Here is a 55,015-nt window from a genome sequence, read left to right on the forward strand (position 1 = left end):
CTGTCGCTGACCAGCGGGGGACCCGGCCCGTACCGGTACCGCGCGGAGGTGAGCTACGCGCTGACTGGACAGGCGCTCGAACTGCTGCTTCAAATCGTCAACCGCGCGACGGTCAGGCTTCCGTTCGGGCTTGGCGTTCATCCATGGTTGCCCAGAACCTCACGGACAACGCTTCACGCCCCGGCGTCACAGGTCTGCCTCGAACGGCCCGACCATCTTCCCGACGGGTTCGTGGATGTCAAAACCCGTCCCGATTGGGATTTCGGCACGCCGACTGCCTTGCCGGTCGGATGGATAAACAATGCCTTCGCCGGCTGGGACGGCGTCGCTTCCATATGTTGGCCGGAGCAAAATTGCGGCCTCAGGATCGAAGCGTCGCCGCCTTTGAACTTCTACCAGGTCTATTCGCCATCGCAGGCGAGCGACTTCTTCTGTTTCGAGCCGATAAGTCATGTCGTCGATGCTCACAACCGCGGCTCGATCGACAAATGGAATGGATTGACGGTGCTTGGCCCTGGCGAGAGCCTGGTGGCAGGTTGCAGCTTCCGTGTCTCATCTTTGCCTATACCGAAGTAAAGGCAACAGCGGCCGCCCGGCTGGCCGTGGCGGCGCGCTGCTTCTGGCGCTGTTGCGGCGGGATCGCCTGGCGCCGCCGCTGGTGTTCGGACATTGATATGGGACGGCCGCCCGTTGCTCGGCGACCGTCATATTCTTCGCGCTGCGGGTTGAGTCGAACCGGTGACTCAAACTTTCAGCCATGATTCATCCCGTTGACGCCGAAACTACGCCGCCTGAACGATCTCGACCAGTTCAACATCGAACACCAGGTCCTTACCGGCCAACGGATGATTGCCGTCGAGCTTGACGCTGGAGTCGTCCGCGCCGACGACCGTTACAGGCATGGGGCGCCCGTCGCCGGTTCTAACCTGCAATCGAGTGCCGACATCGACGTTGATGTTGTCTGGCACCTTGGCGCGATCGATGGTCATGACCGCTTCAGGGCGGTGTGGCCCATAGCCGGCCTCGGCGGGAACTTTGACGGTGCTTTTCGCACCCACCTCCATGCCCTCGACCTGGGTTTCAAGGCCAGGGATCAGTTGCCCTTCACCCAGCGTGAATTGCAGCGGTTCGCTGCCGGAAGCATCGAATTGAGTGCCGTCGGCCAGACGTCCAGTATAGTTGATGCGCACGGTGTCGCCATTCTTGGCCTGTGTCATAGCAGTCATCCTTTCGGAAGTTTTTGATGGGGCCGGCCAGAGCTCACGGTCCCGTTCTCGATCATCCACGCACGAAGGTGCACGGTGCGAAGCTTTAAAACTAGGTACTCGGCTGCAGATGTAAAGCGCTAGAGCTGCCGACTGGCTTCCCCATGCGTCGCCTTCATTCGCGTGCTGCCTGTGCGATGATACTGCCGGCGATCTTCAGCCCGTCAACGTCAACGTGTATTCGGCCTCAATGCGCCATCGCCCGCTTTTCGAGCTTCCGCGCGTACTGCGTCAGCGGAAAGCACATGACGAAGAAGATCAGCGCCACCAGCCCGTAGACCTTGAACGGTTCGAAGGTGGCGTTGTTGATGGTGTTGGAAGTGCGCACCAGTTCCTCGAAGCCGATGATCGAGGTCAGCGCCGTCGATTTGATGAGCTGCACCAGGAAGCCGACGGTGGGCGCGCGGGTGATCGAAAAGGCTTGCGGCAGGATGACCAGCCTGAGCTCCTGCAGGTAATGCAAGCCGAGGCTGGCGCCGGCGTCCCATTGGCCTAGCGGCAGCGCGGCGACGCCGGAGCGCCAGATTTCGGCGAGATAGGCGCTGGCGAAGAAGGTCAGGCCGAGCACCGCCGCCGTCCATGGCTCGATGCGCAGGCCCAGCATCGGCAGACCGAAGAACATCAGGAACAGCTGCATCAAAAGCGGCGTCCCCTGGAACAGGGCGATGTAGCCGGAGGCGACGCGCCGGCTCCACTTATTCTTGGCGATCCTGAAGAACAGCACGACCAGGCCGACAATGCCGCCGCCGATGAAGGCCGCCAGCGATAGCAGCACTGTCCAGCGGGCGGCGAGCAGCAGGTTGCGCACGATGTCCCAGAAGGTGAATTCGATCATGACACGCCAGCCCCCAGGACGCGGCGTCCGCCGGTGACCAGCAGCCGGCGCAGTGCCATCGACATCAAGAGATAGACCATCGTCACGACAAGATAGGTCTCGAAGGAGCGGAAGGTGCGCGCCTGCAGCATGTCGGCCTCGTAGGTCAGCTCACGCACCGCGATCTGCGACACCACGGCGGACTCCAGCATCATGATGACGATCTGGCTGGTCAGCGCCGGAAAGATCACCTTGAGCGCCTGCGGCAGCACGATCTTGATGAACACCTGGCGTGGTCTCAAGCCCAGCGCGAGCGCTGCTTCCGTCTGTCCGCCGGGCACGGCGTCAAGCCCGGCGCCGACGATCTCGATCGTGTAGGCCGCCATGTTGAGCGTCATCGCCAGGATGGCGGCAAGTATCGGATCGAGCCTGATGCCGAGGCTGGGCAAGCCGAAGAAGATGAAGAACAGCTGCACCAGGAACGGCGTGTTGCGGATGATCTCGACATACCAGGCGATGGCCCGCTTGAGCAGCACCGGGCCGTTGCGGCGCCCCGCGGCACCCAGGATGCTGAGGAACGTTCCCGCCAGCGTGGTCACAGCGATCAACAGGATCGTCGTGGCCGCGCCGCGCGCTATGTCGCCGACAGCACCTGGAAGCCAGGCAAAGGCCACGGAAGCTCAATCCTTGAGATTGTCGGGATTGAGCGGCGTCTTCAGCCAGGCTTTCGAGCTTTCGTCGAGCTTGCCGTCCGCCAGCATCTTGGCGACGGCGTCGTTGACCGCCTTTTTCAGGCTGTCCTCATTCTTGTTGAGACCGATATGCGAGGGCGAGGTCAGGAGCTGGAACTTCTGCTCGGGCTTCAGCGCATCCTGCTTGGCCAGCACCTGCGCGCCGACATCGTTGCCGACGACCATCAATTGCGTCTGGCCGGAGATGAAGGCCTGGATCACCGAATTGTAGTTGTCGAAGCGCTTGATGTCGGCAGACGCCGGCGCCGCCTCGGTGAGCGAGGTGTCTTCGAGCGTGCCGCGGTTGACTGCGATCGACTTGTCGGCGAGGTCTTCCTTGCCCTTGACCGAAAGAGCCGCCGGTCCGATGACGGCGATGTAGTAGGGCGCGTAAGCGACAGCGAAGTCGATCACCTGCTCGCGTTCCTTCGAATAGCCGACGCTCATCAAGAGATCGACGCGGTGGTCGTTCAAGTATGGGACGCGGTTCTGGCCGGTGACGGAGACGGGGTTGAGCTTCACCTTGAGCGTGTCGGCAATGTATTGCGCGACATCCATGTCATAGCCCTTGAGGCTCATGTCGGCACTGGCCGAAGAGAAGGGTGGGAAATCGGCGAAGACGCCGACATTGATGGCGCCGGCCTTGGTGATATCTGCCAGCGCATCGGCGCTGGCGGCCTGGATTGCGAGGCCGAAACCGGTCGTGCCAAGCATCAGCACGGCGGCGATTGAGGTAAATGTCTTTCGGATCGTCATTTTTATTCCCCTGTCTGGACGCTTTGTTTGTCTGATACGGCCACTGGCTCCAGTACGGCGGCCGACTTTGCTTTCTGAACGTCAGGTTCCCTTGCCGGTAACAGCCGGGCTGAACACCATCAGGCTCAGGATCTCGAACAGCACCTGTGCGGCGGCATGCGCCGTATTGGTGGTGGCGTCGTATTGCGGCGCCACCTCGACGACATCGCCGCCGACGATGTTGAGGCCCTTGAGGCCGCGCAGCAGTTCAAGCACTTCGCGCGTCGTCAGCCCGCCAACTTCCGGCGTGCCGGTGCCGGGCGCGAAGGCCGGATCGACGCTGTCGATGTCGAAGGAGACATAGGTCGGGCCGTCGCCGACAATCTTGCGCGCCTTCTCGATGATGGCGGGAATGCCGAGACCGGTCACTTCCTCGGCATGGACCACCGTCATGCCGGACTCATAGGTGAACTCCCACAGATATTCGGCCGAGCCGCGAATGCCGATCTGGATCGTGCGCGTCGGATCGAGCACGCCATCGAGCACGGCGTTGCGGAACGGCCCGCCATGGTGGAATTTGGTCATGTCGAACAGGCCACTGGTGTCGCAATGGGCATCGATGTGGATCAGCCCGACCGGAGCCTTCTTGCCGACGGCTTTCAGGATCGGATGGCTGATCGAATGGTCCCCGCCCACAGACAACGGGATGACGCCGGCATCGACGATCTGGTTGGTGCGGTGCTCGATGTCCTCATGGCTGACCTCCAGCCGGTAGCGGCTGCGGAACGGCGTATCGCCGATATCGGCGACCCTGAGCTCATGCGTCGGCGCGCATTCCAGCACGTGATTGTAGGGGCCGATGCGCTCGATGGCGCGCAGCGCCCTTGGCCCGAAGCGCGCGCCCGGCCGGTTGGTGACACCGAGATCCATCGGCACGCCGATCATCGCCACCTGCAAATCGCCGAAATCCGGATTGTCGGTTGCTATTTCGCGGTAAGGTGCGGCGAGGAAGGTCGGGATGCCGGAATAGGGCGCCAGCCGCGTGCCGCTCTTGGAAAAGATCTTGTCGGCGACCTTGCGGAACTTCGGGTCGAACATTTCGCCGCCATGGCTTTCACCATACTTGCGACGCAACGCATCGAGCTTGCCGCGATCGTATCCCATATCCGCTCCTCCTGCCGGGCTGATGCAGTGCGACCGTTGGCGATGCCTGGCGAGCCGACCGTCATCCGGGCGGGTCGCTGTCGCGCTGGCTGCCTGCAGATTTCACGTCTTGAAGCTGTTCCGGGCTCAAGTGTCTGGCAGCCCCATTGAAAAATCAAATGATAATGTTAGCGTGTTCTCTGTGAGAAAATCTCACAATAAACTCTGCGCACGATCTCATCCGAAAACCGGCCTCCACTTTTCGGGATCGTGCTTCAATGGATGCTCATGGGCAATCGGCTGCCGCCTCTCAATCCGCTGCGTGCCTTCGAGGCAACGGCCCGCCATGGCTCGCTGACCAAGGCGGCGAGTGAACTGAATGTCACGCATGGCGCGATCAGCCACCAGATCAAGGCACTGGAGCAGTCGCTCGGCGTCAAGCTGTTCGAGCGGGTCGGTCAGCGGGTCAAACTGACGCCGCATGGCGCCGAACTTTTGCCGGCGGTCTCGACGGCCTTCGACAGTATCGCGACCGCCACCCAGCGCATGACAAGGCCGGCGAGCAGCGGCACACTTTCGGTCTCCTGCGTGCCGGCGCTGCTGTTGTTGTGGATGACACCGCGGCTCGGCAGTTTCATGGCGCAATATCCCGACATAAGTCTGACGCTTATCCCCTCCAACGACCCTAGGGATTTGCGGGCGCCGAACATCGACGTCTGCGTGCATTATGGCGACGGCAGCTGGGCCGATTGCTGGATGCGCAAATGGTCGGGCCTCGAACTGTTTCCGGTGGTCAGCCCGACCTTGATCAACAACCGTCCGATCCGCAGCGTCAGGGATCTCGCCGACCATGTCTTCCTGCATGGCGACGATGGCCGGGAATGGCACACATGGCTGGCGGCCGCCGACGCGCTGGACCTGGAGCGGGGCCGCCGCCATCATCTTGGCGACGCACGCATGGCGACCGAGGCGGCGGTGCATGGCCATGGCGTGGCGCTGGGCGATTCCGTGACGGCGAGCGCGTTGCTGGCCAGAGGTATGCTGGTCGCGCCGTTCAGCCTGTCGGTGCCGGCGGTCGACGATTTCTATGTCGTCTGTCGCAACGAGATGAGGGCGACGCCGATCGTGCAGGTGTTCATCGATTGGCTGTTTGCCGAGAAGGCCGGGGATGACGGCCGCGCCGACGCGCCGGTAGCGGGCCGCATCGTCAGCCGCCGCAAGCGTCCGGCGCTCAGGGTCATCGGTGCCAAAACCGGAACCTGACAGCGGCTTGCGGTGGCCATCGGTGGGCTTCCGCCTCCACAGGGCTCTCTTTTTGTCGGGCCAGCCTGAAACCGGGCAGCGTTCTGGCGAATTCGATGCTATGAGGCCTGTCGCGGTTGTGGATTGCAGGCAGCAAAGGCGGTGTTGAAACATGGCTAAGACCGATATTGCGCGGCGGGTCTACAACCACACCTGGAAGCTCGATCCGATCGTGCGCAGCCTGCTCGACACGGATTTCTACAAGCTTTTGATGCTGCAGATGATCTGGGGCATGTACCCCAAGGTCGAGACCACCTTCTCGCTGATCAACCGCACCACTTCGGTTCGCCTCGCGGACGTGATCGATGAGGGCGAATTGCGCGAACAGCTCGATCATGCCCGCACCTTGCGCTTCTCCAAGAAGGAGATGATCTGGCTCGCCGGTAACAATTTCTACGGCCGCAAGCAGATCTTCGAGCCGGAGTTTCTCGCCTGGCTCGAAGGTTTTCGGCTGCCCGAATACGAGCTGTCGAAGCGGGACAGGCAATATGAACTGACCTTCAACGGGCCGTGGATGTACACCACCCTGTGGGAGATCCCGGCGCTGGCGATCATCAATGAACTTCGATCTCGCGCCGCCATGCGCGCGTTCGGGCCGTTCGCGCTCGATGTGCTCTATGCCCGCGCCAAGGCCAAGATGTGGGCCAAGACCGAACGGCTGAAAGCGCTGCCCGGCATCCGCATCTCAGACTTCGGCACGCGCCGGCGCCATTCCTTCCTGTGGCAGCGCTGGTGCGTCGAAGCGCTGAAGGAAGGTATCGGCGAGGCGTTCACCGGCACCTCCAACGTGCTTCTGGCGATGGACAACGACCTCGAAGCGCTCGGCACCAACGCGCATGAACTGCCGATGGTATTCGCGGCGCTGGCCAATTCCGAAAAAGAGCTGAAACAGTCGCCCTACAAGGTGCTGCAGGACTGGCAGCGCTACTATGGCGGCAATCTGCTGATCGTGCTGCCCGACGCCTTCGGCACCGCGTCGTTCCTGCGCGACGCGCCGGACTGGGTGGCCGACTGGACCGGTTTCCGCCCCGACAGCGCGCCGCCTATCGAGGGCGGCGAGAAGATACTGTCGTGGTGGCGCGACAAGGGCAAGGATCCCCGCCAGAAGCTGCTGATCTTCTCCGATGGACTTGAGGTCGAGACAATCGAAGAGACCTACCGCCACTTCAAAGGCAAGGTGCGCATGTCCTTCGGCTGGGGTACCAATTTGACCAATGATTTCGAAGGCTGCGCGCCGACCGAAACCAACAGCCTCGACGCCATATCGCTGGTCTGCAAGGTCACCGAGGCCAATGGCAGGCCGGCGGTCAAGCTCTCCGACAATCCGGCCAAGGCGACCGGAGATGAGAAAGAGATCGAGCGCTATATCAGGATTTTCGGGGAGAAGGACCGCGTGGAGCAACTGGTCAAGGTGTGAGAAACCGCGAAAGATCTCGCATCACCGGCAAAGATGAAATCTCGGATAGCTTGAGTTCCCGCCCACCCCCCTCTGTCCTGCCGGACATCTCCCCCTCAAGGGGGAAGATTGGCTGTCACTTCGGCTTTCGCCAATCCCCCACGCAGCGAAAGAGGCGCCGATCGAAGAAACTGCCAATCTCCCCACTTGAGGGGGAGATGTCCGGCAGGACAGAGGGGGGCGCCGTAGAGTGCCTTCCTGCGAGAGTTGCGCCCCCGTGCCTCATCGCTTTGCTGGCCTTCCTCCCCACCCCCGCCTTCGCCCACGCCTCCGACCGTGGCCATGTCCTGCTCCTGCCGACGGGCTACTACCTGGTCGGCGGCGCCTTCGCCGTTGCCGTCAGTTTCCTCGTGCTGGCGCTGCTGCCGGCGGATTGGCTCGATCGTTTCTGGCGCCGGCGCCTGCCGCTATTCACCTTCGGTGACAGCGTCCGCGCTGCCGTCAGCCTGATATCCTTTGCCGGCTTTGTACTCCTCATCGCCGCCGGCTTTTTCGGCAGCCGCGACCCGCTCTCCAACCCGTTGCCGCTGGTGATCTGGACATTGCTGTGGGCCGGCTTCGCGCTGTTGCAAGGCGTCTTCGGCGATCTCTGGTCATGGCTCAGCCCGTGGTACGGGCCATGGCGCCTCGTCTCGCGCCTGTTGGGCGCGGACGACGAGGGAAGGTGGCAATACCCTCGATGGCTTGGCTACTGGCCGGCAGTGATACTGTTCTTCGCCGTTGCCTGGTTCGAACTCATCGATCCGGCGCCTGACGATCCGGTGCGGCTGGCCTCAGCCGCGGGCCTTTACTGGCTGCTCACCTTCCTTGCGATGCTGGTATTCGGCTATCGTGCCTGGAGCCGCAGCGGCGAATTCCTGACGGTTTTCTTCTCGATGGTGGCGCGCTTCGCGATTGTAGAGCGCGATGAGAACGGCCGGCTTGGCCTGTGCTGGCCGGGCGCCAAGCTGCTCGCCGCCGAGCCGTTGCCGACCAGCGGCATCGCCTTCCTGCTGCTGGCCCTATCATCGGTATCGTTCGACGGCTTGTCGAAGACGTTCTTCTGGCTTGGCCTGTTCGGCATCAATCCGCTCGAATTTCCCGGCCGCACCGCGGTGATCGGCAGCGGCACGTTCGGGTTGGTGCTGACATTCGTGCTGCTGGCGGCGGTGTTCCTGCTTGCCGTCTGGCTCGGCCAGCGCCTCGCCGACGGTGATCGCAGCCTCGGCGAGGCGGCTGGCCTGCTGGTCTGGTCGATCGTGCCGATCGCGCTCGCCTATCATGTCGCTCATTATCTGACGGCGCTGCTCGTCGACGGACAGTATGCGCTTGCGGCACTTTCCGACCCGTTCGCGCTGGGCTGGAACCTGTTCGGCACCGCCGACATGCAGATCGAGGCCGGCATCGTTGCCGGGGCGGACTCGGCGTGGTGGCTGTGGAATGTACAGGCCGGCGTCATCATATCAGGCCATGTGCTCGCCGTCCTGGTCGCCCACGGCTTCGCCTGGCGCCTGCACCCGCAGCCTTCCCGCGCCGCGCTCAGCCAGTTCCCGCTTACCTTGCTGATGATCGCCTACACCGTCTTCGGCCTCTGGTTGCTTGCCACGCCGACCGCCGGATGAGAAAACGGCGGCCTCGATATCGTCGGGGAAGCTCGCTTGCCACATCAAGGCTTTGGTGATTTAGTTTGTATACATGCAATTTTTCGCGTCCTCTGAGAGAGGGTGCCTAAGCCGCCTTATCGTTGGTCAAGACTGAAAAACAGGGGAACGAACATGGCTGACAAGAATGGATTTTTCGACCTCTCCAAGACTGCGCTCACCCGCCGTACGGCGCTGAAGGGTCTGGCTGCCACCGCCGGCCTGGTCACCGCCCCCGGCTTCGTACGCTATTCCCAGGCGCAGAGTTCGGCGCCGATCAAGATCGGCTTCCAGTCGCACCGCACCGGCATCGGCGCTGCCTATGGCCGCTGGTACGAGAAGACCACGGCTGCCGCGGTCAAGGCGATCAACGCTGCCGGCGGCATCAATGGCCGCCAGGTCGAGGTGATCATCGAGGATGACGGCACCGATCCCGGCCGTGGCGCCGAGGTGGTCGGCAAGTTCGCCACGCAGCACAAGACCGACATCGTCTTCGGCACGCTGTTCTCGCACGTCGTCAGCGGTTCGGCGCCGGCTGCCGGCGAAGCCAAGATCCCGTATTTCGTCGTCAGCGAAGGCCATCATGTCGCCTCGACCAAGCTGAACCGGTATGTCTTCCAGCCTGGGATCACCGATGTGAAGAGCCAGATCCAGGCAATGGCGCCGTGGATTGCAGGCAATGTCGGCAAGAAGGTCACCATGATCTTCCCGGATTTCGCCTTCGGCTACGACCATCGCGACTACCTGCCGCCGGCGCTGAAGGCGCAAGGCGCCAACGTCATCGCCCAGATCGCCATCCCGCCGACGGAATCCTCCTTCACCAAGTACTTCCCGCAGATCCCGGCCGAGACCGAGGTGCTCTATCACGTCATGGTCGGCCCGGCGGTGCTCACCTTCGTCAAGGAACTCGGCGAATTCTACGGCTCCAACCGGCCGCAGTTGTTCGGTTTCATCGATTCGCTCGAAGCCACCGACATCAACAGCCCCGGCCTCGAATTCCTCGATGGCAGCCATTTCTGGGAAGGCTCGCCGCGCTATGCGCAGCCAGACGATTCCGAGGCGCAAAAGGCCTACCGCGCCGCCGTCGGCATCGACGACAATGGTGCCGCCGTCGGCGACCCCAAGGACGTCTCGACCGCGGCCCATATGTTCGGCTGCTGGGAAACGCTCTACGTCGTCAAGAAGGCGATGGAAGATGCCGGCTACAAGGGACCGGAAGACCGCGCCAAGCTGGTCGAGGCGACCGAGGCGCTGACCGAATTCGCCGAAGGACCCGAGCACCCGCAAGGACCCAAAACCTTCAATGGCACGATCCACCAGTGCTTCGGCATTCAGAACATCTCCAAGGTCGAAGGCGGCAAGCTGAAGGTCATGCACAAGACCAAGATCGAGGACGGGCTTTACGAGCCCGAGGGGGATTACACGACGCAGGCGCTTTAGGCTTGGTCCTTTAAGCGCAGTGCCCTTCGGCCCACCCCCCTCTGTCCTGCCGGACATCTCCCCCTCAAGGGGGGAGATCGGCTGTTCTTGCGAAGGCGGCCATTTATCACCATCGGCTATTGGCGAAGGCAGCGGGGACAGCCAATCTCCCCCCTTGAGGGGGAGATGCCCGGCAGGGCAGAGGGGGGTGCGCCTCGCGCCTGCCTTGGGCGTATAGCCGATGCACTTCGGTCCGCACCTCCTCCTCGCCGCCCTCGAAGGCCTCGTCACCTCCGCGGTGCTGGCACTGACGGCGCTTGGTTTGTCGCTGGTGTTCGGCGTCATGCGGGTGGTCAATGTCGCGCATGGCGAGTTCTTCATGCTCGGCGCCGTGCTTGCATGGGCGATCACCACGGCGATCGGAGGGCATCCGGCGATCGGCTTCCTGGCGGCACTGGTGATTGCACCATTGATTGTCGGCGCCATTGCGCTGATCGCCGAACGGCTGGTGCTACGCCGGCTCAACTACAATCCGGAAGCCACCATCGTTGCCACCATCGGCATGCTCTACATCATCCAGCAGCTGGCGCTGACCTTCTACGGTCCGGAGGCGCGGCCGGTGGAGCCACCATTCAGCTACCGCATCCTTTTGCCATGGTTCGGCTACTCCGGCTACAAGCTGTCGATTATCGCCGCTTCCGCGCTTCTTCTGATCGCGACATGGCTGGTGCTGACGCGCACCAAAATCGGCCTCATCATGCGCGCCACGCAGTATGACAGCGAGATGGCGCAGGCCTTCGGCATTCCCGTCGGCCGCGTCTATGGCGGCGTCTTCGCGCTCGGCGCCATGCTGGCGGCCATTGCCGCGGTGCTGATCGTGCCGATCAGCCAGGCGCATTATCTGATGGGACAGGACCCGCTGCTGCTGTCCTTCATCGTCGTCATCATCGGCGGCCTCGGCTCGCTGCGCGGAACCGTCGTCGCCGCCGTGCTGATTGGCCTCTCCGACGGCATCATCTCGATGTTCTTCTCGCCGACGCTGGCCAAGATCATCGCCACGCTGCTGGTGGCCATGGTACTGGTGTTCCGGCCTCAAGGCCTGTTCGGGACGGCATCGCGATGAGCGAAGCTTCGCCGGCAAAGGCCTATGCCCTGCATCTCAGCTCCATCGCCCTGCTCTTCGTGCTGAGTTTCCTGCTGCCGGACTATTATCACGGCCTGCTTGCCCGCATCATGGTGCTGGCGGTCTTTGCCATGGGCTACAACATGTTGTTCGGCTATGTCGGCCTGCTCAGCCTCGGCCATGCCATGTTCTTCGCCGCCGGGCTCTATGGCGCCGGCCTTGCCGTCATCCATCTCGGCTGGAGCGTGCCACTGGCCTTCCTTGGCGGGATCGCCTGCGGGGCAGTGCTGGCGCTGGCGATAGGCCTGTTGGCGCTGCGCACCACGGGTGTCGCCTTTATGATCGTCACCATGATGTTCGCCCAGGTCTTCTACCTCCTCATTCTCTACTTCGCGACATGGACCGGTGGCGACCAGGGCATGGTCGTACCCCAACCGGCACGGGTGCTTGCTTTCGGCTCGAGGTCGCTCGATATCACCAATCCGACCGTGCGCTATATGACGGCGCTGGCGCTGTTCTCGCTCGTGCTGCTTGTCACATTGGCGATCGTCCGCTCCCGATATGGCCGCGTGCTGGTCGCCATCCGCGAGAACGAGGAGCGGACGAAGATGCTGGGCTACGACACGTTTTCCAACAAGCTCGCCGCCGTCGTCATCTCCGGCACTATCTGCGCTGCTTCAGGCGCCGCCTATGCGCTGCTGTTCGGCTATGTCGGATCGAGCTTCGCTTCGGTGCAGTATTCGATCCTGCCGCTGCTGTGGGTGCTGCTCGGGGGTGCGGCCACGACACTCGGGCCGCTGATCGGCACTCTGTTCATGTATTATGTCATCGACATCACCAGCGGCTACACCTCGGCCTATCTGCTGATCGTCGGCATCGCGCTGATCCTTTTGGTGCTGTTTTTCCCCAAGGGCATTCTGGGCAGCATCCGGCAGCGCTGGCTTGGGTGGCTGCCATGATGCCGCTTCTGACCACCAAGGGCCTGTCGCGAAACTTCGGCGGCCTGCGCGCCGTCGACGGCGTCGATTTCGAGCTGATGCCGGGCGAAATCCGCGCCGTCATCGGCCCGAACGGGGCGGGGAAGACCACTTTCGTCAGCCTGGTCAGCGGCCGCATCCAGCCATCTTCCGGCATGATAATCTTCGACGGTGCCGACATCACCAGCCAGCCGGCCTATATCAGGGTTCGCCAGGGCATCGCCTACACGTTCCAGATCACCAGCGTCTTTGCCAATCTTTCCGCCTACGACAATGTCGCGCTGCCGGTGCAGCGCACCCTGAGCGATGGCCGCTCGAAGGGTGCGGTGCGGGCAGGCGTCATGTCGGCGCTCGAACGCACCGGCCTCGCCGACCGTGCCCACATGCCGGCCGGGCAGTTGTCCTACGGCCACCAGCGCCTGCTGGAAGTGGCGATGGGCCTGGCGCTGAAGCCGCGCCTGCTGATCCTCGACGAACCGACGCAAGGCCTTGCCGACAGTGAGATCGACAATTTCATTGAGCTGGTGCGCGAGATCGCCAAAAACGCCACCGTGCTTTTGATCGAGCACAACATGCCTGTCGTCATGCAACTGGCCGACCGCATCACCGTCTTCAACGCCGGCAGGATTCTCGCCGAAGGCACGCCGGAAGCGATCCGCGAGAATGCGGCGGTGCAGGAAGCCTATCTGGGGACCGCCCCATGACGGAGACGAAGTCCGAAGCATTGGCAATCGCGGGGCTCGATTGCTTCTATGGCGAGGTCCAGGTGCTCTATGGACTAGACCTGGTGCTGAACAAGGGCGAGGTGCTGTGCCTGTTCGGCCGCAACGGGGCCGGCAAGACGACGACGCTCAAGGCCATCATGGGGCTGGTCCCGTCAAGCGCCGGCTCGATCAGGCTCGATGGCAAGGAATTGACCGGACTGCCGGCGCACGAGGTACCCAAAGCCGGGGTCGCCTATGTGCCGCAGGGAAGGCGGCTGTTCGCCGAGATGACGGTGGCCGAAAACCTCGAGATCGGCCTGATGGCGCGCGGCAAGGGCAAGGTCGTGCGGGAAAACGTCCTCGACCTTTTTCCATTGCTGCGCCAGCGGCTGCGGCAACGCTCCGGTACCCTGTCCGGCGGCGAACAGCAGATGCTGGCCATGGCGCGTGCGCTGTGCCTCGAACCACAGGTGCTGCTGCTCGACGAGCCGACCGAAGGGCTGATGCCGTCGATGATCGCCAAGATCCGCGAGACGGTGTCGCAACTGCGCGAGATGGGCGTCTCGACCATTCTGGTCGAACAGCGTGTCGATGCGGTGCTTTCGGTCGCCGACCGTGTTGCCTTCATCGAAAACGGCCGCAATCGCGAGACGGTCGATGTCGCAGGGCTGCGCGCCGACCCGTCGGCGGTGCGACGCTATGTCGGCGTGGGCTGATCAGCCGAAAAACAGAAAACCCGCGATCAGGAATATCGGGATCAGCACCAAGCCGGACCATGCCATATAGCCGAAAAAGCCCGGCATCTTCACGCCTCGATGTCGGGCTATGGCGTAGACCATGAAGTTGGGCGCATTGCCGATATAGGTGTTGGCGCCCATGAACACGGCGCCAGCCGAGATCGCCGCCAGAGTCGAGGCGAATTCCGTCATCAGGTGCCGTGGGTCGCCGCCGGAAAGCTCGAAGAACACCAGATAGGTCGGCGCATTGTCGAGGAAAGACGACAGCGCGCCGGTCAGCCAGAAATAGGCGAGATCGTCGGGCGTGCCCGAGGACGAAGTGACGAGGGCGACCAGGGGCGCCAGCGCGCCGTCATGTCCGGCTCTCAAGATGGCAACGACCGGCACGATGCATATGAAGATGCCGGCAAACAGCTTTGCGACTTCCGCGATCGGTCCCCAATTGAAGCCGTTCGCCTCGCGGTGGCTCTTGCGCGAGACTGCGAGCGAAAGGAAGGCGAGCGCCAGGATGATGGCGTCGCGCACCAGGTTCTGCAGCTCGAGACTCACCCCGAGGGCGGAAAAGCTCACGCCCGGCTTCCAGGCCGCCGACAGCAGGATGGCACCGATCACGCCGGCCAGCAGTGGAAGATTGGCCAGGCCGCGCAGGCGCACCTCCGTATCCGGTGTCGGATCCTTGATCTTTGGCGCGCCAGCCTCGCGCCGGTGCAGGACGATGTCGATGCCTAGGAAGACGGCCAGCACGACACCGCCGACGAACAGCGTTTCGCGATAGAGGTTGGCGGTCGTCCAGAAGAAGTCGACCCCGCGCAGGAAGCCGACGAACAGCGGCGGGTCGCCCAAAGGCGTCAGCGAACCGCCGATGTTGGAGACCAGGAAGATGAAGAAGATCACGACATGGGCGTTGAACGGCCGGTTATCGTTGGCGCGCAGGATCGGCCGGATCAGGATCATCGAGGCGCCGGTCGTGCCGATGACCGAGGCGAGCAGTGCACCGACCAGCAACAGCCCGGCATTGACCAGCGGCGTGCCGTGAATGTTGCCGGCGACCAGAATGCCGCCTGAAATGGTGAACAGCGCGAACAGCAGGATGATGAACGACATGTATTCGGTAAGCAGCGCATGCAACACCGCCTCGGTCGCCGAGGGGACGCCGAAGGCAAGGGCCAGCGGCACGATCACCAGCGCTGCCCACAGGGCTGCGATCTTGCCGTAGTGATGCTCCCAGGCATGAGGGAACAGCAGCGGGCCGGTGGCGATCGACAAAAGCAGTCCGGTGAAGGGCAGTGCCCACCATAGCGACATCACCTCGCCGGGCGGGCCGTGCGCTTCCGCAGCCAGCGCCTGTGCCGGGAAGAGCATTGCGACAGCGATTGCGGCACCTGCCATCACATCCGTTGCGGTCGGTAAGAAGCGCCTCTTGTGCCCCACGATCCGCTCAATCCGACAAGGGATCTTCGAGCGTCACTCCGGCATCGCGCATGCGGTGCAGCATTGTATCGAGCGAACCGTTGAGATCGATGCCACGGCAGGCGTCGAGCCTGACGGTGGTCTTGAAGCCCTGGCTGACGGCGTCCAGCGCCGAGAAGGCGACGCAGAAATCGGTCGCCAGCCCGACCAGGGTCAGCGTGTCGATGCCGCGTTCCCGGAGATAGCCGCCAAGACCGGTTTGGGTCTTGCGGTCGTTCTCGAAAAAGGCCGAATAGCTGTCGATATCGGGCCGAAATCCCTTGCGGATGACGAGTTCGGCCTTGGTCCAGGCAAGGCCGGAATGGAAATCGGAGCCCAGGCTGCCCTGGATGCAATGGTCGGGCCACAGCGTCTGCTGGCCATAGGGCATTTCGATCATCGTGAAAGGCTGCGCGCCCGGATGACTGGAAGCAAAGCTGGAATGGCCGGCGGGGTGCCAGTCCTGCGTCAGCACGACGTGATCGGCGTGCCGGATCAGGTCGTTGACCAGCGGCACGATCTCGTCGCCACCGGCAACCGCCAGCGCGCCGCCCGGACAAAAGTCGTTTTGCAGGTCGATGACGACAAGCGCTTCGTCGGCCATGGGCTTTCCTCTTCCGTATGCAGGCTCCAGTGGAAAATGCCGCTGACGCGACCGGACGCAGAAACTTGACCAGAAGGGCCGCGGCGTCAACCTCTCAAGGCATAAGAAATGCGTGCCGACCGAGTGGTCGCAAACTCCGGCTTTGACAATTCCTGCCGTCTTGATATCATTTGCATACGAATGAATTCCCCCGGCCGACGCTGCCGGCCGGATCTTTCGAAATACCGGTTCTGGAAGACCTCTTTTCTGGAAGGCAAGGCGTGATCCGTTACGCGAAACCCACCTCGGTCGACGAAGCTCTCGCTTTGCTTGGCGAGGGCGCCTGGCGCATTCTTGCCGGCGGCACCGATTTTTATCCGGCGCAGGGCAGCAAACCGTTCCGGGACGATGTCCTCGACATCAACGGCCTGGCGGCGCTGCGCGGCATTGCAGAGACGGGCAGCCATTTCGTCATCGGCGCGCGTACGACCTGGACCGATATCATTCGCCATCCCTTGCCGCCGGCCTTCGATGCGCTGAAACAGGCGGCGCGAGAGGTCGGCTCGGCGCAGATCCAGAATGTCGCCTCGGTCGCCGGCAACCTCTGCAACGCGTCGCCTGCCGCCGATGGTGTGCCGGCTTTGCTCGTCCTCGACGCCGAGGTCGAGCTGCGTTCCGTGGCTGCGACACGCCGTCTGCCGCTGCACGATTTCATTCTCGGCAACCGCCGCACGGCTTTGCTTCCAGGCGAGATGGTGACGGCCATTCGCGTGCCGAAAGGCGCTACCACTGGCACGTCGGCTTTCGTCAAGCTCGGCGCGCGGCGCTACCTTGTGATCTCCATTGCCATGGTGGCGGCGCGTCTGGTTGTCGAGAATGGCATTGTCGCGGATGCCATGGTCGCCGCCGGCTCCTGCTCGGTGGTGGCCAAGCGGCTTGTTGGCGTCGAGGCTGCCTTGCGCGGGCTCCCATCGGACGACGGACTCGCCGATGCGATCCTGTCCGCCCCGATGGGCGAACTGTCGCCGATCGCTGATGTGCGCGGCAGTGCCGAGTACCGGATCGATGCGGTGCGCGAGATCGTGGCCCGCGCCGTGCTTGCGGCTGCGGGATGGACGACTGGCGACGAGGTGGCGGCGTGAGCCAAGTTCAGACTGAAATGAATGAAGCCCTGCCCGATCTGGGCAGCGTCCTGCCTGGCTTCGGCGCTGCACGGGCCGATATCGCTTTCGAGGTCAATGGCGACGCCATCTCGGTCAACGTACCGCCGCTGCGCCGGCTATCGTCGGTATTGCGCGACGAACTGCTGCTGACCGGCACCAAGGTCGGCTGCGATGCCGGCGATTGCGGTGCCTGCACGGTGCTGGTCGACGGCGATCCCGTCTGCGCCTGCCTGATGTCGGTTGCGTCCGCTGCCGGAACGTCGGTTACAACCGTTGAAGGCCTCGCCAACGGCCGGCTGTCGGCGCTGCAAGCCTCGTTCCTTGCCCATGGCGCGGCGCAGTGCGGCATCTGCACGCCAGCGCTGCTGGTCGCGGCAACGGCATTGCTGGACAAGCGGCCTAACCCGACCGAGACCGAGGTGCAGGACGCGCTGGGCGGGATTCTGTGCCGCTGTACCGGCTACCGGAAGATCATCGCGGCGGTGATGGATGCGTCACTGCAAGCAGCAAGCCTCGATTTCCGCTTGCCTCAATCCGGCCAAGCGATCGGCTCCTCCCCCGTCAGGCTCGATGGCCTGCCTAAAGTCACCGGCTGTGAGAAATTCGGCGGCGATTCTTTCCCTGCCGACGCGCTGGCCGTGCTGGTGGTCCGCTCGCCGCATTATCACGCCGGCTTCGCCTTCGGTGACCTCGACGGCTGGGCGAAGGCACATCCCGGCATCGCCGGTGTCTTCACTGCCGCCGACATTCCCGGCAAGAACTGTTTCGGCGTCATCGGGCCGTTCGCCGACCAGCCGGCGCTGGCCGAAGGGTTTGCTCGCCTGCGCGGCGAGGCGGTGGCGCTCGTTGCCGGCGAGCGCGAGGCGATCCTCGATCTAGACATGTCGGATTTTCCGGTTCGCTGGACCGAATTGCCGCATTTTCTGCAGCCGCGCGAAGCGAGAGCCGGCGGTGCCAAGCTCATTCACGACAACCGGCCGGCAAACCTGCTTACTGCCGGCTTCGTCGAACGCGGTGACCCCGAGGCGGCTCTCGCCGGCGCGGCCTTCATCGTGTCCGGCGCCATCGACACCTCCTATGTCGAGCACGCCTATATCGAACCGGAAGCCGGCTATGCGTATCTGGACGGCGATACGCTGGTGGTCGTCGCCTGCACCCAGGCGCCTTATATGGATCGCGACGAGACGGCGAAGGTGCTCGGCCTTGCCGTCGACAAGGTGCGCATCGTGCCGACGGCGACAGGTGGCGGTTTCGGCTCGAAACTCGATGTCTCGCTGCAGCCGCTGATCGGCCTTGTGGCGCTGAAGACCGGACGGCCGGCGGCACTCACCTACACCCGCAACGAATCTATGGTGTCGACCACCAAGCGTCACCCGGCCGAGATGAAGGCGACGATCGGCGCCGATGCCGATGGCCTTGTCACCGGCATGATCTTCGAAGGCGATTTCAACACCGGCGCCTATGCGAGCTGGGGGCCGACGGTCGCCAACCGCGTCCCGGTGCATGCGTCCGGACCCTACGCGACGCCGAACTACCGGGCCGAGGGCCGGGCCATTCACACGCATGGGCCGATTTCCGGCGCCTTCCGTGGCTTCGGGGTGCCGCAGGCGACGATCATGCAGGAGACGCTCTATGACGAGCTGGCCGGCAAGCTCGGCATGGACCGGCTTGAGTTTCGCTTGAAGAACTGCCTTCGGAACGGTTCCGAAACGGTTACCGGGCAGCGACTGGACTCCGGTGTCGGCATTGCCGAATGCCTCGAATCGCTGCGGCCGCATTGGGCGCTCGCCACGGCCGATGCGGATGCGTTCAACAGTGCCAACAGGGATAGAAAGCGCGGCGTTGGCATCGCGTCCTGCTGGTACGGCTGCGGCAACACTTCGCTGCCCAATCCGTCGACCATTCGCGTCGGCATCGCTGCAGACGGCGCGGTCATCCTGCACCAGGGCGCCATCGATATCGGCCAAGGCTCGAACACGGTCATCACCCAGATCTGCGCCGACGCGCTCGGCCTGCCGTTGGAAAAATTCCAGCTGAAGAGCGGCGATACGGCTATCACTCCCGACGCCGGCAAGACATCGGCCTCGCGCCAGACGTTCGTCACCGGCAAGGCGGCAGAGAAGGCCGGCCGCGCCTTGCGCGAAAAGATCCTGCGTTTCGCCAATGTGTCCGAAAAGGCATCGCTGCAACTCGACGGCCCGGCGATCGCTATCCGCGAAGGTGAGGCCACTCGCCGTATCGAACTCGCCTCGCTCGACGTAGATGCCGAAGGCTTCGTCTTCCGTGCCGAGGAGACCTACGACCCGCCGACGCTGCCGCTAGACGCCAAGGGCCAGGGCAAGCCCTATGCGGTCTATGGCTATGGCGCGCAGATTGCTGAACTCGAGGTCGACCTCAAGCTCGGCACGGTGAAGCTGATCAAGATCACCGCAGCGCACGACGTCGGCAAGGCGATCAACCCGCTGCTGGTCGAGGGCCAGATCGAAGGCGGCATCGCGCAAGGCATCGGCATGGCGCTGATGGAGGAGTATATCCCCGGCCGCACCGAGAATCTGCACGACTATCTCATTCCGACCATCGGCGACGTTCCGCCGATCGAGACCATCCTGATAGAAGTTCCGGATCCGGAAGGACCCTTTGGCGCCAAGGGGTTGGGCGAGCATGTGCTGATCCCGACGGCGCCGGCGATCCTCAACGCCATCCGCCACGCCACCGGCGTCCTGGTCACCAAGGTTCCGGCGACGCCGACGCGTATCCGCGCCGCTATTCGCGAAAAGGAGGCACGCCGATGAGCGAGCTTGCCGAACGCTTCGAAACCCACGATCCCGGCGAGAAGCTGGTGGCGGAGAAGATCCGCTGCGATGCCTGTCCGGTGATGTGCTACATCGCCGATGGGCGCACCGGCGCCTGCGACCGCTACGGCAATGTCGGCGGCAGGATCGTGCGGATGGACCCGCTGACCATCCTCGACCATGCGGCGGAAACCGGCGTGGCAATCGTGCCGTTCGTTGCCGAGGGCGAGGCGTGGGACGGCGAACTGATCAACACCGGCCGCCGCTTCGTCACTGCCATTGGTGCCGGAACCACCTACCCCGACTACAAGCCGGCGCCGTTCATCGTCAGCCAGGAGGTCGAGGGGGTCGATCTCGTCACGGTCGTTACCGAGGGCATCTTCTCCTATTGCGGCGTCAAGGTGAAGATCGACACCGACCGTCATATCGGACCCGAAACAGCTGTGGTGCGGTCGCAGGGCGAAGCGATCGGCCATGTCACGACAGGCGAATATGGCTCTCAGATGCTGTCGCTTGGCGGCGTGCACCATCTGACCGGCGGCTCCAAGGCTGAAGGCCGCGCCACTTGCGACGCGCTGCTCAATCTGTGCAACCGCAAGCCTGTCGAACTGGCCATCGACGGCGGCGCCATCATCACAGTCGAAGCCGGCAAGCCACCCGTCATCGACGGCAAGCAGGAACACCGCATGCGTGTCGGGTGCGGCTCGGCCACCATCGGCATGTTCGCCACGCAATGGCGCGGCCTGGTCGACGAGGTGGTGGTGGTCGACGACCACATAACCGGCGTCGTTTCCGAGCATCAGGCCGGCAAGGTGTTGGGCTGGCAGGACACCGGCATAAAAATCATCGGCCGCCGCTCGACGCCAGGCCGCTATTTCAAGGTTTCCGAACCCGGCCTCGGCTGGGGCGGCACCAGCATATCCGACCCGCTGTCGATCCTCGGCGAATGGAATGCCAAGAAGGGCGCGCGGCCGGGCCTGTCGCTGCTGATGGTTTCGACCACCGGCGAGCAGTTCGCCTATTACGAGCTCGACGACGAGCTGAAGCCGGTGCAGAAGCCATTTCCCGAACGGCTGCAGAAATCGGTCGAACTGATCGAGGACAATTGCGAGCCGGCGCTGTGTACCGTGCTGTTCATCGGCGGCGCCGGTGGTTCGCTGCGCGCCGGCGTCACCGAAAACCCGGTCAACCTGACCCGTTCCGTGCAGGGCTTGACTACCTATGTCACGGTCGGCGGCGCGCCGGTCTATGTCTGGCCGGGCGGCGGCATCACGCTGATGGTCGATGTCACGCGGGTGCCGGAGGGCGCCTTCGGCTATGTGCCGACACCCGCACTTGTTGCGCCGATCGAATTCACCCTGCGCCGTGACGATTATGTCAGGCTCGGCGGTTACGAGACCGAGATCCGTAGCGTCGAGGACATCGTTGCCAGGGGTGGCGAATACCTCAATCCGCGACGCGGCACCGATGCGCCGGCCAGCAATCCATGGCCGCCGCTGGCGCAATTGCGCCGCGCTGTGTCGAACGGGGCTGGGTGATGGAAGGCCCGCAAGTACATTGGCTGCAGGACGGCAAGCGGCTGCATCTCAACCACGGGCCGATCGACCTGATCGTCGAAGCCTTTGGCGAGGCGGGCGAATGCCGCCTGGCCTACGAGCAAGCCGTGGCGCGGTTCCAGACCATCCTGCCCGAGCTGGTGGAGGAATTGCCCGAACTGCGCCGCCCAGCCGCGTTGCGGGCCCGCGCTTTCGTCGGTCCGACAGCGCGGCGCATGGAAGCGGCTGTAATGCCGTTGGCCGAAAGCTTCATCACACCGATGGCGGCCGTCGCCGGCTCGGTAGCCGACGAAATGCTTGATGCGCTGCTTGTCGGACGCAGGCTCGATCGCGCCTATGTCAACAATGGCGGCGACAGTGCGATCCATCTCGGCGCCGGCCGATCGATGACACTTGCCATCGCCGGCACCGGGCACGGCCTCGCCGATCGCATCGTCATCCATGTCGAGGATGGCGTGCGCGGCGTTGCCACCAGCGGCTGGCGCGGGCGCTCGTTTTCGTTGGGCATTGCCGATGCGGTGACCGTGCTGGCGCGCACGGGAGCAGAAGCCGATGCCGCCGCGACGCTGATCGCCAACGCCGTCGACTTGGCCAATCATCAGGCTATCCGGCGTGTGCCGGCGCGCGATCTGGCGCCGGACAGCGACCTTGGCGACAGGCTTGTCACGCAAGAGGTCGGCCGGCTTTCTCCAGCGGAGATCGCCATGGCGCTGGACAGCGGCCTTGCCGTCGCCGAAGATTTCCGCCGCAGGGGCTTGATCGCCGCATCGGCGCTCTTCCTTGCCGGCCAGACCCGCATCAGTGGTTCAATGGCGCTCGCCGCGCCCAACAAAAGTCCAGGGAAGGAAGTTGCCCATGCCTGAGTTTCCGATCCGCAAGATCGCGGTTCTGACCGAGGAGATCTTTCACGAGGGCGGGCCGGTCGCAAAAGTGCCGCGCCGCCGCGCCGCCGCCATGGCGCTGGTGACGAACCCGTTCGCCGGGCGCTATGTCGAGGATTTGCAGAGCGCCATGGATGATCTGAAGCCGCTCGGCCTGCTGCTCGCCGACCGGCTGATCGCCGCACTCGGCGGCGACGTCAAACAGATCGACGGTTACGGCAAGGGCGCCATTGTCGGCACATCGGGCGAACTCGAGCATGGCGCGCTCTGGCATGTGCCGGGCGGCTACGCGATGCGCGAACGGCTCGGCGACGCCAAGGCGATCGTGCCGTCGGCGAAGAAGGTCGGCGCTTTCGGTTCAAAGCTCGACGTGCCGCTCGGCCATATCAACGCCGCCTATGTGCGAAGCCATTTCGACGCCATGGAAGTCGGCATCAGCGACGGGCCGCGCCCCGACGAGATCCTGTTTTGCCTCGCCATGACCTGTGGCCCGCGCGTGCACGACCGCATGGGCGGCCTAGCCGCCAAGGATATCAAGGCCTGGGACGGGCTGCGGTGAGTGCTGAGGAAAATCTGCTGAAGCTGGTCGAGTCCGAAGAGCCTGACGACCAGGATTACCATTTGCAGGAGCAGGTCGGCTTCATCCTGCGCAAGGCGCATCAGCGCCATGTCTCGATCTTTGCCGCGCATATCGGCGACCTGACGCCACCGCAATTCGCGGCTCTCGCCAAGCTGCGCGACGTCGGCGAGACCTCGCAGAACCAGCTCGGCACGCTGATCGCCATGGATGCGGCGACGGTGAAGGGTGTCATCGACCGGCTGAAGGCGCGCGGCCTTGTCGAGCTTTCCAAGCATGAGGTCGACAAGCGACGGCTGCTGGTCAACCTGACCGCAGAAGGCCGCGACGCCATCGAGCGCCTGATCCCGCTGGCCCGTGAGATCACAAGGGAAACACTGGCGCCGCTCTCGGCCAAGGAGATCGCCACCTTCATGAAACTGCTGGCGAAGCTGGCGTAGGCGGATCTGCCGGGCGCAAAAGCACCCGGCAGGAAGTTTAGATCAGAGGCCGTTGTCCTTCAGCACCTTGGCGGCGTTTTCCTTGGTGATCTTCTCGGTCGGCAAGGTGATGGTCTTTTCGACCTTTTCGCCGTTGAGGAACTTGATCGCCTGGCGCAGGCCCTCGGCGCCGGGAGTGACGTAGGTGAAGGTCGCCGTCAGTTCGCCCTTGTTCACCATCTGCACACCTTCGTTGGGCAGACCGTCGATGCCGATGAACTTGATGTCCTTCTCGCGGCCGACATCCTTGGCGGCGAGATAGGCGCCATAGGCCATCGGGTCATTGTGGCCATAGACGAGATCGATCTTCTCGTTGCTCTTCAGCGCATTGGCCATCAAATTGTAGGCCTGGTCCTGCTTCCAGTCGCCCGATTGCTGGTCGAGCAAATATTTGATGCCCGGTTCCTTGTCGGTGAACTCATGGAAGCCGTCATGGCGATCATGCGCCGGCTGGGTGCCCATGCCGCCCCAGATCTCGACGACATTGCCTGATGCCTTGCCCTTGCCGCCAAGCAGTTCGACGGCATATTCGCCGGCCGCGCGGCCGATCAGCGCGTTGTCGCCGCCGACGAACTGGGTGTAGTCCTTGGTGTCGACGTTGCGGTCGAGCACGAAGACCGGAATCTTGGCGTCGATTGCCTGCTGCACGACGCCGGTCAGCCCGGCGGATTCCTTCGGCGACACCAGCAGCGCGTCGACCTCTTGGCGGATCAGGTTCTCGACATCGGCGACCTGCTTTTCGGTCTTGTCCTCGCCGTCGGTGATGATCAGCTCGACCTCGGGATGCTTGGCGGCTTCGGCCAGGATGTCCTTGTTGAACTGCGCACGCCAGGGCTCGATGGTCGTCACCTGGGAGAAGCCGATCTTCCACCTCTTGTCCTGGGCGAAGGCATTGCCGCCGGTCAGCAGCGCGGTGGTGGTCAGCAGTGCCGCGGTCATGGCGGCAAGTTTCAGCATGTCACGTCGTTTCATTTTTTGTTTCCTCCGAGATTGAGAGACGATGTCTCTTGTGACGGCCGCTTTGCCGCGGCCGTTTCCTTGCGCGCCGTTTGCCCGCCTGGCAGGCGCAGATAGGCCAGGAGATCACCAGCATTGCGCTCCTGCACGAGCACGGTGCCGATGATGATCATCCCCTTCAGCACCAGCTGAAGGTTCGAATTGATGTTGTGGAGCTGCAGGATATTGGAGAGCAGCCCGAAGATCAGCACACCGCAGAACGTGCCGGTGAGGCTGCCGCGCCCGCCCATCAGGCTGGTCCCGCCGATGACGACCGCGGCGATGGCGTCCAGCTCCAGCCCGGCGCCGGCATCCGGCTTGCCTTGCCGGTACTGCGCGACATAGAGCACGGCGGCGATGCCGGCGAGCAGGCCGGAAATGGCATAGGTGGCGATCTTGACGCGGCCGGCTGCAATGCCGGAGAGGCGCGCCGCCTCCTCATTGCCGCCGATGGCATAGACATAGCGGCCGAAGGGCGTGAAGCGCAGCACCGCGCCATAGATCAGGATAGCGCCGAGGAAGAACAGGCCGGGCATCGGGATGACGCCGAACACCAGCGAGCGCAGCATCTCGAAATCGGCGGTGGCGTTCGAGCCGGTATAGACCGGCAGAACCGCATTGTTCTGGCCGGCGGTCAGCCGGGCGATGCCGAGCGCCGTCACCATCATCGCCAGAGTGACGATGAAGGGCTGCAGCCGTCCGGCAACGATGATGAAGCCGTTGAGCGCGCCGAACAGCAACCCGACGCACGGCGCGACCAGCAACACGCCGAGCACACCGAATTTCGGCTCAATCTGCGGCAGCAGGTACCATAGCGACAGGCTGCACAGGACCACGCCGACGACGGCGGGCGTGATCAGACCGCGAATTCCGTCGAGCCTGATCTCACGGACGAGATCGGCACCGGCACGGGATTTTGCAAGGTTCTGGAAGATGAAGCGGGTGACGACGAAGCCAAGGCAAAGCGCCACCAAGGCGACGGTCGGCACGCCCAGCACGACGCCCGGCGTCACGCCTGGAACGGTCAGCAGCATGGCGCAGACCACCGAGCAAATGGCCATCAGCGAGCCGACGGAGAGATCGATGCCGCCGGTGATGATGACCGCCGTCATGCCGGTGGCGATCAGCCCGGTGGTCGAGACCTGGCGCAGCACGTCGAGCAGATTGCCGTAGGAGAGAAAGATGTTGTTGCCCTTCGAACTCATCGGCGAGCCCAGCACGCCGATCAGGAAGATGGCGATCAGGCCCCAATAGAGCTTGGTTTGGGACAGGAGTTTCAGGACAGTCATGCGGCTGGTCTCGATATGGTCCGACGCGGTGCGGCGAGGCGCATGATGGCCTCTTCGCTGGCCGCATCGCGGGAAAGAATGCCTGTCTGGCGGCCGTCGGCCATCACCAGGATGCAGTCGGAGAGATGCAGAAGCTCGGGCAGTTCCGAACTGATGACCGCGATGGCGAGGCCATCGCGCGCCAGTTTGAAGATCAGGTCGTAGATCTCGCGTTTGGCGCCGACGTCTATGCCGCGCGTCGGCTCGTCCAGCAACAACACCCTTGGCCTGGTCGCCAGCCATTTGCCGATGACGACCTTCTGCTGGTTGCCTCCCGACAGCGTGCCGGCGGGCTGGTCGATGTCCTGGCAGCGGATGCCGAGCGACTTGACCGCCTGCCGCGCCAGCCCCTGTTCGCCGGCCAGCGAGCGGATGCCGAAGCGCGCCAGCGACCCGACCAGCGGCAACGCGACATTGTCTGATATCGAGGCCTGCAGATGCAGGCCTTGCGTCTTGCGGTCCTCGGTCACCAGCGCAATGCCCAGCCGCCGCGCGTCGCGGGGCGAACGGATATCCACCGGCCGGCCATCGACCTGGATTTCACCACCGGTGCGGCCGTCGCTCGAGCCGAAGATCGCTTCCAGTATCTCGGTGCGGCCAGAGCCGAGCAGCCCGCCAATGCCGAGGATTTCTCCAGCGGCAAGATCGAATCCGACGCCGTCGATCACCGTGCGCCAGCCATGGGCATCGGGCTTCGACAGCGACAGGTTCTCGACCGAGAGCACGATCCTGCCACTGGGGCCGCGCTCCCCCTCAGGGGACGCGAGCAGGTTGCGGCCGACCATCGCGGAAATGATCGCGTCTTCGTCGAGCTTGCCCATCGGCTCGGTCAGTACGTGGCGCCCGTCGCGAAACACGGTAACGCGGCTGGCCAGATGCATGACCTCGTCAATGCGGTGCGAGATGTAGACGATGGCGACACCACTGTCGGCCAGCTGGCGAATGATGCGGAACAGCCGCTGGCATTCGGCCGGTGACAGCGCCGAAGTCGGCTCGTCCATGATCAGGATACGTGCCGACATCGACAGCGCCTTGGCGATCTCGACCAACTGCTGTTCGCCGACGCGCAAGGCACCGACGCGGGCTTGCGGATCGAGTTCGATGCCGAGCCGCCGCAACAAAGCATCTGCGGCGCGGCTGCTCGCCTTGCGGTCGACGATCAGCCCGGCGATCAGCTTCTCGCGCCCGAGGAAGATGTTGTCGGCGACGCTGAGTTCCGGCACCAGGTTGAGTTCCTGGTGGATGATGGCGATGCCGGCATCCTCGGCGTCGCGCACGCCAGAGAAGCTGACGGGACGGCCATCGACGCTGACCGTACCTTCATAGCCGGTGTAGACGCCGGAGAGGATCTTCATCAGCGTCGATTTGCCGGCGCCGTTCTCGCCCATCAGGGCATGGACTTCGCCGCGCCGCAGTTCGAAGCGGACGTCGACCAAGGCGGCGATGCCGCCGAAGCTCTTGGAAATATGCTCGGCGCTCAGAACGACGTTCGAACGATCCGCCGCACTGTGCTCCGGGGACAGGGAATTCGCATGCTTCATGACAATGGCGGCCTCCCTTCCGTCCTCGTCAAATCTCACCAAACGCTAATCTAAACGTTTCGATCATGTCAAGCCGCTATCTGATGGTGCTGGCCCGACATATTTCAATTCTTGCGAAGAAATGCAAAAATCCGTAGATGTAGCACATAGAGGGGTGGCGAAACGTTTAGAAATGACAGCATTCAAGCGGACTAGGAAGCGAAAATCCACGGCGCCGACCATGCTCCACGTCGCCGAAGCGGCGCGTGTATCGGTCGCCACGGTATCGGCGCTTATCAACGGCACGGCAACGGTCAGCCCGGAGCTCAGCCAGCGCATCGAACAGGCGATCCGCGATATCGGCTACAAGCGCAACGCGATCGCCCGCAGCCTGAAGATGGGCACGACCCGCACCATCGGCTTGACCGTGCCGCACATCACCAACCCGTTCTTCACCGATGTCGTCTCGGTCATCCAGCAGGCCTTCGACCGGGCCGGCTATGCCGTCATGCTTTGCTGCACGGACGAGGACCTGAACACCCAGGACGACCAGATCAGGCTGCTGCTCGACCGCATGGTCGACGGGCTGATCGTGGCGCGCGTCGGCGACGGCGCTATCCTCAAACGGATCGTCGACGACGCCAATGTGCCGGTCGTGCTGCTCGACCGTCTCTGCAAAGGCGTCGATACCGATGCCGTGGTGCTCGACAACCAGCGCGCGGTGTTCGACGCCATCACCTACCTGATCAATCTCGGCCATCGGCGCATTGGCTACATCACCGGCACGTCGGACATTTCGCCGATGCATGACCGCATGACGGGATATCGCGAGGCGCTTCACGCCGCCGGCCTGCCTATCGCCGAGGAGTTGATCCGTTTCGGCAATTTCCACGAGATCGACGGCTACAATGCCACCATGCAGATGCTTTCCTCGCATGATCGGCCAAGCGCGATCTTCTCGGCCAACAACCCGATGGTGATCGGCACCATGAAGGCGATCCGCGACATCGGCCTGTCCTGCCCTGAAGACATTTCGGTCGCCTGTTTCGACGATTTTCCATGGTCCGATGTGTTCCAGCCGCAGCTGACCACGGTGGCGCAGCCGGTGCAGGCGATCGGCGAACAGGCGGCCAACCTCTTGCTCGACCGTCTCGCCGGCAACAGGGACGCGCCGCCGCGCAAGCTGGTGCTCAAAGGCCGGCTGATGATCCGCAATTCATGCCGCCCGCTGGGAGCGATGGCGCAGAGCGTGAGCGCTTAGTTTTTCGCGCGTCGGCGGGCGCTCGACGTTGCGAAAGGTGTGCCGCCTTTAGCCGAGCCGGACTGTCAGGCAGCTTGCGATAGCGATTTATGCGCCTCGGCCAGTATCTCGAACGACCGCACTCGCGACGCATGATCGAAGATCTGCGCGGTGACCATCAGCTCGTCGGCACCGGTGCGGCGCACGAAGGCGTCGATGCCTTGCCGGACCGTATCCGGGGAGCCGACGACGGCGCAGGACAATGCCTGGCCGAGCATGGTCCTGGCCATCGGCTCGAGATCGCGCTCATAGTTCTCGACAGGTGGCGGCAGTCGGCCGGCCCGACCGGTGCGCAGGTTGACAAAGGCCTGTTGCAATGACGTGAACAGCAACCATGCCTCGGCGTCGGTGGGCGCGGCAAAGACGTTGAGGCCAAGCATGACATGCGGCTTGTCGAGCTGCTCCGATGGCTGGAAGCGCGAGCGGTAGACGTCCAGCGCGTGATCGAGTTCCGCCGGCGCGAAATGCGAGGCGAAGGCATAGGGCAGGCCGAGCATGGCAGCGAGCTGCGCACCATAGAGGCTGGATCCGAGGATCCAGACTGGCACGTTCTGGCCCTCGCCAGGCACGGCGCGGATGCGCTGACCTTCCTCGGCCGGCTGGAAATAGCGCATCAGCTCGATGACATCCTGCGGGAAATTGTCGACCCCGGCCTCGAGATTGCGGCGCAAGGCGCGGGCCGTGGCCATGTCGGTGCCGGGCGCCCGGCCGAGGCCGAGGTCGATGCGGCCCGGATGCAAAGCGGCCAGCGTGCCAAACTGCTCGGCAATCACCAGCGGCGCGTGGTTGGGCAGCATGATGCCGCCGGCGCCGACACGAATGGCCTTGGTGCCGCCGGCAACATGGGCAATGACGACCGCGGTTGCCGCACTGGCGATGCCTGGCATGTTGTGATGCTCGGCCAGCCAGAAGCGCTTGTAGCCCAGCCGCTCGGCATGACGGGCAAGATCAAGCGAATTGGCCAGCGATTGCGAGGCATCGCTGCCTTCGACGATCGGCGACAGGTCGAGAACGGAAAGGTCGGTCATGAACGGTTTCCTGTGTCAGGACCGCATGTAGGAAGCGCCCTGCGACCTGCAAATTCAAAAATATTGATCAGCCTTTTGCAATTTCAGTGTCGGCGACGTCCTCGTCCTCGATGACAGCCGTGTGTTGTGCGGCGAGAAAATTGCCGACATGGCTGAGGCCGTCGAAATGATCGCAGAACACTTTGATGACGACCAGCAGCGGCACCGCCATCAAGGCACCGACGAAGCCCCACAGCCACGACCAGAAGGCGATGGCGATGAGGATCGCCACGGCATTGATCTCGAGGCGGCGGCCGACCACCGTCGGGGTCACGAACTGGCCTTCGATGATATCGCACAACAACACGAAGGCCGGAGCCAGTAGCGCGTAGGAGACGGTGTCGAAGCTGATCAGCGACATGATCGTGACAAGCATGATGGTCAACAGCGCGCCGACATAGGGCAGGAAGTTGAGCATGGCGGCAGTGATGCCCCAGACTTGCGGGTTGGGCACGCCGAGTGCCCACAGGCCAAGGCCGATGACGGCGCCGAGACCGGCATTGATGATGGTGACAGTGAGCAGATAGTGCGAGATTTCCCGCTCCACGTCATAGACGACGCGCAGCGCCCGCTTCTTTTCGCTAAGACGCGCGAAGGACTGGATGATCTTCTCGTAGAACATCGTGCCGGAGGCGAGCAGGAACAGCGACAGTACGAAGATTATGGTGAGGCTTGTTCCCGCCGACAGGATGTTGCTGGCCGCTGCAGACAGAATGCCGGATTGCGCCACCGCCACCTTCTGGACGCCCGGCTCCTGCGAGGTCTCGGTCAGCTGTTCGATCTGATGCGAAATCTGCATGATCTTCTCGAGCGGACGCCGCAATTGCGCCAGGCGTTCGGTGAGTCGCTGGCCTATCGACGAGGTGTTGTTGATGAGTTCGATGACCGGACCGCTGAGCAAATAGCCGGCACTGGCGAAAACGAAAAGCGACAGCAGCACCAGCACGGTTGCCGAAACCACTTCGGGGATGCCGCGCTTGCGCAGCAGCCGGACGATCGGCGTCAGCGTCAGCGTCAGCAGAAAAGCCAGGATGACCGGCATGAAGAACGCGCGGGCGAAGTAGAGCGCATAGATGGCCATGAACAGGAAGATGCCGACGAGCAGTAAGCGCGTCAGATGCATGTCGGCGTGAGCCGCGACGCGCGAATTCGGCTCATCGGCAACGCCTGCGCCCAAGGCAGTGGGTTCGGTCTTCATGCTCGCCCCTTGAGCCGGGCGCCCCTCGGCGATCGGCGATTGCCTGCATGAAACGCAGAGTGACGGGGTCAGGTTCCAGGGTTAGGTGAACCGGGCTCCACCGAGATGGCTGGTATGACCATTGCCTTTAAGCGCATGTCGCGACAGCACGAGCCGTTTCCGGCCATGGTCATGGATATTGGAACGTACCCCGTGGCGATCGGCTTCATGCCCGCCATTCCACCTGGTTTCGTCAGGGGAGATCGGGGCCGACCTACTTTTCGACGGGCACCGCCAGCGCCGGCGCGGATTTCGCCGTTTCCTTGCGCACGATCGGCGCCACCCTGGTGCCGTAGAGTTCGATCGCCTTCATGATCTTGGCATGCGGCATGGTGCCGATCGCCATCTGCAGCAGGAAACGGTCGTTGCCGAAGATCTTGTGCTGGGCGACGATCTTCTCGGCCACCTGCTCGGGGCTGCCGACGAACAGTGCGCCGTTGGGACCGCGCGACTGGTCGAAATGCGCCCGCGATGTCGGACCCCAGCCGCGCTCGCGGCCGATGCGGTTCATCACTTCCGCCTGGGGTCCATAGAAATCGTCGGCCGCCTGCTCGGTCGTTTCGCCGATAAAGCCATGCACGTTGATGCTGGTGGCGAGATCAGCCGGTTCGCTGCCGGCGCGCCTGGCGGCCTCGTGGTAGAGATCGAACAGCGGCGCGAACCGTTCCGGCTCGCCGCCAATGATGGCGAGCGCCAGCGGCAGGCCGAGTGCGCCAGCGCGGGCGGCAGACTGTGGCGTCCCACCAATGGCGATCCAGACCGGCAGCCTGTCCTGGAAGGGCCGGGGATAAACGCCGCGATCGTTGATCGACGCGCGCAGATTGCCGGACCAGGTGACCTTCACGCTATCGCGGATGGCGAGCAGCAGGTCGAGCTTTTCGGCGAACAGCTCGTCATAGTCCTCGAGGTTGTAGCCGAACAGCGGGAAGGATTCGATGAACGAGCCGCGTCCGGCCATGATCTCGGCGCGGCCGCCCGACAGAAGATCGAGCGTGGCGAACTGCTGGAAGACGCGCACCGGGTCATCGGAAGACAGGACGGTGACCGCGCTGGTCAGCTTGATACGCTTCGAGCGCTCGGCGGCTGCGGCCAGGGCTACGACCGGCGCTGAGGCCGCATAATCGGGCCGGTGGTGCTCGCCGAGGCCAAAGACGTCGAGACCGACCTGATCGGCCAGTTCGACCTCCTCGATCAGGTTGCGCAGCCGCTCATGCGGGCCGATGGCGCCCGGACCCGGCTGCGGGCTGACGTCGGCGAAGGTGTAGAGACCGAGTTCCATTAAGTGTCATCCTGCTGTTGGGTTGGTCGCGTAGCAATCCCAGGAAAAGTGCGAGGCGGATTTCCGCCCGGAATTGCGTCAACACAGAGATAAAGCGCGGTTCACCGTTTCTGGTGAATCGCTCTAGACGTAGCGACCGACCCGCCGCGCCGCCAGAGGGGCGGACGGTGAACAGTGCATGCCGGTTTCGCCCGAAAAGACGTCTCCCGGCTGCAACAGCCAATAATTTCATGGCTGCCATGCCGTTTTGGCGCTTGAACTCTCGGTTTTCGCGCGTATGTAAGCGTCGCGAATTGACTCCAGGGAAGTGGACTTGGCTATCTACAGGGAAAAAGACGTTTTCGAGCGGCGCAACGCCGCAAACGAGGCAAAGAAGGCGCTCCTCGAGCGCTTCAAGGCAAAGCCGGCTGCGGATGATCCCGCAGTGCTGGCGCGGCAGGCCGAACGCAAGGCAATCCTAGCGGCCCGCGAAATCCGCGAGGCTGAAAAGGCCCGGCTGAAGCAGGAAAAGCTGGCACGCGAAGCGGTCGAGAAGGCCGAGCGCGAGGCGGCGGCCGAGGCAGCACGTATCGCCGCCGAGGAAGCCGCACAGGCCGAGGCCAAGATTCGGGAATCCGAAGAGAACGAGCGCATCGCCCGTTTTCTGGCCGACGAAGCCGAACGCAAGGCCAAGCGCGACGCGCGTTATGCGGCGCGCAAGCAGCGTACCGGCAGGACGCCTCCGGGCTTCTCCGCCCGCTAGCCTCAAAACTGCCGAAGCAATCAGCTTCAAGAATCAGGGTCGCCTTGCAGCGACCCTGAACGCGTTTGTCCGCCGTTCCGGTCAGGCGGCGAACTTCAGTCCCATGATGCCGCAGACGATGAGCGCGATGCAGGCCAGCCTGATCGCCGTGGCCGGCTCGCCGAGCAGCCAGACGCCGAGCAGTGCCGTACCGACGGTGCCGATGCCGGTCCACACCGCATAGGCGGTACCCACCGGCAGCGTCTTCAGCGCCAGGCCGAGCAAGGCGAGGCTGACGATCATGGAGGCAACGGTCAGCACGGTCGGCACCAGCTTCGAAAAGCCATCGGTGTATTTGAGGCCGATTGCCCAGCCGATCTCGAACAGGCCGGCAAAAAAGAGAAGAATCCAAGACATCGACAACGCTCCATCAGAGCATCGGACCGAAAAGCGATCTTCGGGTGCCCGACGATCAATCAATCAAGCAATGGCGGGTCGTCCCGTCCGGATTTGGGGTAGCGCGAGGTCGTCCCCGCGATGCCAACATCGGTATTTCGGGCGCTCGATCAGCAACGACCGGCAACAACGTTGCCGGTCGTAATCCTATTCCAATGCGGATGGCCCGGACCTACTTGTCCTTAAGCTTCATCGCCTTGACAGGCGGCGCCTTCAGGGCCGGAGCGGGAGCGGGTTTCTTGGCGTCCTTCTTCGGCTTGCGGGCTTCCTTGCCTGCCTTCATCGCACCTTTAGCCATGATTCGTTCCTCCGATTGCGGGAAGCGAAGTGAAACAAGAGAACCGCCCGACTGCAAGGGGTTAGCGACTGCTGCCGCCGTCAGCGGATCGCTTTCAACCGGTTTCTAATTTGCTCGTAAACCCTGGCGGTCCGTGCCATGGTCATTTTCGCACTGCAGCATCAACCGTGCCGTCGCCGGGTGATCGTCAGGCAGGCCGGTCAGGACGACAATGCGAATCCACATCGGCTGCGAAATGAGCTTCGACTTTCCGCAGGAAACGCCGCTCATCGCGATGCTGAATGTCCACTATTCCCGTGCCTCCGATCTCGAGCGGCCGGATTTCCTGATCTCCAACCCGCCGGTGCCCATCCAAAGCTACCGCGACAGTTTCGGCAACTGGTGCAACCGGTTCGTCGCGCCGCCCGGGCGTTTCACCTTCGGCACCGACGCGGTGATCCGCGATCCCGGCACCTTCGAGATGGGCGACCTGATGGCCTGGCAGCACGAGGTGCGCGACCTGCCGGCGGACACGCTGCTGTTCCTGCTGCCCAGCCGATTTTGCGAGAGCGACCTTCTGGCTGATGAAGCGTGGCGGCTGTTTGGGCAAACGCCGCTCGGCATTCCACGCGTCCAGGCGGTCTGCGACTTCGTCCACAATCATCTCGTCTTCAACTACGGCAATGCGCGGCCGACACGCAGCGCTGCGGAGGCCTACCGCGAACAGAGCGGTGTCTGCCGAGACTATGCGCATCTCGCCGTCACATTCTGCCGGGCACTCAACATCCCGACGCGCTACTGCACCGGCTACATCAGCGACATCGGCATGCCAAAGCCATGGGCCAGCATGGACTTTTGCGCCTGGATGGAAGTCTATCTCGGCGGCCGCTGGCATGCCTTCGATCCGCGCAACAACGCACCGCGCATCGGCCGCATCCTGATCGCCTCCGGCCGTGACGCCGCCGATGTGCCTCTGACCCATATTTTCGGGCCGGGCACGCTCGCCGGGTTCAAGGTGTGGACCAGCGAGATCGTCGACTAGCCCCGCTTCCTGCCGGCCAATCTGTCCAGCAGTATCTTTGACGCACGCCAGCTTTGAACGAGCCTGCGGTTCGTGCGTTGTGATGGCTGTGGAGCTTCCGCAGTCTGGCCGTTAGGCTGGGTGCGCATCTAACCGGGACCACACCATGGCTGGGCACGGCGGCTCAAAAAGGGTGATCTACGCGGCGCTGGCCGGCAATCTCGCCATAGCGCTGACCAAGTTCGCCGCCGCCTTCTTCACCGGCAGTTCGGCGATGCTGTCGGAGGGCGTGCACTCGCTGGTCGATACCGGCAATGGCAGCCTGCTGCTCTACGGCATGCATCGCGCCGCTCGTCCGGCAGACCACACGCATCCGCTCGGTCACGGCCGCGAACTGTATTTCTGGAGTTTCATCGTCGCACTTCTCGTCTTTGCCGTGGGCGCCGGGGTATCGTTCTACGAGGGCGTGATCCACATCATGGCGCCGGAACCGGTCGCCAACGTCAAGGTGAACTATCTCGTCCTGGGCCTTTCCTTCCTGTTCGAAGGCAGCTCCTGGCTGGTGGCGCTGAAGGAGTTCCGCAATCAGAAGGGCAAGGAAGGCTGGCTGCGGGCCGTGCAGTCGAGCAAGGATCCGAGCGTCTACACCGTGCTGTTCGAGGACAGTGCGGCCCTTCTCGGCCTGATCGTCGCCTTCGCCGGCATCCTGGCGGCGGAACTGCTGGGGATGCCGGAACTCGACGGCGCCGCCTCGATCGGCATTGGGCTGATCCTTGGCGCGACGGCAATTTTCCTGGCCCGCGAAAGCAAGGGCCTACTGATCGGGGAGCCGGCCTCGCCCGAGGTGCAGAGACAGGTGCTGGCGATCGCCCAACAAGATCCGGCGGTGCAGCGGGCGAACGGCGTTCTGACCGTCCATATGGGGCCGGCAGAGATCGTTGCCGGGCTGAGCATCGAGTTCGAGGATCACCTGACGGCGCCGGAGATCGAAGCCTGTGTGGAGCGCCTGGAGGCGCGGCTACAGAAGGAGATGCCGGAGATCACACGGCTGTTCGTCAAGCCGCAGACCACCGGCACCTGGGAAAAGCGGCGCAAGCTGATCGAGACCGCATCCAATCCGGCGCCGGATTAGCGTTGCGCCATTGCCTCACGGTCTTGCCTCGCTAAGATTAACAACACTTTGGAGGAACGAAGATGAAAATCGACGGCGGCTGCCATTGTGGCGCCATCACCTACGAGGCGGAGGTCGATCCTGAAAAGACGAACATCTGCCACTGCACGGACTGCCAGCAACTGACCGGCACGGCTTTTCGCGTGACGGTTCCGGCGCTCGAAAGCAACTACCGCATCACCAAGGGTACGCCGAAAATCTACATCAAGACAGGATCGAGCGGCGCCAAGCGCGCGCAGGCCTTTTGCGGCGAGTGCGGCTCGCATCTATACGCCACATCGGTTGGCGACGGGCCGAAAGTCTATGGCGTCCGGGTCGGCACGGCGCGGCAGCGCGATGAGCTGGTTCCCCGGACGCAATACTGGCACCGCTCGGCATTGCACTGGCTGCCGGAATTTCAGCACATGACCACCGTGGAGGAGCAGTAGCGCTGCTCAGTCGTCGCCTTCGACGACCCTCAGCCTGAGCTGCCCGGTCTTCGAATCGGCAACGCGAGCGCCCGTGTCAGCCTTTGCAGCGGGAGGCCGTGACGCGGCGTCCGCCGCGGCTTCGCCGTCGGCCTGTGCGCCGAACTCCAGCGCCTCGATCTTCTGGCCGCGCTTGGTGACCTTCGAAGTAGAAACCAGGATGTCGTCGATGTCCTTGGCGGACTGGCCGAAATGGACCTGCAGCTTGCGCACCCGCTCATCGACACGCGCAACATCCTCCATCAGCCGGATGACCTCGCCCTGGATCAGGTGCGCCTGTTCGCGCATGCGGGCGTCCTTGAGGATCGCCTGAATAACCTGGATCGACAGCATCAGCAGCGACGGCGAGACGATGACGACACGGGCGCGATGCGCCTTGTGGACGATCGCCTCGAAATTCTCATGGATCTCGGCGAACACCGATTCCGAAGGCACGAACATGAAGGCGGTATCCTGGGTCTCGCCCTGGATCAGGTATTTTTCCGAGATATCGCGGACATGGATCTCGATGTCGCGGCGGAATGCCTGCGAGGCGACCTTCTGCAGGTCGGCGCCATCGGCGGCGCGGATGGCGTTCCAGGCTTCCAGCGGAAACTTGGCGTCGATGGCAAGCGACGGCGCGCCGTTCGGCATCTTTACCAGGCAGTCGGGCCGGCTGCCGTTCGACAGCGTCGCCTGGAATTCGTAGGCGCCGTGCGGCAGGCCGTCGGCGACGATCGCCTCCATGCGCGACTGACCGAAGGCGCCGCGCGTCTGCTTGTTGGAGAGTATCGCCTGCAACTGCACGACCTGGCCGGCGAGCGACTGGATGTTACCTTGCGCGACATCGATGATCGCCAGCCGCTCCTGCAATTTGGCCAGGCTTTCATGCGTCGATTTCGTCTGCTCGGTCATGGTCTGGCCGAGCCGGCCGGTCATGGCATCGAGACGCTGGCCGATCGACTGCGTCAATTCCGCTTGCCGTGCCCCGAACACTTCGGCGATGGCGCCCATGCGGCCCTGCATCTCGGCCTGGCTTTGCAGAATGCCGGCCATTCGCGCCTCGGCGTCGCGGGCATGATCGGCGGCTTCGGCGGCAGCGACTGCGCGCGCTTTGGCCGACCGCCACAGCGCGACAACGAGCGCCACGAACAGGCCGAGAACCAGCAAGGCGCCCAAGGCCAGCGCATGGCCGAGTGTGATCGTGGTGGCGCCAAGCCGGGCGACAGGTTCCGAAAGGATGGTGCTCAGATCATTCATGTGGACAGCATAAACGATTCGCCCTGATCGCACAGATCAAAACGTGAACGAGGTTCGCGCGCAACGGTTGACGCTTTTCGCTGGAGGTCTTAGGTGGAGCGCCATGCCGATCAAGCCGCTCATCATCCTTCCCGATCCCATCCTGCGCCAGGTTTCCAAGCCGGTGGAGCGTGTCGACGCGCCTTTGCGCAATTTAGCCGACGACATGCTGGCGACCATGTATGACGCGCCCGGCATCGGGCTGGCCGCAATCCAGATCGGCGAGCCGCTGCGCATGCTGGTGATCGATCTCGCCAAGGAAGACGAAGAGCCGGCGCCGCACGTCTTCATCAACCCGGAAATCCTGGAGAGCGCCGATACGCGGTCCGTCTACGAGGAAGGCTGCCTGTCGATCCCGGACTATTATGCCGAGGTCGAACGCCCGGCCGCCGTGCGGGTCAAGTATCTCGACCGTGACGGCAAATTGCAGGAGATGGAGGCCGAGGGCCTGATGGCAACCTGCCTGCAGCATGAGATCGATCACCTCAATGGTATCTTGTTCATCGATCACATTTCGAAGCTGAAGCGCGACATGGTGGTGAAGAAATTCAAGAAGCTCGCCAGAGACAAGGCGCCGGGCAAGCTGGTGGGATAGCTCGACTGAGCAGCGCGCGTCGTTCATTTTTGTCCTGCCCTTGGCCAAACCTTCGAATTTCGTTGAGGGCAGGCCTGCAGTTTGATATCATTGATATCAAACTTTTGGAGATATCCATGGGTGATATGCTGATCAGAGATATTCCCGAACCCTTGAAGCGCGAAATCGAACAAGCAGCACGCAAGGGCGGCCAGAGCCTGTCGGGCAAAGCGATCGATCTTTTGCGCAAAGGCATGGTCGCGGAGAAAGAAGCCAAGCCAGAGTCGGGCCTTTCAGCATGGGATGCGATACGCTCGGCATTCGCCGCTGAAAACGCAATTGGCGACGAATTTTCCGAGATAATGGACGAAATCGAAGCGGACAGGAAACGCGACTTCGGTCGTCCAGTCGAGGATTTCGAGTGATCGTCCTCGACACCAACGTCGTTTCCGAAGCCAGCAAGCCTGCGCCCGATTCGAACGTCTCAGCGTGGTTCCGCAAACAGGATCTTCTCGCACTCTATATGTGTGGACCAGTCATCATGGAGCAGTCGTTCGGTGCCGAAAGGTTTTTAAACAGGACGGGGTCGGACCGTTATGTTCGCGTGCGCGATCACCTGGTCACCGAACAGTTTGCCGGTCGTATCGTGGAATTTTCGGGTTCGATCCCTCGACTTGCCGGCAAGTTGCGAGCAGCACGGGAGAGGAATGGCCGCCCAATCAGTCTTTCTGACGCCATGATTGCCGCGATTTGTATCGCCCATGACGCCACGCTAGCCACGCGCAACGTTCGCGACTTCGACGGCCTTGACCTGAAGGTCATAAACCCGTTTGAAGCAGATGCTTGAGCCGGCTCACGGCGCAAGACAGGATATCGGAAGAAAAATGCCGCTTCGCGTCATCTTCATGGGCACGCCGGAGTTTTCGGTGCCGACGTTGCGCGCCATCGCCGAGGCCGGACATGAAGTCGCAGCCGTCTACACCCAGCCGCCGCGCGCCGCCGGACGGCGCGGGCTGGAACTGACGCCGTCGCCGGTGCAGCGCGAAGCGGAGCGGCTGGGCATCGAGGCGCGTACACCGACTTCGCTCAAAGGTGAGGCCGAGCAGGCCGCTTTCCGGGCCTTGCGGGCCGATGTAGCCGTGGTGGTCGCCTACGGCCTGCTGCTGCCGAAGGCGGTTCTGGAGGCGCCCCGGCTTGGCTGCATCAACGGCCATGCCTCGCTTTTGCCGCGCTGGCGGGGGGCTGCACCAATCCAGCGCGCCATCATGTCCGGCGACAGCGAAACCGGCATGATGGTGATGCGCATGGAAGAGGGTCTGGACACCGGTCCGGTCGGATTGGTTGAAAAATGCGCCATCGAGCCCGATATGACAGCCGGCGATCTGCACGATCGATTGATGAGCGTCGGCGCAACCCTGATGGTGGAAGCGCTGGCCCGACTGGAAAGGAACACGCTGACATTTGCCGACCAGGCGGTGGAAGGGGTGACCTACGCCAAGAAAGTCGATAAATCCGAGACGCGCGTGGACTGGACTCGCCCGGCGAGCGAGGTTCACAATCATATTCGTGGCTTGTCGCCCTTTCCCGGCGCCTGGTCGGAGATAGAAATTGGCGGCCGCCCGGAACGGCTGAAACTGCTTCGCTCGACGCTGTCGCAAGGCCTGTCGCTTTCGGGAGATTTGGGCGAGTCGGGAGGAATTCTCGATGACCGGCTGACTGTCGCCTGCGGGGCAGGCGCGATCAGGCTGGTTGAAGTTCAACGGGCGGGCGGAAGGCCTGCTGCCGCGCAGGAGTTCCTGCGCGGGGCCAAGATCGAAAAAGGAATGAAATTCTCATGAGCATGATGTCGATACGCGCGGCGACGCCGCGGGATCGCGAGGCCATTCGCCTCGTCGAAGAGCACGCTTTTGGCCAGCAGGCGGAGGCCGGGCTGGTCGACGCGCTGGTGACCGGCGGCGACGTCGTCGCCGAACTGGTGGCGGAAGAAGACGGCCAGGTGGTCGGCCACATCCTGTTTTCCCGGCTGTTCGTCGAAAGCGGCGGCAAGAACTTCGCGGCCGTGGCGCTGGCGCCGTTGGCGGTGGAGCCTTCGTTCCATGGCAGCGGTATCGGCGGCGCGCTGATCCGCGAGGCGCATATCCGCCTCAAGGACACCGGCGAGACACTGGCCGTGGTGTTGGGCGATCCGGCCTATTACAGCCGTTTCGGCTACAGTCACGCCCGCGCCGAAAAGTTCGAGAGCGAGCATCAAAGCGAGGCTCTGCAGGCATTGGCCTGGGGCGATGCTCCGGAAGCCGGCAAACTGGTCTACGCGTCGGCCTTCGGCTCGGCACTCGCCGCGTAGGCGGCAACAGCCCTAGAGCCGGATGATTTCAGGTCGAATCCACCTGAAATCTGAATCCGTCTCTAATCCAAGAGATCGAGCATGATGTCGTCCGAAAACCGCTTCACACTTTTCGGCGTCTTGCCCTAGCATGCCGCGTTTTCGCCTCGACATCGAATATGACGGCAGCCTGTTTGCCGGCTGGCAGCACCAGGCGGACCAGCCTTCAGTGCAGCAGGCGATCGAGCAGGCGATCGAAAAATTCTGCGGCGAAGCGGTCCGGCTGCGTGCCGCCGGCCGCACCGATGCCGGCGTGCATGCCACCGCCCAGGTTGCACATGTCGACCTCGTCAAGGAATGGCCCAACGACAAGGTGCGCGATGCCGTCAACGCCCATCTGCAGGCGGCCGGCGCGCGCGTCGCCGTGCTCAAGGCAACGGTCGTCTCCGACAGCTTCGACGCGCGCTTCTCGGCCACCGGCCGTCACTACCTCTACCGCATCCTCAACCGACGCGCGCCGGCCGCACTCGACAAGGGCAAGGTCTGGTGGGTGCCGAAACGGCTCGACGCGGGCGCCATGCACGAAGCGGCAAAGGTCCTGCTCGGACGGCATGACTTCACCACCTTCCGCTCGACCCAGTGCCAGGCCAACAGCCCGGTCAGGACGTTGGAGCGGCTCGACGTGAGCAGGCAAGGTGACGTGATCGAGATAAGGGCTTCGGCGCGCTCCTTCCTGCACAATCAGGTGCGTTCGATGGTCGGTTCCCTCAAGCGGGTCGGCGAAGGCAGCTGGACCGCCGCCGATCTGAAAACAGCGCTCGAGGCGCACGACCGCGCCGCCTGCGGCCAGGTGGCGCCGCCCGACGGGCTGTTTCTGGTGGGTGTCGATTATCCTGAGATCGACTATGCAGGATAGGGACTCTCCGGGATAGAGGCCGAAAGGGCTCTGTCTGGGGTACAGTCCGGAAGAGCTCTACCCGGGGACGAACCCGGAAAGGCTCTGGGACCCGACATCATCCGGCACGGCGATGCCGAGCAGCGTCTGCAGGCCGAACAGCACCAACAGCGACGCGAGGAACATACCGACGAAAACGGCGGTGCCAATGGCAGGGCCCTTGCCAATTGTGGCGTTGGTCATTCGCCAGGTCAGCACCATCGACAGGGCAAACAACAACAGCGACACAAGGCTTGAAACCTGGCTCGCTGACGATAGAAAAAGCCGGATCAGCGCCGAGGGCAGCATCAGCCAGGCAGTAATGGCCGAGGCCCAGTTGCTGGCGACGACATAGTGGACGAAGCGGCCGCCAATGCCGGCGCGCGGCGCGACCAGGGCCAGAACGACCAGCGGCAGCACCCAGGAGCCGATGTCGACGGTCGCCAGACGCACCAGCATGCTGAAGCGCCCCGCGAAAGCGTCTGGATCGCCGATCTCGTTGGCGATGCCGACCCAGCCGACGATCAGCGCCGGTGCTGCAACGACAATGGCGAAAAAGGAATTCCAGAAGCCGTCGGCCGACAGGTCGAGCAGGCGCAAGCCATCTGCCTTGCCGAGCATGAGCCGCCAGGCGCCCGTCAGCGAAGCTTGGGTTTCATCAGCCGAAAGCATGCCCTAGCCCTGCCCGAACCAGTCTTCGATGAAGCGTTGATAGATTTGCGTCAGCGTTTCGAGATCGGCAATGGCGACACGCTCGTCGACCATATGCATGGTCTTGCCGACAAGCCCGAACTCGACCACCGGGCAATAGTCCTTGATGAAACGCGCGTCGGACGTGCCGCCGGAAGTCGACAGCGTCGGCTCCTTGCCGACCGTCGACTTGATCGAACCGCGAAGGGTCTCGACCAGTCTGTCATCGCGGGTCAGGAAGACATGGCTCGGCCGGTCGCGCCAGACCAGCTCATAGTCGACCGGCGTCTTCTTGGCCTGCCGGTACTTCTTGCGTCTTGCCGCCTGGTCGAGCCGGTTGTGGATCTCGGCCTGCAGGGTCTCGGCCGTCCAGCTGTCGTTGAAGCGGATGTTGAAGGTCGCGGTCGCCTTGGCCGCGATGACATTGGTGGCCGGATTGCCGACATCGATGGAGGTGATCTCCAGATTGGTCGGCTGGAAATCCCTGGTGCCCTTGTCGAAGTCCGGGTGCATCAAGGCGTCGACCAGGCTCATCAGCCCACGCACCGGATTGTCGGCAAGCTGAGGATAGGCGACATGGCCCTGACGGCCATTGACCGTTATGGCTCCGGACATCGAGCCGCGCCGGCCGATCTTGATCATGTCGCCGAGCGTATCGGGGTTGGTCGGCTCGCCGACAAGGGAGGCATCCCATTTCTCACCCCTGGCAGCCGCCCATTCGAGCAGCTTGACCGTGCCGTTGATGGCCGGCCCTTCCTCGTCGCCGGTGATCAGCAGCGAGACCGACCCTTTCGGGCCGCCCTTGGTCTCGACATGGCGTGCCACGGCGGCGATGAAACAGGCGATGCCGCCCTTCATGTCGACCGCGCCGCGGCCATACATCTCGCCATTGGCAATCTCGGCAGCGAAGGGCGGATGCGTCCAGGCGGCTTCGTCACCGACCGGCACCACGTCGGTATGGCCCGCAAACATCAGGTGCGGGCCGTTGCCGGACCGTCGCGCATAGAGGTTCTCGATATCGGGCGTGCCGTTTTCGGAAAACACTGGCCGGTCGACCAGGAAGCCGAGCGGCTTCAGCATCGTCTCCAGCGCGCCCAACGCGCCGCCCTCAGCGGGCGTCACGGATGCACAGCGGATAAGGGCAGCGAGGTTTTCGGCGGGATCGGTCGGCAGCGTCATGGCAAAAGCGATAGTCGAAAGCGGAAGGCCTGTCACGGCCAGACATGGGGGCCAGCCTCATGGCTGGCGATACCGCCGATATTATGGTTTTCATGTCGTATAGCTGCGACCCGCGCGGGCGACAGGATGGCAGACCGGAAGAACGTCATTGCCGGTGCCGGCAGCATCGGCTGCTATGCCGGCGGCTGCCTGGCGCTCGCCGGGCGCCGGGTGATTCTGCTGGCCCGGCCGCGTATCGATGCGGCGTTGCGGCAGGGCGGATTGCGGGTCACCGATCTTGAAGGTCGCGATCGCTCGATCAAGCCGGAGGCGCTTGCAGTCACCACCGATCCGGCCGCCGCCCTGCCGGAGGCGGATGTGATCCTGGTCACGGTCAAGAGCGGCGCGACGCAGGATATGGCAGGCCTCATCAAGGTCCATGCCCGCCCGGATGCTGTTGTGGTGAGCCTGCAGAATGGCATCGAAAATGCAGAACGGCTGCGCGCCGGGCTTGCCGGGCAAACAGTGCTGGCCGGCATGGTGCCGTTCAATGTCGTGCAGTCCCCGGATGGCGAACAGCCGCTGCGCGTTCACCGCGCCAGCGACGGCAAGGTGATGGTCGAACACGGCAATTCCGGCCTGGTCGACCTGCTCGATGTCGAAGGCTTTGCGGTCGAAGCCCGCGGCGACATGAAGGCCGTGCTGTGGGGCAAGCTGCTGATGAATTTGAACAACGCTCTGGTGGCCCTGTCGGACCTGCCGCTGGTAACCGAATTGGCCGATCGGCGCTGGCGGCTCATCCTGGCCGGTCAGATCGACGAGGCGCTCACGGCGATGAAAGCGTCCGGCATCGAGCCGGCGCGGATTGCCGGCCTGCGGCCGTCCCTGCTGTCGAAGGTGCTCAGGCTGCCCGACTGGCTTTTCAAACTGCTGGCCCGGCGCATGCTGGCGATCGACCCGCAGGCGCGCTCGTCGATGTGGGACGATTTGCAGCGCGGCCGGCCGACGGAAATCGACGACTTGCAGGGCGCCATCCTGCGGCTGGCGGATAAGGCCGGCACGCCGGCTCCGATGATCCAGCGGATCACCGCGCTGGTGCGCGCGGCGGAAGCGGAGCGGGTTGGCTCGCCGGGCCTGTCGCCGGGGCAGATCGCTGCGGGGCCGGCCGGCCGTCGATCAACGTGATCTTCTGCCAGATTTTCCGCGACAGGTTGGACGCCAGGTTCTCGATGTCGTTGACGCCATCGATGACTACACCGTCATTGACCGACTGCGCGAACAGCGCTGCGATCTTGCCGGTGATCGACAGCATTTCGGAGCAATAGTCGAGATAGCGCGCCAGGTCGGCGGCATTGGTGATGCGGGCAGGCGAATGCGTGGTCGGCCTGAAATCGGCCGAAAGAGCTGCCGGATCCTTGGTCAGCTGATGCATGTCGATGACATGGATCAGCGAGCGCAGGCCGTGCAGTTGACGGAACACCTGTTTGCGCTTGATACGCTCCTCGGTTCGGGTCAACGCCAGGAAGCCAAGCACGGCAAGGATCATCATGTTGATCGTGGCTTCGATACCTTGCACCGACTGAACCGCATCGTCGGCCTGGGAGATATGAATGAGCGGCAGAATGGTGCCGACGAACAGGAACACCAGCGCGCCGGCGACGACGGCGGCAATGATGAGCCCGCGCAGCCACCAGATCGGCGCCTCGAGCGCCTTGGCGGCCTTGGCCAAATCGCGCGACAGGGAGACCAGCTCGGCGGCGACGCCACGCAATCCCGCTTCGGGAAAACGGTCGGCGATCCGCTCTTCGAGCCGCTCGGCGGTGTCGACGATCAGTTCCGGATCAAGCGTGCGGTAGCGCATGTCCGATCGGCCCTCAGGATTGTGCCGGCTCGTTGGTGCGCCGGCCATAGCGATTGGGCCCAGGCTGCCCTGGAAACAGGCACAACACAAGGAAGGCGACAATCGAGACCACCGGGACGAACAGGATCAGTGCGGCAATGCCCGGCTTGTCCAAGTCGTGCAGCCGCTTCACCGCCAGCACGATGTTCGACCACAGCGAGGCGATGAAAGCGATAAAGAAGATGAACGACCACATGTTGCTCTCGGGCGAGCCCTCGGGCACCAGCGTGAACCGGTAGAGCGGGAAGGCCTGGATGATGGCAACGAGCAATCCACCAAGGAAATAGGCCGCGCGACTGACGCGGCCCGATGTTTTGAAGAAAAGCCAGGTGAGATCTGATTTGTCAGGCAAGCGGGTCCGGTCCATATTGATTGGCACCCCTGGAGCCTTCGAGGATGCCGAGCTCGACCAGCAGCCAGATGCCGCCGATGATGGGTACGAGGCCGATCAGCGTCCACCAGCCCGACTTGTTGCGGTCGTGCCAGCGTTTGGCATAGAGGGCAATGGCGAAATAGATCGACGCCAGCGCGAACAGGATGCCGATGATGCCGACCTGGGCGCCGCTGGCCGTGGTGAATCGCGTGCCCAGAATCGCGTCGAGGATGAAAGCAACGATGCCGATAACGATGAATACGCCGATGCCGGCCCAGAACTTGCCACGGTTGATGCGGCCATCGAAACTTGTGAGAAGATACTTCCAGTCCATGTCATCCCTCCATGTTGAACCAGCGCGACCGATCGTCGCGCCGGCGGAAGGTGCGCCCGCTTTGCGCAAAGATCAATCGCGCAGCAATTCGTTGATCGAGGTCTTGGACCGGGTCTTGGCATCGACGCGCTTGACGATGACGGCGCAGTAGAGGCTTGGGCCCGGCTCGCCGTTCGGCAACGGCTTGCCAGGCAGCGAGCCGGCGACGACGACGGAATTCGAGGGCACCTCGCCATAGAAAATGTCGCCGGTGGCGCGGTCGACGATCTTCGTCGACTGGCCGATGAAGACGCCCATGCCGAGCACCGAGCCTTCGCGCACGATGCAGCCCTCGACCACTTCCGAGCGCGCGCCGATGAAGCAATTGTCCTCGATGATGGTCGGGCCGGCCTGCATCGGCTCCAGCACGCCGCCAATGCCGACACCGCCCGACAGGTGCACGTTCTTGCCTATCTGGGCACAGGAGCCGACCGAGGCCCAGGTGTCGACCATGGTGCCGGTATCGACATAGGCGCCGACATTGACGAAGGACGGCATCAGCACGGCGCCCGGCGCGACATACGCCGAACGGCGCACGATCGATGACGGCACGGCGCGGAATCCCGCCTTCTCGAAATCGACGGCGCTCCAGCCATCGAACTTCGACGGCACCTTGTCCCACCACACCGCCTGGCCCGGGCCGCCCTTGATGATCTCCATCGGATTGAGCCGGAACGACAACAGCACGGCTTTCTTCAGCCACTGGTTGACATGCCATTTGCCGTCGGCCTGCCGCTCGGCGACACGGGCGGTGCCGCGGTCGAGCAGGTCGAGTGCCGACTGGATGGCGTCGCGCGTCTCGCCGCGTGTCATAGTCGAAATCGTGTCGCGTTCCTCGAAGGCCTTCTCAATGGTCTTTTCGAGGCTCGCCAGATCTGGCTTCGACATGAATTCGCTCCATTACCAAGCTGTTAAGGGGCTGCGCCTTAACCTGTTTTGAAAGTCGCGCGGACCGCTGGCAGGCTTTGCCTTCCTGGGTCTTTGCATGTAGCAGGTTCTTGTCGCAAAACCGTCGGACACTTTTGCGGAACCTGCTTATGTTAAGGCTCAATGAGGGTCAATCGCGGCTGCGCCATGGGACGGCGCAACTGAAGAATTTGGACGGGTAGCGCAATTATGACTCCTATGGAAAAGGCGGGGTGGACGCCGCTGCCGCATTCGGACGAGGATCTGGAGCGATCGAAGAGTGTGCCGGACACGCCGCAGACGCGTGCCGAGACCTATCGGCTGGCCTGGAACGATCCCGACTTCATGACGCGTCGCGAATTGCGCGCGGTCAGGCTGCAGCTCGAACTCTTGAAGCCTGAGATGATCCTGGCCGAACGCGGCATCCGTTCGACGGTCATCCTGTTTGGTGGCGCACGCCTGCCCGAGCCCGGCGGCGAGGCCTGGGCGGCCAAGAACGAAACGCAGAAGAAGAACCTCGAGAAAAACAGCAAATACTACGAGGAGGCGCGCAAATTCGCCCGCCTCTGCTCGCAGCAGTCGGCCACGTCATACTACCGCGAATATGTCGTGGTGACCGGTGGCGGACCCGGCGTGATGGAAGCGGGAAACCGCGGCGCCGACGATGTCGGCGCGCCGTCGATCGGCCTCAACATCGTCCTGCCGCACGAGCAGGCACCGAACAGCTATGTGACGCCGGAGCTCTGCTTCAACTTCCACTATTTCGCCATCCGCAAGATGCATTTCGTCATGCGCGCCAAGGCCGTCGCGGTGTTTCCCGGCGGCTTCGGAACAATGGACGAGTTCTTCGAGACGCTGACCCTGATCCAGACCGGGCGCATGGAGCGCGTGCCGGTGATCCTGTTCGGCAAATCCTTCTGGAAACGGGCGATCGATCTCGATTTCCTCGCCGAGCAGGGCACGATCAGCCCCGGCGACCAGGATATCATCGATTTCGTCGACACCGCCGACGAGGCCTGGGGGATCATCAGCCGCTTCTACAGTCTGTGAACCAGGCGGGCAGGACGGCTCAGGCCGTTACCTCGACTATCGCCGTCAGGAAGCTGGCAAGGTTGTCGGTGACGAAATCGACGTCATCCTCGTTGGCCGGATCGCGCTCCCAGATCTCGGAAAAGGTCGGTTCGAAATTGCGCGGCACGACAAGCACCGTGGTCATGCCCAGCGACTTCGGCACCGAAAGGTTGCGGGCAAGGTCTTCGAACATCACTGCATTGTGGCCAATAACGGAGTGGAGTTCGGCGAACTTCTCATAGGTCTGGCGCGCCGGCTTGGGATTGAGCCCTGCGGCGACGATATCGAAGATAGCGTCGAAATGTTCGAGAATGCCGAGCTGGCGCGCGGTGCGTTCGGCATGCCTGCGGTCGCCATTGGTGAAGATGAACTTGCGGCCCGGAAGCTGGCGGATGGCCGTGCCGAGGACGGGATCGGGCACCAGCCATGAGTAATCGATGTCATGGACCTTCTCGAGGAAATCGTCGGGGTCGATGCCGTGGCGTGTCATCAGCCCGTTCAGCGTCGTGCCATATTCGCGGTAGAGCTCCTTTTGCAATTTGCGCGCGTCGTCGCGCGGCAGCGCCAGGAGTTCGCCGACATAAGCGGTCATCTTGACGTCGATCTGAGAGAACAGATTCGAATGATGCGGATAGAGCGTGTTGTCGAGGTCGAACACCCAATCGGTGACATGGGCGAAGCGGGCGGGGTCAGGGAGCGTGGTCATCTGCTCCTTATGGCATGAAACGGGCGGCCTGAAAGAGACTTTATCCACAACTTCTACTCGCTATGATTGCAGAAATGACCTCACCGTTCAAATTTTAGTCATCCGGGAAAGGTGCCCTTCAGGGCTTGCTGGCACAGAGACAGTCTTGTGGGAGCAAGCGATGAACAGCATAATTCTGAGATCCGCCGCCGTCGCTTTCGCGTCTGTCGCGGCATCGCTCGTTTTGACGCTGATCATCGTTCCGGCGATGGGATTCCCGGTCAACCGCACGATCTGGCTGACCTCTACGCTCTGTCCACTGGTGCTGACATGGGCCGCCAGCGCAAGCACTTTCTGGCAAAGCGACAGGCTGAAAAACGCGCATCGCGACCTCGCTCGCGCGCATGCCCAGCTCGCCGCCGCGCATCGCCGCCTGGCGGAAAAGGCAAGCCGCGACGACATGACCGGCATGCTGAACCGGGAAAGCTTCTTTGCCGCGCTTGAAGGTTCGCGCCGCAAGTCCGATCGCGGCGCGCTGCTGATCATCGACGCTGACCACTTCAAGAGGATCAACGACAATTTTGGCCACCTGACCGGCGATGACGCGCTGCGTTTGATCGCCAGCGCGATTCAGCGCGGCGTGCGCAGCGGCGATGTGCTCGGCCGCATCGGCGGCGAGGAGTTCGGCGCCTTCCTGACCGGCGCCACCGAGCAGGAGGCCAAGCGCGTCGCCGAGCGCATTCGCCGCGAAGTCGAGCTGATCCGCTTCCGGCCCGTCGACGAGCGGACCATTCCACTCACCGTCAGCATCGGCGGCACCGTCTGCGGCGAAGATATGAGCGTATCGGACCTGATGCGCGCCGCCGACCGGCGCCTCTACCAGGCCAAGCATCAGGGCCGCAACCTGACGATCCTCGGCACGGACATTTCCGAAGCGGCCTGATCAAGCCGACGATGCGGGCGCCGATGATGGCGCCGGCAGATGCAGGGCATGGCTCAAAAGCCGTAGACGGCGATGCGCACCAGCACGGCGGCTGCGGCCAGCGAGACGAGGCCGACTAAGGCGTCAGACTGTCGCCGGGTCGAGTGCCGGCTGGCCCTTGCGGCGGGCGACTATCGCCTCGAAGTCGGCGGTCCGGAAGGCATCGCGCAAGGCGTCAAACGACGGCAGCACGAAATAGACGCGCTGGAACTTGTCGATCTCGTAGCCGGTCCGCATCACCGTCTCGAGGTCGAAAGGCGCGTGGTGGGCATCCTTGCCGTCGACGGCGAACTGCAATTCCGTAAACGAGGACATCAGGCCGGCGCCAAAGGCCTTCAGCGGCTGGCCGGCCTCCTGCATCAGGCCGTATTCAACCGTGTACCAGTAGAGCCTCGTGATCATCTCGTCGCCGCCCAGCGCAATGATGTCGCCGGCCTTGCGGCCATACATCTGCATGAAATCGGCAAACACCGGCTGCGACAACACCGGGACGTGGCCGAAGAAGTCATGGAACATGTCCGGCTCGACGATGTAGTCGAGCTCCTGCCTGGTCCGTAGCCAGTTGGTGACGGGGAATCGGCGATTGGCGAGATGGTCGAAGAAGGGAGCCGCAGGAATGAGACCCGGCACGGCAACGATCTCCCAGCCGGTCAGCTTGCGCAGCTTGGCGCTGACCTCGTCGAAATCGGGGATGCGGTCGAGCAGGCCGAGCTTCTCGACGCCGTGTAGATAGGAGTGGTGGGCGAGCTTGCGCGTCAGTTCGGTCTGGCGGTCGCACAGCGTGCGCCACACTGCCTGCTCTTCGGCGCTGTAGTCGTAACCCTGCGCCACGGTGAAATCGGCACGGCAGACCGAATAGTCGCCGCGCAACCCTTGCGCCGCGCAATCGCGGGCGTATTCCGCAACTGTCATCGTCGTCATGACTTTTCTCCTCGCAGATCATGGATGGCTGACGTGTTGAGAGGATAACCGGATTTGTCGAGGCAAATCGGTTTTGATGATGGCTCAAAGACAGAATTCGAGGTAAGATTTACCCAGAAGCCGTTTTGGAGGAGTGAAGATGCCTCAATTCGATGATTTCGAGATCAGGATGCTCGATGTCCTGCAGCGCGACGGGCGTAAGCCTGTCTCCGAGCTGGCACAAGAGATCGGCCTGTCGACGACGCCTTGCGCACGGCGTTTCGAGGCGCTGCAGGAGACTGGTATCATCAAGGGTTTTGCTGCGGTGATCAGCCGCCGCGCGGTCGGGCTAATGGTCGAGGTGTTCATCCAGGTGCGCCTTGTCAGCCACAGCGACGGCTCGCCCGAAAGTTTCATCGCCGCGGTCCAGCGCATGGACGAGGTGTCTGCGTGCTGGACAATGACCGGCGACCACGATTTCCTGCTGCATGTCATGGTGCCATCGGTCGACGAGCTCAACGCCTTCGTCATGCACCGGCTGATGCGGCTCGACGGCGTGCGCGACGTTCATACCCAACTCGTGCTGCAGAACATCAAGGGGCCTGGCCACGTGCCGCTCGCCCACCTGAGGCGCTGACAATGCCTGCCTTCAGTATTCCTGCGGGAAAGCTGCACGCAAACTGCTGAAGCGGGCCAAGCCCGTGTCCACATCGCCGGCCAGCTTGCGCGGACCAACAGCCGGAGGTCCGCCATGAACATCGTCCTGATCAATCCGCCGCACGCTGCCATCGGCAGTCGCGTGCCCGACGACCACCTGCCGCCGCTCGGCCTTTTGGCACTCGGCGGACCGCTGATCGATGCCGGTCATGCGGTGCGCCTCGTCGACGCCGAATTCGGGCCGATGCCGCTCGACAGCGTTGTGCGCAATGCACTGGAAGACCATCCAGACTTCGTCCTGATCGGCCATTCCGGCTCGACCTCGGCGCACCCGACCGCCCTGCTCCTCGCCAAGATGATCAAGCAGCGCGAGCCGGCGACCATCATCATCTATGGCGGCGTTTTTCCAACCTATCACTGGCGTGACATACTGGCTGAAACGGACGTCTTCGACTTCGTCGTGCGCGGCGAGGGCGAGGCGACCGTCGTGGCGCTGGTCGAGGCGCTTGAAATGCACCAGCCGCCCGGGAGCGTGGCCGGCATCGCCTATCGCGACGATCTGCGCCGTCCCTTCGCCACGCAGCCGGCCATGACCATCGCAGAACTCGACGCCTACCGTGTCGGCTGGGAGCTGATCGATCACGGGCGCTACAGCTATTGGGGCGGCAAGCGTGCCGTGGTCATGCAGTTTTCGCGCGGCTGCCCGCATCTGTGCAACTATTGCGGCCAGCGCGGCTTCTGGACCCGCTGGCAGCATCGCGACCCGGTTAAATTCGCCCAAGAAATAGCATGGTTGCACCGCGAGCACGGCGTTGAACTGATCAATCTCGCCGACGAGAACCCGACGGTTTCGAAGAAGGCCTGGCGCGCCTTTCTCGATGCCCTGATTATCGCGAATGTGCCGGTGCTGATCGTCGGTTCGACCCGCGCCGACGACATCGTGCGCGACGCCGACATCCTGCACCTCTATCGCAAGGCGGGTGTCATCCGCTGGCTGCTCGGCATGGAAAACACCGACGAGCAGACGCTTCAATTGATCCGCAAGGGCGGCAGCACCTCATCCGACCGCGAGGCGATAAGGCTGCTGCGCCTCAACGGCATACTGTCGATGGCGACCTGGGTAGCCGGCTTCGAAGATGAGGGATTTCGCGACCTGTGGCGCGGCTTTCGCCAGTTGATCGCCTACGACCCGGACCAGATCCAGGCGCTTTATGTGACGCCGCATCGCTGGACGCCGTTCTTCAGGATCGCCCGGGGCCGCAAGGTGATCCAGAAGGATGCCCGGCTGTGGGACTACAAGCACCAGGTGCTGCAGATGACGCGGCTGAAGCCGTGGATGCTGTTCTTCAGCGTCAAGCTGATCGAGCTGGCGGTGCAGTCGCGGCCGAAGGCGCTGGCGCGGATCCTGTTCCATAGGGATCCCGAGCAGCGGCACTCGATGCGCTGGTATACCCAGATGGGCCGGCGCGTCTGGTTCCGCGAGGTCTGGGGTTTTCTGGTCCGCGACATCAGGGTGAAGGACGGCCCGACGCTTGCCGAATTCTGGGGCGCGCCCCAGGACACGGAAGAGGAGTCCATGGTTGTCCAACGCCTAAAGCGAAAGCTGACGTCGCCCGAGATTACGATTTCACCCCGCGCGTGACAGCTCTGGCAATCTCCTAAAAACCTGCGCGACGTATTCGCATTGACATACGCGCCGTATGTTCCCACATCCGACATACGGGGCGTATGTCAACAGCCGTCCCGGATGTTGGAGTGCAGCCAAAGCCCTGAAGCCCTGCGGATAGCTCTCGCCTTCTCGGCGAAGCCACGTCGCGATCATCAGGAGGTCGGACCTGCCTTATCTAGATGGAGTGAAACTATGACCAAACGCGACGCGATCTTTCCGGCCGGCCGGCAGGCTCTCTACGAGATCAACCGTTATTCGGCGGCGATCCGTTCAGGCGACCTTCTGTTTGTCTCCGGCCAGGTCGGCAGCCGCGAGGACGGGTCGCCCGAGCCGGTCTTCGAAAAGCAGGTGCAGCTGGCCTTCGACAATCTCGCGGCGGTGCTGAAGGCGGCCGGTGGCACGTTCGACGACATCGTTGACGTGACTACGTTCCATACCGATCCGGCCGCGCAGTGGAAGGTGATCGACGCCGTTCGAAAGAAGGTATTCGGCGAACCGCCTTACACGAACTGGACCGCGGTGGGCGTGAACTGGCTGGCGGGCTTCGACTTCGAGATAAAGGTCATTGCGCGCCTTCCTCAGGGCGCCTGATCGATCAGCGGCAGACGATCAACAAATCGGCCGCCGCTCAGGGCACGATCAGCGTGCCGGCGCCGTGTTCGGTGAACAGCTCGAGCAGCACCGAATGCGGCGTTTTGCCGTTGAGGATGACGACGCCTTCGACGCCGCGCTCGATCGCTTCGATGCAGGTTTCGACCTTGGGGATCATCCCGCCCGAGACCGTGCCGTCCTTGATCAGCGCCTTGGCCTCGGCCACTGTCAACTCGTCGATCAGGTTTTTGTCCTTGTCGAGCACGCCCGGCACATCGGTGAGGAACAGCAGGCGTGTCGCCTGGCAGGCTCCGGCAATGGCGCCGGCGAAAGTATCGGCATTGATGTTGTAGGTGTGGCCGTCGCGGCCGGGCGCCACCGGCGCCAGCACCGGGATCATTTCGGAGCGCGCCAGAAGATCGAGCAAGGTGCGGTCGACCTCGACCGGCTCGCCGACAAAGCCGAGATCGAGCACGCGCTCGATATTGGAGTCAGGGTCGATCATCGTCTTGCGGGCCTTTTCGGCGAAGACCATGTTGCCGTCCTTGCCGCACAGACCGATCGCCCATTCGCCCTCGGCGTTGATCAGGGCGACGATCTCCTTGTTGATCGAACCGGCCAATACCATCTCGACGATCTCGACCGTCTTCTGGTCGGTGACGCGCAGGCCGCCCTCGAACTTGGATTCGATGCCCATCTTGGCCAGCATGGCGCCGATCTGCGGACCGCCGCCATGGACGACGATCGGGTTGACGCCGGATTGTTTCAGCAACGCGATATCGCGGGCGAACGCCTTGCCGAGTTCGATATTGCCCATGGCGTGGCCGCCATATTTCACCACGACCGTCTTGTTCTCGTAGCGCTGCATGTAGGGCAGCGCCCGCGACAGCAGGGCTGCCTGCATTTCGGCGGTGGCGGCGATGTCCGTCATCGGCTTGGTTCCCTGGAGATCGGTAAAGACGGCGGCGTCTTAGCGGGAATTGGCTCCACCCGCAAATGGCTTTGCTGTCATATTCCAGCGCCTCACGACGTCGTCATCATGACGGCACCTTTAGCGGTGCCCTGCGGCCCAGCCAGCCCGAGATCTTTTCCATCTGCGCGGCGAGCGACAGCAGCGTCTCCTCGTCGCCCGGGCGGCCCGCCGCCTGGATGCCGAGCGGCAGGCCGGCATCGGTGACATGGACCGGCAGTGCGATGGACGGCTGGCCGCTGACATTCTGGATCGCCGGCCAATGGGTGAACCAGAGGCTCTTGTCCATCAGCTGGCCGAAGAACGGTTTCAGCTTCAGCAAGGGCGTCAGGTGAAGCTTGTCGAGCAGGTTCTCAATGAACTCGTCTGTGCCTTTCGGATCCATGGCGCCGCAGGCGAGCGGCGGATGGGCAATGATCGGCATCAGCACAGCGTCATACCGAGCAGTCTCGGCGATCAGCTGCCGCGAGGCGGCATGCAGCCGCTGCAGGTCGGCATAGGTCTCGCCGGCCGACAGCATCTCGCCCAACCTGCCGAGCACCCGGGTGGCCCGCTCGACATCGCCCATAACGGAACGGCCTACACGCAGCGCCTCCGCCCGCATCGTGCCGGCGACGGCCGAGGCAACCGTCCTGC

Annotated in this window: 58 protein-coding genes (2 of these 58 cut by a window edge); 32 read left to right on the forward strand and 26 right to left on the reverse strand. The window is 63.3% G+C overall.

Going from position 1 to position 55,015, the window contains the following annotated elements; all coding sequences use genetic code 11:
- Nucleotides 1-576, forward strand: the 3' portion of a protein-coding gene (locus tag NKJ89_RS08980) for an aldose 1-epimerase (protein ID WP_352601682.1). It extends 318 nt beyond the left edge of the window; the window shows 576 of its 894 coding nt (coding positions 319-894); its start codon lies beyond the left edge, outside the window; its stop codon occupies nt 574-576.
- A 206-nt stretch (nt 577-782) separates the two neighbouring features.
- Here NKJ89_RS08980 and NKJ89_RS08985 read toward each other — a convergent pair whose 3' ends face one another.
- From NKJ89_RS08985 to speB, 5 genes are all read right to left on the reverse strand, one after another.
- Nucleotides 783-1,217, reverse strand: coding sequence for an FKBP-type peptidyl-prolyl cis-trans isomerase (locus NKJ89_RS08985; protein WP_352601684.1), 435 nt, complete (start codon nt 1,215-1,217; stop codon nt 783-785).
- A 235-nt stretch (nt 1,218-1,452) separates the two neighbouring features.
- Nucleotides 1,453-2,100 (reverse strand): amino acid ABC transporter permease, encoded by a 648-nt coding sequence (locus NKJ89_RS08990; protein ID WP_352601686.1) that lies wholly within the window; start codon nt 2,098-2,100, stop codon nt 1,453-1,455.
- On the reverse strand, nt 2,097-2,753 hold the full coding sequence (locus tag NKJ89_RS08995; protein ID WP_352601688.1) for an amino acid ABC transporter permease: 657 nt from the start codon (nt 2,751-2,753) through the stop codon (nt 2,097-2,099). The genes NKJ89_RS08990 and NKJ89_RS08995 overlap by 4 nt, the downstream gene beginning before the upstream one ends.
- 6 nt (nt 2,754-2,759) lie before the next feature.
- Nucleotides 2,760-3,566, reverse strand: a complete 807-nt coding sequence (locus NKJ89_RS09000; RefSeq protein ID WP_352601690.1) for a transporter substrate-binding domain-containing protein — start codon at nt 3,564-3,566, stop codon at nt 2,760-2,762.
- Nucleotides 3,567-3,647: 81 nt separating this feature from the next.
- The gene (gene speB, locus NKJ89_RS09005; RefSeq protein WP_352601692.1) at nt 3,648-4,709 is read right to left on the reverse strand and encodes an agmatinase; all 1,062 of its coding nucleotides are present in this window, start codon (nt 4,707-4,709) and stop codon (nt 3,648-3,650) included.
- 267 nt (nt 4,710-4,976) lie between these two features.
- Between speB and gcvA the strand changes: the two genes are divergently transcribed.
- From gcvA to NKJ89_RS09045, 8 genes are all read left to right on the forward strand, one after another.
- Nucleotides 4,977-5,951, forward strand: a complete 975-nt coding sequence (gcvA, locus tag NKJ89_RS09010) for a transcriptional regulator GcvA (protein WP_352601694.1) — start codon at nt 4,977-4,979, stop codon at nt 5,949-5,951.
- Between the two features lie 151 nt (nt 5,952-6,102).
- The gene (pncB, locus tag NKJ89_RS09015) at nt 6,103-7,407 is read left to right on the forward strand and encodes a nicotinate phosphoribosyltransferase (RefSeq protein WP_352601696.1); all 1,305 of its coding nucleotides are present in this window, start codon (nt 6,103-6,105) and stop codon (nt 7,405-7,407) included.
- Between the two features lie 197 nt (nt 7,408-7,604).
- Nucleotides 7,605-9,047, forward strand: a complete 1,443-nt coding sequence (locus NKJ89_RS09020; protein ID WP_352601698.1) for a hypothetical protein — start codon at nt 7,605-7,607, stop codon at nt 9,045-9,047.
- 153 nt (nt 9,048-9,200) lie between these two features.
- Nucleotides 9,201-10,505, forward strand: a complete 1,305-nt coding sequence (locus tag NKJ89_RS09025; RefSeq protein WP_352601700.1) for an ABC transporter substrate-binding protein — start codon at nt 9,201-9,203, stop codon at nt 10,503-10,505.
- Nucleotides 10,506-10,725: 220 nt separating this feature from the next.
- Nucleotides 10,726-11,607 carry a branched-chain amino acid ABC transporter permease gene (locus NKJ89_RS09030; RefSeq protein WP_352601702.1) on the forward strand — a complete coding sequence of 294 codons (882 nt, stop codon included), beginning with the start codon at nt 10,726-10,728 and terminating at the stop codon, nt 11,605-11,607.
- On the forward strand, nt 11,604-12,566 hold the full coding sequence (locus NKJ89_RS09035; protein ID WP_352601704.1) for a branched-chain amino acid ABC transporter permease: 963 nt from the start codon (nt 11,604-11,606) through the stop codon (nt 12,564-12,566). Before NKJ89_RS09030 ends, NKJ89_RS09035 begins: the two co-directional genes overlap by 4 nt.
- Nucleotides 12,563-13,288, forward strand: coding sequence for an ABC transporter ATP-binding protein (locus tag NKJ89_RS09040; protein ID WP_352601706.1), 726 nt, complete (start codon nt 12,563-12,565; stop codon nt 13,286-13,288). Before NKJ89_RS09035 ends, NKJ89_RS09040 begins: the two co-directional genes overlap by 4 nt.
- The gene (locus NKJ89_RS09045) at nt 13,285-14,004 is read left to right on the forward strand and encodes an ABC transporter ATP-binding protein (RefSeq protein ID WP_352601708.1); all 720 of its coding nucleotides are present in this window, start codon (nt 13,285-13,287) and stop codon (nt 14,002-14,004) included. The genes NKJ89_RS09040 and NKJ89_RS09045 overlap by 4 nt, the downstream gene beginning before the upstream one ends.
- Here the strand turns inward: NKJ89_RS09045 and NKJ89_RS09050 are convergent, their stop codons facing one another.
- Entirely contained in the window at nt 14,005-15,414 is a 1,410-nt protein-coding gene (locus NKJ89_RS09050) for a sodium:proton antiporter (RefSeq protein ID WP_352601710.1), read from the reverse strand. It lies immediately after the preceding gene.
- 49 nt (nt 15,415-15,463) lie between these two features.
- Nucleotides 15,464-16,078 (reverse strand): bifunctional nicotinamidase/pyrazinamidase, encoded by a 615-nt coding sequence (gene pncA, locus NKJ89_RS09055; RefSeq protein ID WP_352601712.1) that lies wholly within the window; start codon nt 16,076-16,078, stop codon nt 15,464-15,466.
- 260 nt (nt 16,079-16,338) lie between these two features.
- Between pncA and NKJ89_RS09060 the strand changes: the two genes are divergently transcribed.
- From NKJ89_RS09060 to NKJ89_RS09085, 6 genes are read left to right on the forward strand one after another with little or no spacing between them, the layout of a single operon-like run.
- Nucleotides 16,339-17,199, forward strand: coding sequence for an FAD binding domain-containing protein (locus NKJ89_RS09060; RefSeq protein ID WP_352601714.1), 861 nt, complete (start codon nt 16,339-16,341; stop codon nt 17,197-17,199).
- Nucleotides 17,200-17,216: 17 nt separating this feature from the next.
- Nucleotides 17,217-20,012 (forward strand): molybdopterin-dependent oxidoreductase, encoded by a 2,796-nt coding sequence (locus NKJ89_RS09065; protein WP_352601852.1) that lies wholly within the window; start codon nt 17,217-17,219, stop codon nt 20,010-20,012.
- Nucleotides 20,009-21,550, forward strand: a complete 1,542-nt coding sequence (locus NKJ89_RS09070; RefSeq protein WP_352601716.1) for a 6-hydroxynicotinate reductase — start codon at nt 20,009-20,011, stop codon at nt 21,548-21,550. The genes NKJ89_RS09065 and NKJ89_RS09070 overlap by 4 nt, the downstream gene beginning before the upstream one ends.
- Entirely contained in the window at nt 21,550-22,431 is an 882-nt protein-coding gene (locus NKJ89_RS09075) for a UPF0280 family protein (RefSeq protein WP_352601855.1), read from the forward strand. The genes NKJ89_RS09070 and NKJ89_RS09075 overlap by 1 nt, the downstream gene beginning before the upstream one ends.
- On the forward strand, nt 22,424-23,008 hold the full coding sequence (locus tag NKJ89_RS09080; protein ID WP_352601719.1) for an amino acid synthesis family protein: 585 nt from the start codon (nt 22,424-22,426) through the stop codon (nt 23,006-23,008). Before NKJ89_RS09075 ends, NKJ89_RS09080 begins: the two co-directional genes overlap by 8 nt.
- Nucleotides 23,005-23,466 carry a MarR family winged helix-turn-helix transcriptional regulator gene (locus tag NKJ89_RS09085; protein WP_023761400.1) on the forward strand — a complete coding sequence of 154 codons (462 nt, stop codon included), beginning with the start codon at nt 23,005-23,007 and terminating at the stop codon, nt 23,464-23,466. Before NKJ89_RS09080 ends, NKJ89_RS09085 begins: the two co-directional genes overlap by 4 nt.
- A gap of 42 nt (nt 23,467-23,508) precedes the next feature.
- Here the strand turns inward: NKJ89_RS09085 and NKJ89_RS09090 are convergent, their stop codons facing one another.
- From NKJ89_RS09090 to NKJ89_RS09100, 3 genes are read right to left on the reverse strand one after another with little or no spacing between them, the layout of a single operon-like run.
- Entirely contained in the window at nt 23,509-24,477 is a 969-nt protein-coding gene (locus NKJ89_RS09090; protein ID WP_352601721.1) for a substrate-binding domain-containing protein, read from the reverse strand.
- Nucleotides 24,474-25,790 carry an ABC transporter permease gene (locus NKJ89_RS09095; RefSeq protein ID WP_352601723.1) on the reverse strand — a complete coding sequence of 439 codons (1,317 nt, stop codon included), beginning with the start codon at nt 25,788-25,790 and terminating at the stop codon, nt 24,474-24,476. The genes NKJ89_RS09090 and NKJ89_RS09095 overlap by 4 nt, the downstream gene beginning before the upstream one ends.
- Nucleotides 25,787-27,370, reverse strand: a complete 1,584-nt coding sequence (locus tag NKJ89_RS09100) for a sugar ABC transporter ATP-binding protein (RefSeq protein ID WP_352601725.1) — start codon at nt 27,368-27,370, stop codon at nt 25,787-25,789. The genes NKJ89_RS09095 and NKJ89_RS09100 overlap by 4 nt, the downstream gene beginning before the upstream one ends.
- A gap of 220 nt (nt 27,371-27,590) precedes the next feature.
- On the opposite strand from NKJ89_RS09100, the gene NKJ89_RS09105 reads away from it, so the two are divergent.
- Nucleotides 27,591-28,610, forward strand: a complete 1,020-nt coding sequence (locus NKJ89_RS09105; RefSeq protein WP_352601727.1) for a LacI family DNA-binding transcriptional regulator — start codon at nt 27,591-27,593, stop codon at nt 28,608-28,610.
- 65 nt (nt 28,611-28,675) lie between these two features.
- Here NKJ89_RS09105 and NKJ89_RS09110 read toward each other — a convergent pair whose 3' ends face one another.
- The 3 genes from NKJ89_RS09110 to NKJ89_RS09120 form a co-directional block, all read right to left on the reverse strand.
- Nucleotides 28,676-29,677, reverse strand: a complete 1,002-nt coding sequence (locus tag NKJ89_RS09110) for an LLM class flavin-dependent oxidoreductase (protein ID WP_023761395.1) — start codon at nt 29,675-29,677, stop codon at nt 28,676-28,678.
- Between the two features lie 67 nt (nt 29,678-29,744).
- Nucleotides 29,745-30,914, reverse strand: a complete 1,170-nt coding sequence (locus NKJ89_RS09115) for an AI-2E family transporter (protein WP_352601729.1) — start codon at nt 30,912-30,914, stop codon at nt 29,745-29,747.
- A gap of 253 nt (nt 30,915-31,167) precedes the next feature.
- Nucleotides 31,168-32,232, reverse strand: a complete 1,065-nt coding sequence (locus tag NKJ89_RS09120) for an LLM class flavin-dependent oxidoreductase (protein ID WP_352601731.1) — start codon at nt 32,230-32,232, stop codon at nt 31,168-31,170.
- A 313-nt stretch (nt 32,233-32,545) separates the two neighbouring features.
- On the opposite strand from NKJ89_RS09120, the gene NKJ89_RS09125 reads away from it, so the two are divergent.
- Complete coding sequence (locus NKJ89_RS09125) at nt 32,546-32,974, forward strand: DUF6481 family protein (protein ID WP_023761392.1); 429 nt, start codon at nt 32,546-32,548, stop codon at nt 32,972-32,974.
- Between the two features lie 81 nt (nt 32,975-33,055).
- On the opposite strand, the gene sugE is transcribed toward NKJ89_RS09125, so the two are convergent.
- Nucleotides 33,056-33,370 carry a quaternary ammonium compound efflux SMR transporter SugE gene (gene sugE, locus NKJ89_RS09130; RefSeq protein WP_352601733.1) on the reverse strand — a complete coding sequence of 105 codons (315 nt, stop codon included), beginning with the start codon at nt 33,368-33,370 and terminating at the stop codon, nt 33,056-33,058.
- 211 nt (nt 33,371-33,581) lie between these two features.
- The gene (locus NKJ89_RS09135) at nt 33,582-33,707 is read right to left on the reverse strand and encodes a hypothetical protein (protein ID WP_013528464.1); all 126 of its coding nucleotides are present in this window, start codon (nt 33,705-33,707) and stop codon (nt 33,582-33,584) included.
- A gap of 211 nt (nt 33,708-33,918) precedes the next feature.
- On the opposite strand from NKJ89_RS09135, the gene NKJ89_RS09140 reads away from it, so the two are divergent.
- The 3 genes from NKJ89_RS09140 (at nt 33,919) to NKJ89_RS09150 (ending at nt 36,306) form a co-directional block, all read left to right on the forward strand.
- Nucleotides 33,919-34,728 carry a transglutaminase-like domain-containing protein gene (locus tag NKJ89_RS09140; RefSeq protein WP_352601735.1) on the forward strand — a complete coding sequence of 270 codons (810 nt, stop codon included), beginning with the start codon at nt 33,919-33,921 and terminating at the stop codon, nt 34,726-34,728.
- Between the two features lie 145 nt (nt 34,729-34,873).
- Nucleotides 34,874-35,839 (forward strand): cation diffusion facilitator family transporter, encoded by a 966-nt coding sequence (locus NKJ89_RS09145; RefSeq protein ID WP_352601737.1) that lies wholly within the window; start codon nt 34,874-34,876, stop codon nt 35,837-35,839.
- A 62-nt stretch (nt 35,840-35,901) separates the two neighbouring features.
- Nucleotides 35,902-36,306 (forward strand): GFA family protein, encoded by a 405-nt coding sequence (locus NKJ89_RS09150; protein WP_352601739.1) that lies wholly within the window; start codon nt 35,902-35,904, stop codon nt 36,304-36,306.
- 6 nt (nt 36,307-36,312) lie between these two features.
- Here NKJ89_RS09150 and NKJ89_RS09155 read toward each other — a convergent pair whose 3' ends face one another.
- Nucleotides 36,313-37,584 carry a DNA recombination protein RmuC gene (locus NKJ89_RS09155; protein ID WP_352601741.1) on the reverse strand — a complete coding sequence of 424 codons (1,272 nt, stop codon included), beginning with the start codon at nt 37,582-37,584 and terminating at the stop codon, nt 36,313-36,315.
- Nucleotides 37,585-37,687: 103 nt separating this feature from the next.
- Between NKJ89_RS09155 and def the strand changes: the two genes are divergently transcribed.
- From def to truA, 6 genes are all read left to right on the forward strand, one after another.
- Nucleotides 37,688-38,218, forward strand: a complete 531-nt coding sequence (gene def / locus NKJ89_RS09160; RefSeq protein ID WP_352601743.1) for a peptide deformylase — start codon at nt 37,688-37,690, stop codon at nt 38,216-38,218.
- A gap of 116 nt (nt 38,219-38,334) precedes the next feature.
- Nucleotides 38,335-38,622 (forward strand): plasmid stabilization protein, encoded by a 288-nt coding sequence (locus tag NKJ89_RS09165; RefSeq protein ID WP_352601745.1) that lies wholly within the window; start codon nt 38,335-38,337, stop codon nt 38,620-38,622.
- On the forward strand, nt 38,619-39,044 hold the full coding sequence (locus NKJ89_RS09170; RefSeq protein ID WP_352601747.1) for a type II toxin-antitoxin system VapC family toxin: 426 nt from the start codon (nt 38,619-38,621) through the stop codon (nt 39,042-39,044). Before NKJ89_RS09165 ends, NKJ89_RS09170 begins: the two co-directional genes overlap by 4 nt.
- A gap of 37 nt (nt 39,045-39,081) precedes the next feature.
- Nucleotides 39,082-40,035: a methionyl-tRNA formyltransferase gene (gene fmt / locus NKJ89_RS09175; protein WP_352601749.1), complete on the forward strand. Its 954-nt coding sequence runs from the start codon at nt 39,082-39,084 to the stop codon at nt 40,033-40,035.
- Nucleotides 40,032-40,541 carry a GNAT family N-acetyltransferase gene (locus NKJ89_RS09180; protein WP_352601751.1) on the forward strand — a complete coding sequence of 170 codons (510 nt, stop codon included), beginning with the start codon at nt 40,032-40,034 and terminating at the stop codon, nt 40,539-40,541. Before fmt ends, NKJ89_RS09180 begins: the two co-directional genes overlap by 4 nt.
- A gap of 130 nt (nt 40,542-40,671) precedes the next feature.
- Nucleotides 40,672-41,436 (forward strand): tRNA pseudouridine(38-40) synthase TruA, encoded by a 765-nt coding sequence (truA, locus tag NKJ89_RS09185; protein WP_352601753.1) that lies wholly within the window; start codon nt 40,672-40,674, stop codon nt 41,434-41,436.
- 57 nt (nt 41,437-41,493) lie between these two features.
- Here truA and NKJ89_RS09190 read toward each other — a convergent pair whose 3' ends face one another.
- Together NKJ89_RS09190 and dapE are read right to left on the reverse strand one after the other, a co-directional pair.
- Entirely contained in the window at nt 41,494-42,126 is a 633-nt protein-coding gene (locus tag NKJ89_RS09190; protein WP_352486124.1) for a transporter, read from the reverse strand.
- Nucleotides 42,127-42,129: 3 nt separating this feature from the next.
- On the reverse strand, nt 42,130-43,323 hold the full coding sequence (gene dapE, locus NKJ89_RS09195) for a succinyl-diaminopimelate desuccinylase (RefSeq protein ID WP_352601755.1): 1,194 nt from the start codon (nt 43,321-43,323) through the stop codon (nt 42,130-42,132).
- Nucleotides 43,324-43,449: 126 nt separating this feature from the next.
- Here dapE and NKJ89_RS09200 point away from each other — a divergent pair, with 126 nt between their 5' ends.
- Nucleotides 43,450-44,487 (forward strand): 2-dehydropantoate 2-reductase, encoded by a 1,038-nt coding sequence (locus NKJ89_RS09200; protein ID WP_352601757.1) that lies wholly within the window; start codon nt 43,450-43,452, stop codon nt 44,485-44,487.
- On the opposite strand, the gene NKJ89_RS09205 is transcribed toward NKJ89_RS09200, so the two are convergent.
- From NKJ89_RS09205 to dapD, 4 genes are all read right to left on the reverse strand, one after another.
- Nucleotides 44,387-45,163, reverse strand: coding sequence for a hypothetical protein (locus tag NKJ89_RS09205; protein WP_352601759.1), 777 nt, complete (start codon nt 45,161-45,163; stop codon nt 44,387-44,389). The genes NKJ89_RS09200 and NKJ89_RS09205 overlap by 101 nt on opposite strands.
- A 13-nt stretch (nt 45,164-45,176) precedes the next feature.
- Nucleotides 45,177-45,554 (reverse strand): DUF805 domain-containing protein, encoded by a 378-nt coding sequence (locus tag NKJ89_RS09210; protein ID WP_352601761.1) that lies wholly within the window; start codon nt 45,552-45,554, stop codon nt 45,177-45,179.
- A complete protein-coding gene (locus NKJ89_RS09215; protein ID WP_023761379.1) occupies nt 45,547-45,909 on the reverse strand; it encodes a DUF805 domain-containing protein in 363 nt (120 codons plus the stop codon). Before NKJ89_RS09215 ends, NKJ89_RS09210 begins: the two co-directional genes overlap by 8 nt.
- A 72-nt stretch (nt 45,910-45,981) precedes the next feature.
- The gene (gene dapD, locus NKJ89_RS09220; RefSeq protein WP_023761378.1) at nt 45,982-46,836 is read right to left on the reverse strand and encodes a 2,3,4,5-tetrahydropyridine-2,6-dicarboxylate N-succinyltransferase; all 855 of its coding nucleotides are present in this window, start codon (nt 46,834-46,836) and stop codon (nt 45,982-45,984) included.
- 228 nt (nt 46,837-47,064) lie between these two features.
- Between dapD and NKJ89_RS09225 the strand changes: the two genes are divergently transcribed.
- Nucleotides 47,065-47,904, forward strand: a complete 840-nt coding sequence (locus NKJ89_RS09225; protein ID WP_023761377.1) for an LOG family protein — start codon at nt 47,065-47,067, stop codon at nt 47,902-47,904.
- A 19-nt stretch (nt 47,905-47,923) separates the two neighbouring features.
- On the opposite strand, the gene NKJ89_RS09230 is transcribed toward NKJ89_RS09225, so the two are convergent.
- A complete protein-coding gene (locus NKJ89_RS09230; RefSeq protein WP_352601763.1) occupies nt 47,924-48,631 on the reverse strand; it encodes a pyrimidine 5'-nucleotidase in 708 nt (235 codons plus the stop codon).
- 160 nt (nt 48,632-48,791) lie between these two features.
- Between NKJ89_RS09230 and NKJ89_RS09235 the strand changes: the two genes are divergently transcribed.
- Nucleotides 48,792-49,553 carry a GGDEF domain-containing protein gene (locus NKJ89_RS09235; RefSeq protein ID WP_352601765.1) on the forward strand — a complete coding sequence of 254 codons (762 nt, stop codon included), beginning with the start codon at nt 48,792-48,794 and terminating at the stop codon, nt 49,551-49,553.
- A gap of 123 nt (nt 49,554-49,676) precedes the next feature.
- On the opposite strand, the gene phhA is transcribed toward NKJ89_RS09235, so the two are convergent.
- Nucleotides 49,677-50,513 carry a phenylalanine 4-monooxygenase gene (phhA, locus tag NKJ89_RS09240; protein ID WP_352601767.1) on the reverse strand — a complete coding sequence of 279 codons (837 nt, stop codon included), beginning with the start codon at nt 50,511-50,513 and terminating at the stop codon, nt 49,677-49,679.
- A 139-nt stretch (nt 50,514-50,652) separates the two neighbouring features.
- Between phhA and NKJ89_RS09245 the strand changes: the two genes are divergently transcribed.
- The 3 genes from NKJ89_RS09245 to NKJ89_RS09255 all read left to right on the forward strand — a co-directional run bounded on the left by NKJ89_RS09245 (nt 50,653) and on the right by NKJ89_RS09255 (nt 53,409).
- Nucleotides 50,653-51,129: an Lrp/AsnC family transcriptional regulator gene (locus NKJ89_RS09245; protein WP_352486123.1), complete on the forward strand. Its 477-nt coding sequence runs from the start codon at nt 50,653-50,655 to the stop codon at nt 51,127-51,129.
- A 114-nt stretch (nt 51,130-51,243) separates the two neighbouring features.
- Nucleotides 51,244-52,791 carry a magnesium-protoporphyrin IX monomethyl ester anaerobic oxidative cyclase gene (gene bchE, locus NKJ89_RS09250; protein ID WP_352601769.1) on the forward strand — a complete coding sequence of 516 codons (1,548 nt, stop codon included), beginning with the start codon at nt 51,244-51,246 and terminating at the stop codon, nt 52,789-52,791.
- Between the two features lie 219 nt (nt 52,792-53,010).
- Complete coding sequence (locus NKJ89_RS09255) at nt 53,011-53,409, forward strand: RidA family protein (RefSeq protein ID WP_352601771.1); 399 nt, start codon at nt 53,011-53,013, stop codon at nt 53,407-53,409.
- A gap of 37 nt (nt 53,410-53,446) precedes the next feature.
- On the opposite strand, the gene argB is transcribed toward NKJ89_RS09255, so the two are convergent.
- Both argB and NKJ89_RS09265 read right to left on the reverse strand, forming a co-directional pair.
- The gene (gene argB, locus NKJ89_RS09260; RefSeq protein ID WP_023761370.1) at nt 53,447-54,340 is read right to left on the reverse strand and encodes an acetylglutamate kinase; all 894 of its coding nucleotides are present in this window, start codon (nt 54,338-54,340) and stop codon (nt 53,447-53,449) included.
- Nucleotides 54,341-54,446: 106 nt separating this feature from the next.
- On the reverse strand, nt 54,447-55,015 hold the 3' end of the coding sequence (locus NKJ89_RS09265) for an amidase (RefSeq protein ID WP_352601773.1). Its footprint extends 928 nt past the window's final position; 569 of the gene's 1,497 nt are visible here — the last part of the coding sequence; its start codon lies beyond the right edge, outside the window — the gene reads right to left on this strand; it ends in the stop codon at nt 54,447-54,449.

Origin of the sequence: Mesorhizobium sp. M0047 (assembly GCF_040323315.1) — a bacterium.
Lineage (GTDB): Bacteria > Pseudomonadota > Alphaproteobacteria > Rhizobiales > Rhizobiaceae > Mesorhizobium.

Bases quoted from the DNA above. Each gene is read 5' to 3' on its own strand.
- NKJ89_RS08985 (WP_352601684.1), bottom strand. From the start codon at position 1,217: ATGACACAGGCCAAGAATGGCGACACCGTGCGCATCAACTATACTGGA.
- NKJ89_RS08990 (WP_352601686.1), bottom strand. From the start codon at position 2,100: ATGATCGAATTCACCTTCTGGGACATCGTGCGCAACCTGCTGCTCGCC.
- NKJ89_RS09000 (WP_352601690.1), bottom strand. From the start codon at position 3,566: ATGACGATCCGAAAGACATTTACCTCAATCGCCGCCGTGCTGATGCTT.
- speB (WP_352601692.1), bottom strand. From the start codon at position 4,709: ATGGGATACGATCGCGGCAAGCTCGATGCGTTGCGTCGCAAGTATGGT.
- gcvA (WP_352601694.1), top strand. From the start codon at position 4,977: ATGGGCAATCGGCTGCCGCCTCTCAATCCGCTGCGTGCCTTCGAGGCA.
- pncB (WP_352601696.1), top strand. From the start codon at position 6,103: ATGGCTAAGACCGATATTGCGCGGCGGGTCTACAACCACACCTGGAAG.
- NKJ89_RS09020 (WP_352601698.1), top strand. From the start codon at position 7,605: ATGTCCGGCAGGACAGAGGGGGGCGCCGTAGAGTGCCTTCCTGCGAGA.
- NKJ89_RS09025 (WP_352601700.1), top strand. From the start codon at position 9,201: ATGGCTGACAAGAATGGATTTTTCGACCTCTCCAAGACTGCGCTCACC.
- NKJ89_RS09030 (WP_352601702.1), top strand. From the start codon at position 10,726: ATGCACTTCGGTCCGCACCTCCTCCTCGCCGCCCTCGAAGGCCTCGTC.
- NKJ89_RS09035 (WP_352601704.1), top strand. From the start codon at position 11,604: ATGAGCGAAGCTTCGCCGGCAAAGGCCTATGCCCTGCATCTCAGCTCC.
- NKJ89_RS09040 (WP_352601706.1), top strand. From the start codon at position 12,563: ATGATGCCGCTTCTGACCACCAAGGGCCTGTCGCGAAACTTCGGCGGC.
- NKJ89_RS09045 (WP_352601708.1), top strand. From the start codon at position 13,285: ATGACGGAGACGAAGTCCGAAGCATTGGCAATCGCGGGGCTCGATTGC.
- NKJ89_RS09050 (WP_352601710.1), bottom strand. From the start codon at position 15,414: ATGGCAGGTGCCGCAATCGCTGTCGCAATGCTCTTCCCGGCACAGGCG.
- pncA (WP_352601712.1), bottom strand. From the start codon at position 16,078: ATGGCCGACGAAGCGCTTGTCGTCATCGACCTGCAAAACGACTTTTGT.
- NKJ89_RS09065 (WP_352601852.1), top strand. From the start codon at position 17,217: ATGAATGAAGCCCTGCCCGATCTGGGCAGCGTCCTGCCTGGCTTCGGC.
- NKJ89_RS09070 (WP_352601716.1), top strand. From the start codon at position 20,009: ATGAGCGAGCTTGCCGAACGCTTCGAAACCCACGATCCCGGCGAGAAG.
- NKJ89_RS09075 (WP_352601855.1), top strand. From the start codon at position 21,550: ATGGAAGGCCCGCAAGTACATTGGCTGCAGGACGGCAAGCGGCTGCAT.
- NKJ89_RS09080 (WP_352601719.1), top strand. From the start codon at position 22,424: ATGCCTGAGTTTCCGATCCGCAAGATCGCGGTTCTGACCGAGGAGATC.
- NKJ89_RS09090 (WP_352601721.1), bottom strand. From the start codon at position 24,477: ATGAAACGACGTGACATGCTGAAACTTGCCGCCATGACCGCGGCACTG.
- NKJ89_RS09095 (WP_352601723.1), bottom strand. From the start codon at position 25,790: ATGACTGTCCTGAAACTCCTGTCCCAAACCAAGCTCTATTGGGGCCTG.
- NKJ89_RS09100 (WP_352601725.1), bottom strand. From the start codon at position 27,370: ATGAAGCATGCGAATTCCCTGTCCCCGGAGCACAGTGCGGCGGATCGT.
- NKJ89_RS09105 (WP_352601727.1), top strand. From the start codon at position 27,591: ATGCTCCACGTCGCCGAAGCGGCGCGTGTATCGGTCGCCACGGTATCG.
- NKJ89_RS09110 (WP_023761395.1), bottom strand. From the start codon at position 29,677: ATGACCGACCTTTCCGTTCTCGACCTGTCGCCGATCGTCGAAGGCAGC.
- NKJ89_RS09115 (WP_352601729.1), bottom strand. From the start codon at position 30,914: ATGAAGACCGAACCCACTGCCTTGGGCGCAGGCGTTGCCGATGAGCCG.
- NKJ89_RS09120 (WP_352601731.1), bottom strand. From the start codon at position 32,232: ATGGAACTCGGTCTCTACACCTTCGCCGACGTCAGCCCGCAGCCGGGT.
- sugE (WP_352601733.1), bottom strand. From the start codon at position 33,370: ATGTCTTGGATTCTTCTCTTTTTTGCCGGCCTGTTCGAGATCGGCTGG.
- NKJ89_RS09135 (WP_013528464.1), bottom strand. From the start codon at position 33,707: ATGGCTAAAGGTGCGATGAAGGCAGGCAAGGAAGCCCGCAAGCCGAAG.
- NKJ89_RS09140 (WP_352601735.1), top strand. From the start codon at position 33,919: ATGCGAATCCACATCGGCTGCGAAATGAGCTTCGACTTTCCGCAGGAA.
- NKJ89_RS09145 (WP_352601737.1), top strand. From the start codon at position 34,874: ATGGCTGGGCACGGCGGCTCAAAAAGGGTGATCTACGCGGCGCTGGCC.
- NKJ89_RS09150 (WP_352601739.1), top strand. From the start codon at position 35,902: ATGAAAATCGACGGCGGCTGCCATTGTGGCGCCATCACCTACGAGGCG.
- NKJ89_RS09155 (WP_352601741.1), bottom strand. From the start codon at position 37,584: ATGAATGATCTGAGCACCATCCTTTCGGAACCTGTCGCCCGGCTTGGC.
- def (WP_352601743.1), top strand. From the start codon at position 37,688: ATGCCGATCAAGCCGCTCATCATCCTTCCCGATCCCATCCTGCGCCAG.
- NKJ89_RS09165 (WP_352601745.1), top strand. From the start codon at position 38,335: ATGGGTGATATGCTGATCAGAGATATTCCCGAACCCTTGAAGCGCGAA.
- fmt (WP_352601749.1), top strand. From the start codon at position 39,082: ATGCCGCTTCGCGTCATCTTCATGGGCACGCCGGAGTTTTCGGTGCCG.
- NKJ89_RS09180 (WP_352601751.1), top strand. From the start codon at position 40,032: ATGAGCATGATGTCGATACGCGCGGCGACGCCGCGGGATCGCGAGGCC.
- truA (WP_352601753.1), top strand. From the start codon at position 40,672: ATGCCGCGTTTTCGCCTCGACATCGAATATGACGGCAGCCTGTTTGCC.
- NKJ89_RS09190 (WP_352486124.1), bottom strand. From the start codon at position 42,126: ATGCTTTCGGCTGATGAAACCCAAGCTTCGCTGACGGGCGCCTGGCGG.
- dapE (WP_352601755.1), bottom strand. From the start codon at position 43,323: ATGACGCTGCCGACCGATCCCGCCGAAAACCTCGCTGCCCTTATCCGC.
- NKJ89_RS09200 (WP_352601757.1), top strand. From the start codon at position 43,450: ATGGCAGACCGGAAGAACGTCATTGCCGGTGCCGGCAGCATCGGCTGC.
- NKJ89_RS09205 (WP_352601759.1), bottom strand. From the start codon at position 45,163: ATGCGCTACCGCACGCTTGATCCGGAACTGATCGTCGACACCGCCGAG.
- NKJ89_RS09215 (WP_023761379.1), bottom strand. From the start codon at position 45,909: ATGGACTGGAAGTATCTTCTCACAAGTTTCGATGGCCGCATCAACCGT.
- dapD (WP_023761378.1), bottom strand. From the start codon at position 46,836: ATGTCGAAGCCAGATCTGGCGAGCCTCGAAAAGACCATTGAGAAGGCC.
- NKJ89_RS09225 (WP_023761377.1), top strand. From the start codon at position 47,065: ATGACTCCTATGGAAAAGGCGGGGTGGACGCCGCTGCCGCATTCGGAC.
- NKJ89_RS09230 (WP_352601763.1), bottom strand. From the start codon at position 48,631: ATGACCACGCTCCCTGACCCCGCCCGCTTCGCCCATGTCACCGATTGG.
- NKJ89_RS09235 (WP_352601765.1), top strand. From the start codon at position 48,792: ATGAACAGCATAATTCTGAGATCCGCCGCCGTCGCTTTCGCGTCTGTC.
- phhA (WP_352601767.1), bottom strand. From the start codon at position 50,513: ATGACGACGATGACAGTTGCGGAATACGCCCGCGATTGCGCGGCGCAA.
- NKJ89_RS09245 (WP_352486123.1), top strand. From the start codon at position 50,653: ATGCCTCAATTCGATGATTTCGAGATCAGGATGCTCGATGTCCTGCAG.
- bchE (WP_352601769.1), top strand. From the start codon at position 51,244: ATGAACATCGTCCTGATCAATCCGCCGCACGCTGCCATCGGCAGTCGC.
- NKJ89_RS09255 (WP_352601771.1), top strand. From the start codon at position 53,011: ATGACCAAACGCGACGCGATCTTTCCGGCCGGCCGGCAGGCTCTCTAC.
- argB (WP_023761370.1), bottom strand. From the start codon at position 54,340: ATGACGGACATCGCCGCCACCGCCGAAATGCAGGCAGCCCTGCTGTCG.